We start from the raw sequence: 55,365 nt of genomic DNA, 5'->3' as shown, positions 1-55,365 counted from the left end.
CCCTTGCATCCGGGGGACGCTCATCGGCCGCCGCGCAGCATGATGGAACGCAACAACAACCATAATCGAGGCACGCCATGATGACCCGACTCAACGGAAGCGCCCCCCGCGGCGCCCTGGCCGCGCTTGTATTGCTGTCGCTGTCCCTGTGGCTCGCCGGTCCGGCACAGGCCCAGGCCGACTGCGAGCGGGGCCAGCTCGCCGATATCTACTGCGACGAGAACGGCGACCTGGTCGCCGACCGGCCGGCCGACGAGTCGCAGTGGGTCGATCCGGACACCCTGATCTTCGCCTACACCCCGGTGGAGGACCCGGCGATCTACTCCGATATCTGGGCGCCCTTCATCGCGCACCTCGAGGAGGTGACCGGGCGTGACGTGCGCTTCTTCGCCGTGCAGTCCAACTCGGCCCAGGTCGAGGCCATGCGCAGCGGTCGCCTGCACATCGCCGGCTTCTCCACCGGCCCGACGCCCTTCGCCGTCAACCTGGCCGGCGCCGTGCCCTTCGCCCTGATGGGCTCCGATGACGGTCGCTTCGGCTATACCCTGCAGCTCTATACCCACGTGGACTCGGGCATCGACGCCATCGAGGACCTCGAGGGCAAGCGCGTGGCCCATACCTCGCCGACCTCCAACTCCGGCAACCAGGCGCCGCGGGCGCTGTTCCCGGAACTCGGCATCGTGCCCGGCGAGGACTACGAGGTGGTCTATTCCGGCAGCCATGACCAGTCGATGCTGGGGGTGGTCGCCCAGGACTACGACGCGGCGCCGGTGGCCTCGGAAGTGGTCGAGCGCATGGCGGCCCGTGACCTCTACGACCCCGACGACGTCAAGCTGCTCTACGAGTCCGACAGCTTCCCGACCACCTCCTACACCTACGCCCACAACCTGCATCCCGACCTGGTCGACAAGATCGAGGAGGCCTTCTTCTCCTTCGACTTCGCCGGCACCGAACTGGGCGAGGAGTTCGAGGGCGTCGAGAAGTTCATCCCGATCAACTACCAGGACCAGTGGAAGGTCATCCGCACCATCCAGAAGGCCAACGGGGTCGAATACACCCCCGAGAACCTCTAGTCACGGCCCGCCCCGTGCCGCGGTGGCCGCCGTCGCGACGGCCACCCCGGCGCCCCTTCCGCCGCCTGGATGCGCCGATGCTCGAGATCGCCACGCTGATCAAGCGATACGGCCAGGACGAGCCCGTGCTCGAGGGGCTCGACCTGGTCGTGGAGGACAACAGCGTGGTAGCCATCGTCGGTGCCTCGGGGGCCGGCAAGAGCACCATGTTGCGCTGCATCAATCGCCTGGTGGAGCCGACCTCGGGCTCGATCCGCCTCAACGGCACCGAGCTGGTCGCGCTGCGGGGCGCGGCGTTGCGACGGGCCCGGCGCAAGATCGGCATGGTCTTCCAGGGCTTCAACCTGATCGACCGGCTGACCGTGATGGAGAACGTCCTGGCCGGCCGGCTCGGTTACGTCAGCCTGTTCCAGGCGGTCACACGCCGCTTTCCCGCCGAGGATATCGACCGCGCCTTCACCCTGATGGAGCGCGTCGGCATCGCCCACTATGCCAACAAGCGGGCCGATGAACTCTCGGGCGGCGAGCGCCAGCGGGTCGGCGTGGTGCGGGCGCTGATGCAGGAGCCGGAGGTGCTGCTCGCCGACGAGCCCACCGCCTCGCTGGATCCGCGCACCTCGGAGCAGATCATGATGCTGCTGCAGAGCCTGGCCAGCGAGTTGTCGCTGCCGGTGCTGATCAATATCCACAACGTGGCCCAGGCCAAGGCCTATACCGAGCGCATCGTCGGCCTGCGCCACGGCAAGATGATCTTCGACGGGGTGCCCGCCGACTTCGACAAGGCGGCCCTGGAGGCCATCTACGGGGGCATCGAGGCCCCCGACGACGAGCTCACCGCCGCGCCGGCCGGCATCGCCGCGGGGAAGGAGTCATGACGCGCCCCGCGCCCGCCACGCGAACCTGGCGCAAGCCGCCGTTCATCGCCAACCCTCTGCTGCGCTATGGCCTCCTGGTGGGACTGGTGGCGTACTTCGTCTGGGCCTTCGGCAGCCTGCCCTTCAACTGGGAGCGCATCGGCGAGGGCCTGCCCCGGGCCGGGCGCATCTTCGGCGGCGGCTTCCCGCCGAGCTTCGAGCGCTACGACCTGCTGCTCACCGGCTTCAAGGAGAGCCTGCAGATCGCCGTGCTGGCGACCCTGCTCGGGGTGATGCTGTCGGTGCCCTTCGCGGTGATGGCGGCGCGCAACATCTCGCCGTTGCCGGTGTACCTGCTGGGACGCGCGGTGATCATCGTCTCGCGCAGCTTCCACCCGGTGATCGTGGCCATCCTGTTCGTCGCCGCGGTGGGCTTCGGGCCGCTGGCGGGGGTGCTGACCCTGACCCTCTACTCCATCGGCTTCGTCGGCAAGCTGCTCGCCGAGGAGATCGAGGAGATCGACTGGGGGCAGGTGGAGGCCATCCGCGCCGCCGGCGGCGGCTTCCTGGTGACCCTGGTGTATGCCGTCTTCCCGCAGGTGCTGCCCCGCCAGGTGGGGCTGTCGATGTACCAGCTCGACAGCAACCTGCGGGCCTCGGCGGTGGTGGGCATCGTCGGGGCCGGCGGCATCGGCGGCACCCTGATGAATGCCTTCGGGCGCTACGACTACGCCTTCGCCTTCGCGATCCTGCTGGTGATCATCGCGGTGATCCTGCTCAGCGAGGGCGTCAGCGGCTGGGTGAGGAAGCGCATATGGTAGAGCGGGACGACGTCCTGGCGGTGCGGGTCTGGCGCCGCCACGATCGCCGCGAGCGCCTGATCCGCTACGGCGTGCTGCTGGCGACGCTGATGGTGGTGGTCTGGGCGGTGCAGGATATCGATATCTTCTGGCCCTGGGTGTGGGATGCGCCCAACCAGATCTCCTCGCTGGGCGGGCGGATGTGGCCGCCCGACCCGAGCCGCCTCGGCGAGATCCTCTGGGCCATGCTGGAGACGGTGCATATCGCCACCCTGGCGACCATGCTGACGGTGCTGGTGGCCCTGCCGGTCGCCTACATCGCCGCCCAGAACACCACGCCCAACCGGGCCTGCCTGTGGCTGGGTCGCTTCATCCTGGTCTCGAGCCGCTCGGTGAACACCATCATCTGGGCGCTGCTGTTCGTGGCCATCTTCGGTCCCGGCGTGCTGGCGGGAATCCTGGCCATCATGTGCCGCTCCATCGGCTTCATCGGCAAGCTGATGGGCGAGGCGATCGAGGAGATCGACCGCCGGCCGGTGGAGGCCATGCAGGCCACCGGCGCCTCCAAGCTCAAGGTGATCGCCTATGCGGTGGTGCCCCAGGTGATGCCGGCCTTCTTCGCCATCGTCATCCTGCGCTGGGACATCAATATCCGCGAGTCCACGGTGCTGGGGCTGGTGGGCGCCGGCGGCATCGGCGTCATCCTGCAGGGCGCGATCGATACCTTCGCCTGGCCGACCGTGGCCACCATCCTGATCGCCATCATCACCCTGGTGCTGATCGGCGAGGCGATCACCGGCATGTTGCGCGGCAAGGTGCTCTGACGGGGCGAGCGGGCTGGCCAGGGTTGCCGTCCTGCTGGGGGCCGTCAGTCGGCGCGGCCCTCGCACAGGCGTCGCATGCGGGTCAGTGCCGCCTCGGCGCCCTCGAGGCGGAAGACCAGGAACCAGTAGTCCTGCTCGGCCCGGTGAAGGCGCAGGCGCAGCACCTCACCGGCGCCCATCTCCGCCAGCAGGGCCCCGGTATCGGGCAGCGTGAAGCGCGCGTAGAAGCCGCTGTTGCCGCGCTCGGTGATAAAGGCGGCCTGGCCGGTATGCACGCGGCCGTCGTCGACCAGCAGGTCCGCCGGGACGAGGTTCACCGTGGCACTCTCGGCCTGGACCTCGCCGAGCTCCACGCGCATCTCCAGCCACGGCCGGTCGCAGGCCCCGGGGCTGGCATTGACGCTGAACACGGTATCGCTGTAGCTGCGCTGCTCCAGGGCCCGGACGTGACGTTCCTCGCCCAGGGTCAGGCGCAGCGAGTGCCAGTCGCCGTGGCGCTCGACGGCGTCGAGGTTGTAGCGGCCGGCCTGGGCCGGGACGGTGACGGCCAGGGCCAGCAGGCCCGGCAGCAGGCGGCGGAGAAAGGTCAGTGACATGGTGGATCCCGGGGTGCTGGACCCCGGGAGGCTAGCATATCCGCCGTGTGTCGTGGCCGTCGTCCTCCGCCTCATGCCTGCGGCCCGGTGCCGGGGGCTTGATGTGGGGCATCTTCAGGCTAGCTCGACACCCGGCCGCGACTCGATCCGTCGATTCAGATACCCGCCCACCAACGGTAGCCTCGATCCTCCCAGTAGCCGCCCCGGCCACGGCCGAGATGCGCGAAGCTCGCCACCAGCTCCAGGCGCATCACGTACTTGGCCATCTTGTAGCCCAGCTGGCGTTCGGCGCGCAGGCGCAGCGGCGCGCCGTTGGCGATGGGCAGGTCGCCGCCGTTGAGGCCGTAGGCCAACAGGGTCTGGGGATGGTAGGCCTCGCGCAGGTCGAGGCTCTCGTAGTAGCGCTCGCCCCCCCGGTAGCGATCGGCGCAGTGGAAGACCACGAAGCGCGCCTCGTCACGTACCCCCACCCGGGCCAGCAGCTCGCCGAGCACCACCCCGCTCCATTCGCCGATGCAGCTCCAGCCCTCCACGCAGTCGTGGCGGGTGATCTGGGTGCGCGCAGGCATCCCCCGGAGCTCGGCGAGGGAGAAGGCACCGGGTCGCTCGACCAGGCCATCGACCTCGAGGCGCCAGTCGCGGAAGTCGCCAGCCGCCAGGCGCAGGTAGTCGATCTCCCGGGGCATGGTCGTGCCGTTGGCACGGAAGGTCGGGGCGATGTCCTCGGGGGCGTACTCCCGGGCCAGGGCCTCCCGGGAGGCCAGCAGGCGATGGGCCCGCTGGGTCAGGCCCTCGCTGGCGGCGAACAGGCGCTGCATGGCGTCGCTGCGCGAGAGCCGGTCGCAGCCCGCCAGCATCAGCGTGCCACCGGCCAGCAGGCCGCGGGTCAGGAAGCGTCGGCGGCCGGGGTCAATGGGAAGCGTCATCGCGCATCTCCTCTTCCGGGGGCAGGGCATAGCGCCCGGTGATCATCGAGCGCAGGTTGTTGCCGACGCCGGAGACCAGCACCAGCAGGAGATGCACCACGAAGAAGGCCAGCAGGGCGGCGGCGGCCAGGAAGTGCAGGGTGCGGGCGCTCTGCCGGCCCCCGAAGAGATCCAGCAGCCAGGGCCAGGCGGCATCCAGGGTCGGCGACATGGTCAGGCCGGTGAGTACCACCAGCGGGGCGAGGACGAAGAGCACCAGCAGGTAGGCCAGCTTCTGCAACAGGTTGTAGTGGCGCGCCTCCTCGCCCCGCGGAAAGCGCAGCCGCAGATGCTCGACCACGACATGGCCGAGGCGCGGCCATTCGTCGCGTCGCGGCAGCAGGCGCCGTCGCAGCTGGCCGCTGGCCACCAGATAGACCAGGTAGGCCGCGAGCATCGGGGCGAAGACCCAGCCGGCGAGGAAGTGCCACTGGCGGCCCATGGCCAGCCAGCGGGGGCCGGGCAGCGTCGCCCAGGCGGGAAAGGCGCGCCGCTCGCGATCGGCGCGGGGCCCCGAGACCCCCAGCACGCCGGTGGTGTCGAAGCGGAATCCGCCGATGCGGGTGATGCCGCGCAGGGAGCCGTCGTCGTCGCGCACGGCGCCGATCGACAGCGCCGGGGCATCGAAGGTGGAGTCCTTGCCCCAGTACAGGGCCGGATGGGCATTGAAGATCTGCAGGCCGCTCATCAGCAGGATCGCCAGGCAGATGGCGTTGATCCAGTGCCACAGCCGGGTGAACGCCGAGTGCCGCTTGATTACCGTCGGCCGGGGAGCGTGGCGTGTGGCATCGAGACGTCGCATGGGAAGGGCCCTCCCGAAGAGGTGAGGCGGAGCGGAGAAGCATGACCGGCCGGAACGCGATCCGGCCGGTCATCTGGCGGCGAGCATCACATCTCGCCGTCGTCTTCCATCATCGAGTCCTCTTCCTCCATCATCATCTCGTCGTCGCCTTCCGACTTCATGGCGTCGTCCCCGCTCATGGCGTCGCCGGCCATGGCGTCATCCCCGCTCATGGCGTCGCCGGCCATGGCGTCATCCCCGCTCATCGCGTCCTGCTCCATGCCTCCGCCCTCCTGCATGGCCTCCTCGTGGTAGTCCGCCAGGGCGGCGCTCGGCAGCAGCAGGGCGCCGAGCAGGATGGCGAACAGGGCGGTCCTGGGCTGGGTCGGCTTGAACATCTCGCACCTCCGGTGATGGTCGGGCCGCCGGCGACATGCCGTGACGGCACTTGTCACGCTAGCCAGCCCCCCGGGGCGATTCATCACGAAAACATCACGAACCGGAGGGCGGCGTGAGGGTTTCGTGATGCAGCCACCGGCGGGGGGCTCTAGAGTAGAGACCGAACCCCTCCTCGGAGCCCGTCCCCATGGCCTACCGGATCCTCTGCGTCGAGGACAATCCCGAGATCGGCAAGCTGCTCAGCGAGCGGCTCGCCGAGGCCGGCCACCGCTGTGACTGGGTCACCGACGGCGAGGCGGCCCTGGCGATCCTGGAGGACGCGGCGCCGGGCGGCACCTATGACCTGGTGATGCTCGACCTGATGCTGCCGGGGATCGACGGCCTGGAGGTGTGTCGCCGATTGCGGCGCCGCGACGGCCGGACCCCGGTACTGATGGTGACCGCCAAGGCCGCGATCCGCGACGTGGTGGTGGGGCTCGAGCTCGGGGCCGACGACTATGTCACCAAGCCCTTCCACATGCCGATCCTGATGGCGCGGGTCCAGGCCCTGTTGCGCCGGGGGCAGCGCCAGGCGGAGGGGGAGGACGGCATCGTCGAGGCTCCTCCGCTGGTCTGCGGGGAGCTGGTCATCGATGCCGACCAGCATCGGGTCACCCTCGACGGCCGGCCGGTACAGCTCACCGGCAAGGAATTCGCGCTGCTGTCGCTGTTCGCCCGCCATCCGGGGCATGGCTTCACCCGTGGCGAACTGCTGGATCGGGTCTGGGGCGAGGAATTCGACGGCTATGACCATACCGTGAACACCCATATCAACCGCCTGCGCAAGAAGATCGAAGTCGATCCGGCACGGCCGCGCTTCATCCAGACCCTGTGGGGGGTGGGCTATCGCTTCGTCGACCCGGCGGCGGAGGACGAGGAGACATGAGCGCCCTGCTGCGGCGCGTCGGGCGCCTGGGACGCAGCCTCTATGCGCGCATCGCCGTGGTCTACCTGACCAGCCTGCTGCTGCTGTCGGTGGCCGCCGCCTGGATCGCCCTCAGCCAGTTCGACCAGCTGGGGCGCGAGTTCCAGCAGCGCCAGGCGATCGATCTCGCCGACAACCTCGCCCGCGTCATGCGCCCGGGGCTGCAGGCCGGCGCCGACAGTGACGCCGCCCGGGAAATCGCCCGGCACATCGTCTCGATCAATCCCTCGCTGTCGCTGTACGTGCTCGACGCCGAGGGCGCGGTGATCGCCGACTTCAGCGAGTCGGCCTGTGGCCTGGGGCGCCGGGTGGAGCGCGGCGCTCTGGAGGCCCTGCTCGGCGAGGCTCCCATGCTGCCGGTGCTGGCCGCCTCGCCCTGCGGCGGGCGGCCCGGGATCTTCTCCGTGGCGCGGATCACCCATGGCGAGGCCCGCCGGCCCGGCTACCTCTACGCCGACCTCAACAGTGCCAGCCACGCCTCCATGGTCGCCATGCTGCGCACCAGCTCGATCACCCGCACCCTGGTCGCCGCCGGCCTGCTGGCGCTGCTGATCTCGGGCGTCTTCGGCCTGGTCTGGTTCGCCCTGCTGACGCGGCGCTTCTCGCAGCTGACCACGGCGGTGCAGCGCTTCGCCGAGGGCGACTACGGCGAGCGCGTCGCCGTATCCCGGGACGACGAGATCGGCCGCCTGGGGAGGGCCTTCAACGACATGGCGGGGACCATCGAGGCCCAGCTCGAGGCCCTGCGCGAGACCGATCGCCAGCGACGCGAACTGGTCGCCAACCTGTCCCATGACTTTCGCACCCCGCTGACCTCGCTGCGCGGCTATGCCGAGCAGCTGCTGGCGCGCGAGGAGGCGCCTCCCGGGGAGCGGCGACGGGCGCTGGGGGCGATCCTCGACAACGCCGACCGCCTGACGTGGCTGGCCCGGCAGCTGTCGACCCAGGCCCGGCTCGATGCCTACGACCGGCCGCTGCAGTGCGAGCCGTTCTCGCTGGCAGAGCTCGCCCACGACATCGTCGGCAAGTTCCAGCACCAGGCCCGCCAGTCGGGCGTCGTCCTCGAGGTGATCGGGGAGCCTTCGTTGCCCTGGGTCGAGGCGGATCTCGGCCTGATCGATCGTGCCCTGTCGAACCTGGTCGAGAACGCCCTGCATGCGACCCCTGCCGGGGGGCGGGTCAGGCTCGAGCTCGAGGCGCTGGCCGAGGGTGTCGGGCTGGCGGTGGTCGACAGCGGAATCGGGATCGCCGCCGAGGAGGTGCCGCTGGTGACCCAGCGGTTCTATCGCACCCGGGGCAGCCCGGCGCGGGGGGAGGGCTCGGGACTGGGGCTGTCCATCGTGCGCGAGATCTGCGAGCGCCACGGCACCACCCTGACCATCGACAGCCGCCAGGGGGAGGGCACCCGGGTCAGCCTGCTGCTGCCCTATGCCTGAGCGGCCGGCGGGTCCGGGTCCTCGATCTGCAGCAGCTGGATCAGCCCGCTGCGCTGGGGGCCCAGCATATCGGCCAGGGTGTAGCGATCGAGGACGGCGAGGAAGGCCCCCAGGGCCTCGGCGAGGATCGGCTTGAGCCGGCAGGACGGGGTGATCAGGCACTCGTTGTCGTCGCCGAAGCACTCCACCAGGTCGAGGTCACGTTCGGTGTCGCGCACCAGGGCCCCCAGGGTGATGGACTCCGGTGCCCGCTTCAGCAGCAGCCCGCCATGCTTGCCGCGAATGGCCGTGATATAGCCGCGATGGTTCAGCTCCTGAACCACCTTCATCAGGTGATTGCGGGAGATGGCGAAGCGGTCGGCGATCTCGGTGATGGTCGAGCGCTGCTCGCCCTTGACGGCGAGGTAGATCAGCACGCGCAGCGAGTAATCGGTATAGCGGGTCAGGTGCATGTGGCTTCCTGGTCGACAGGCGGCGAGGCGTGCCCGGCGGGTGAATCGTGTGTGTCGCTGCCGACTCTACCATCGTGGCGGCGTTGACGCCCCCGGCGTGTGGCGATCGGGGCAGCGATGATAAGCAATATTATAGAGGCTTTTTTGGGCGTCCCCCGCGGCGACTACCTCCAATTGACCTGGATCAGCTACCTCGTGAAGGGTACCGACGCCCGTCGGCGCCGGTGGCATACTGGCGCCATCCGGCGGCGGTCCGGCCGCCCAGGCTTTCCCGAGGCACCGAGCGATCATGCACGACAAGCTGCCCTTCAACCGCTCCCTGGTCGAGAAGTACGACCGGCCGGGGCCGCGCTACACCTCCTATCCCACGGCACCGCAGTTCCAGGCGGCCTTCGCCGAGGACGACTATCGCGCCGCCGCCGAGCGCAGCAACCGGCTCGCCGAGCCCAAGCCGCTCTCGGCGTATGTGCACATCCCCTTCTGCGAGAGCCTCTGCTACTACTGCGCCTGCAACAAGATCATCACCCACAACCGCGAGCGGGCCGCGGAGTACCTGGCCTGGCTCAAGCGCGAGATCGCGCTGCAGGGGGCGCTGTTCGACGAGTCGCGGCGCATGACCCAGCTGCACCTGGGCGGCGGCACCCCGACCTACCTGAGCAATGCCCAGCTCGGCGAGCTGATGGCGGCCCTCGACGCGGCCTTCCACTTCGCCGCACCCGACGCTCGGGAGTTCTCCCTGGAAGTGGACCCGCGCACCGTGACGCCGGCGCAGATTCATGAGCTCCGCGCGCTGGGGTTCAATCGCCTGAGCTTCGGCGTGCAGGACTTCGATCCCCACGTCCAGGAGGCGGTCAACCGGGTGCAGAGCGAGGCCCAGGTGGTCGGCCTGGTCGAGGCGGCCCGCGAGGCCGGCTTCCAGTCGATGAGCGTCGACCTGATCTACGGCCTGCCGCTGCAGACGGTGACGAGCTTCGACGCCACCCTGGACAAGATCATCGCCCTGCGCCCGGATCGCATCGCCACCTACAGCTATGCTCACCTGCCGGAGCTGTTCAAGGCCCAGCGGCTGATCCGCCCCGAGGACATGCCGCCGCCGGAGCGCAAGCTCGAGCTGCTGGAGCTGATCATCCGCCGCCTCACCGGGGCCGGCTACGTCTATATCGGCATGGACCACTTCGCCCTGCCCGAGGACGAGCTCTCCCTGGCCAGGGAGAACGGCACCCTGCAGCGCAACTTCCAGGGCTACTCCACCCACGCCGACTGCGACCTGATCGGCCTGGGGAACACCGCGATCGGCAAGGTGGGCGACAGCTATAGCCAGAACGTCAAGGAGACCGCCCAGTACCAGGCACGGCTCGAGGCGGGACGGCTGCCGGTGATGCGCGGCTATCGCCTGAATGCCGACGACGTGCTGCGCCGAGACGTGATCAACGCCCTGATGTGTCACGGGCGGATCGATGTCGCCGCGATCGAGGCCGACCACGGCATCGTCTTTCGGACCTATTTCGCCGAGGCCCTGGACGCGCTGGCCGAGATGCAGGCGGATGGCCTGATCGTCCTCACCGAGCAGGCCATCGAGGTGCTGCCCGCCGGGCGCCTGATGATGCGCAATGTCGCCATGGCCTTCGATGCCTACCTGGCCCGCAGCGCGGGACGCCACTCGCGCACCGTCTAACCCGCTTGCCTCGCCGACTCGCCCAGGACGCGGGGCCTTGCCCGCCATGGGGCCTGGCGGGCGCTGCCGTGCCCGTCGTCGTGCCCGGTCTCAGTTTCCTGCTTCTTAGCGCTGATCCTTTCCTTCTTCTAGTGGGGAGAATATTCAGGGGTTCTTCCGATGGTGAAGCTCGCCGTCGGGAACGATGCTGAGATTGCGTGTAACAAAATGTTTATTTGTGTGCGTTCGTCCAATCAATCAGCGGTATGGGAGCAAGGGAGGGGGTAGCTATGCAACGCTTCAAGTTGGCTGCCTTGGTGATCGCGATGGGGTGTGTGTCGGCGTCCGGCGCCCTGGCTCAGTCGGCCTCGGGTACCGGTATGGGCCCCGCCTTGTCTGAGGATGAGATGGCGGGGGTCGCGAACGATACCCTGACACCCGGGACGACCGGGGAGGAAGGGCTGTCGGACCAGGAACTGGCCGAACTCCTGGACGACCTGCCCCCGACCGCGGCGGGTGGCGGGGGCGGGGGCTGTGGCGCCGGCTTCCTCGAGGGGTGCGATGGGTTTCGCTTCTTGAGCGCTGTCGCGCTGGGGCCACCCAGCAACGATGACAGCGCCGATGACGGCAACGGTGATGACGCGGGTGATGATGGCGGTGATGACGCCGGCGACAGTGACGGTGGCGGGGGCTCCGATGGTGGCGGCGGTCCCGGTGGTGGTGACGGCGGCGGCTCCGATGGCGGCGGTGATGGCGGCGGCGGTCCCGGTGGTGGTGACGGCGGCGGCTCCGATGGCGGCGGTGATGGCGGCGGCGGTTCCGGCTCCGGTGGCGGCGATGGCGGTTCCGCGGGCGATGGCGGCGGTGCCGGCGGCTCCGGCGATGGCAGCGGCGGCGACGCCGGTGGTGGTGACGGCGGCGGCTCCGACGGTGGTTCTGGCTCCGGTGGCGGAGATGGCGGCTCTGCGGGAGGTAGTGGCGGTGCCGGTGGCACCGGCAGCGGCTCCGGCGGCGGCGGCCTGGGAGGTGGTGGCCTGGGAGGCCGCGGCGGCGGCTTCGGCGGTGGTTTCGGAGGCGATCGCTGAGCCTCGGTATCTGCCACGTACTCCATGTCCTGAAACGCGCCCGGCATCCGCCGGGCGCGTTTCGTTTCCGGGGGCGCGGCATCGCGCTCGGTAGCCGACGGCGGCAGGCGGGGCAGGGCCACCAACGGAACAAGATGCTGTGTATGGCGGCGTGAATTGAGCTATATATGGTAGATAGGCGTTGGCCTGGCGAGTCGGTCGTGGCTTGATGCAGGTCACGGCAGCCGCGGGCCACGATGCCTAGGATGGGCGATCGGTCGTCACAGGAGAGTTGCCATGCCGTTCCCCTCGCTGCCCCTTCCACCTGCGCCGCGTCGGCTGGCGCAGGCCATCGCACCGAGGATGCCCGTTGCGCTCCAGCGGCCCCTCGTCGAGTCCCTGCTCAATCGCACCTTCGCCGAGCCCCTGGCCGAAGGGGAATTCGATGCCCTGGCGGGGCGACGGGTCAGCCTGGTCATCGCCGATCTGGGCCTGATCCTCACCCTGAGCCTGTCGGGGCGGCGACTGGTGCTCTCCGAGGCGGCCGGCGAGGCCACCATCCGCGGCGGCTGGCGCGAGTTCCTGTGTCTCGCCACCCGCCGCGAGGACCCGGACAGCCTGTTCTTCCAGCGGCGCCTGTCCCTCGAGGGCGATACCGAGCTTGGCCTGATGGTCAAGAACCTGCTCGACGGCCGCGAGGAAGGCCTGGCCCAGGGGCGGCTGGGCGATGGCCTGGCGACCCTGGAGCGGCTCGTGCGCCGTGATCACTGACCATCCCTCACCGAGACCGACTGGAGAGCTCGCATGCGAACACCCGCCAAGGCCGTCACCTCCGCCGACGAGGTACCGCTTCAGGCCCCTTCCCGGGATATCTGGGATGCCAAGTATCGGCTCAAGGACCGACATGGCCGGCCCGTGGACGCGGATCCGGCCGCCACCCGCGAGCGGGTGGCCCGCGCCCTGGCGGCGGTGGAAGGCGAGGCGGCCGACACCTGGCTGCCGAAGTTCCGCTGGGCCCTGGACAACGGCGCCATTCCCGCCGGGCGCATCGTCGCCAACGCTGGGGCCGAGCACATCAAGCCCGAGGTCAGCCTGATCAACTGCACGGTCTCGCGGACCATCCGCGACTCCATGCGCGACATCCTGGAAGCCGTGGTGGATGCCGGGATGACGTTGAAGAGCGGGGCGGGAATCGGCTACGAATTTTCCACCCTGCGCCACAAGGGCGCCTTCGTTTTCGGGGCCGGCGCCGGCACCAACGGCCCCCTGGCGTTCATGGATATCTACGACAAGATGTGCTTCACGGTAGCCTCGGCGGGCGGCCGTCGCGGCGCCCAGATGGCGACCTTCGACGTCGGCCATCCGGACGTTCGGGCCTTCATCGAGGCCAAGCGCGAGGCCGGCCGCCTGCGCCAGTTCAACCTGAGCCTGCTGATCACCGACGAGTTCATGGAGGCGGTGCGCGCCGATGCCGACTGGCCCCTGGCCTTTCCCCTGCACCCGGGAGAGAAGGAGGACGTCGACGAGGACGAACTGGTCTACCGTGACTGGCCGGTGATCGAGGACGGCTACACCGTCGACGACCAGGGACGGGTGGCCAGCCGCATCGTCGAGGTGATCCGGGCCCGCGAGCTGTGGGACACCATCATGCGCTCGACCTACGACTTCGCCGAGCCGGGCTTCATCCTGATCGACCAGGTCAACCGCATGAACAACAACTGGTTCTGCGAGGAGATCCGCGCCACCAACCCCTGCGTGACGGCGGATACCCGGTTGCATACCCAGTTCGGCATGGTGCCCGTTGGCGACCTCTATCGGCGAGGCGATGAGCTGCAGGTGACGGTCGACAAGCGAGCATTGCGTACTGGCGAGCGAGGCGTCGAGACCCGCCCGGCCGTGCCGGCCTTCATGACCGCGAGGCAGGCGGATGTCTATCGGGTCACGACCCGTGAGGGCTACGAGGTCAAGGCCACCGAGTGGCACGACTTCTATACCCGGCGTGGCAAGATTCCTCTCAAGGAACTGCAGGTGGGCGATAGCGTATGGGTACAGTCCGGCAAGGGCCAGTTCGGTGACCAGGGTGATGAGCGGCTGGGTACCCTGCTGGGATTGATCGCCGGCGATGGCCACTTCACGCACCGTGGCAATGACCATGAGGCGGTGATCGTCAACTTCTGGGGGGATGACCGGACGCTGGCCGATATCACGGCCGAGTATATCAACGAGCTGATCGCTCACTCCGCCAGGACCTCGCGTCGATACCAGGTGGCGCCGGTCGCCGTTGCCGAACGACATCATGTCTTCATTCGCTCGGTGATCCTGGCGCGCCTGCTGGCCCATTACGGCTTTACTCGGGAGACCAAGCTCCGGGTCCCCGAAGTGGTCTGGCGGGGCACCGAGGCCTGCGTCAAGGGCTATCTACGCGGGCTGTTTCAGGCAGATGGGACCGTACAGCGTGACGACCAGAATGCCTATTGCACGATTCGTCTGGCATCCAGTGAGCCGAAGCTGCTCAAGGAAGTACAGGCATTGCTGAGTAATCTCGGCATTTTCTGTCGGATCCTGAAGCGCCGTGATGCAGGCAAGAGGGTGTTGCCGGATGGGCACGGAGGTAAGCGTGAGTATCACTGCAAGGCCGACCATGAGTTGCTGATCGGGTCCGAATCCCGGGATCGCTTCATGCAGGAAATCGGCTTTCTGAGCGACGCCAAGAATCAGGAATACCAAGAGTGGCACGATATGCGCTCCTCTGCTGTGAAAGCGTCATACATGGCGGAGGTGGCAGCCATTGAGTATGTGGGGCGCGAGGCCGTCTTCGACACCACGCAAAAAGATAAAAATAATTTAATATTTAATGGATTAGTAACTGGTAATTGTGGCGAACAACCGCTTCCGCCGGAAGGCGCCTGCCTGCTGGGCTCGGTGAACCTGACCCGCTTCGTCCTCGATCCCTTCGGTGACACGCCGCGTTTCGACTGGGACCGCTACCGCCAGGTGGTGGCCATCTTCACCCGCATGCTCGACGACGTGGTGGAGCTCAGCGGCCTGCCGCTGGAGGGCCAGCGCCGCGAGATCGAGGCCAAGCGCCGCCACGGCATGGGCTTCCTGGGGCTGGGTTCGGCGCTGACCATGCTCAAGTTGCCCTATGGCTCCCCGGAGTCGCTGGCCTTCACCGAGGAGGTCAGCCGGGTGATGGCCGTCGAAGGCTGGAAGCAGGCCCTCGAACTCTCCCGGGAGAAGGGCATGGCGCCGATCCTTGCCGAGGACTTCGCCATCACCCCGAAGATGCTGCGCGAGCGGCCGGAGCTGGCGCAAGACGGCTATGAGGTGGGCGATCGCGTGCCCGGGCGTCTCCTGCACGCTCGCTACAGCCGCTACATGCAGAAGATCGCCGAGGTGGAGCCGGAACTGGTGGCCGCCCTCGCCGAGCACGGCGCCCGCTTCACCCACCACAGCTCCATCGCGCCCACCGGCACCATCTCGCTGTCGCTGGGCAACAATGCCTCCAACGGCATCGAGCCTTCCTTCTCGCACCGCTACTTCCGCAACGTCATCCGAGCGGGCCGGAAGACCAAGGAGCAGGTCGAGGTCGTGTCCTTCGAGCTGGCGGCCTATCGGCACTTCGTCGCTCCCGACGCCGTGGAGAGCGACCTGCCGGACTACTTCGTCACCGCCGACGCCGTGACGCCGCGCCAGCATGTGGCGGTGCAGGCGGCGGCCCAGGCCTGGATCGATTCGGCCATCTCCAAGACGGTGAACGTCCCCACCGACTTCCCCTTCGCGGACTTCAAGGATCTGTACCTGGACGCCTACGACAGCCAGCTCAAGGGCTGCACCACCTTCCGCTTCAACCCCGAGGCCTTCCAGGGGGTGCTGGTGCGCGAGGGCGACCTCAAGAACACCACCTACGTCTTCGAGCTGGAGAACGGCGAGACCGTCGAGCTGGCCGGCGACGAGACGGTGATCTACGACGGCGAGGAGCACACCGCGGCGAACCTCTATGACGCGCTCAAGGAGGGGACCTATGGCAAGTGGTAAGCCACGACTTTCGCGGTTGCCTGCAGTGAGGGGCGCCGGGGACAAGCCGAAGAGGAGGTCCGATTCCAGGGAGGGAATCGGTAGCGTCCAAGGAAGGATTCACAGCGCCTCCTCGCAGGCTTGTCGCCGGATCAGCCCCGAGCGATGGAAGCTACCTGCGATCGCCCTGAGGGGTAAACCATTTCGCTTGCTTCTGAACGCTCACCAGCAACTTGTCGGAGGAGCCCGCCGATGACCGTCGAGATCACCTCGAAGATCGTGTCGTACAGCGTCAAGAAGGCGGTGGAAGAGCCGCCGCTGGCCGACGAGAACCCCCTGACGGTGCGCATCCCCTCGCGGCCCGAGGGGACCCTGGAGGCCGTCTCGGAGAAGATCTCCTATGTCGGCGCCGAGGGCCGCAAGAAGGTCTACCTGCTGGTCTCCTTCATGCCCGTGGAGGGCGTGCTGAACGGCAAGCGGGTGGTCATCGAGCGGCCGGTGGAGTTCTTCTTTCCCTCCGGCCAGCTGTCCAGCGAGCACCAGTGGATCACCGCCACCATGCGCAGCCTGTCGCTGGCGGCCCGCGGCGGCTACGTCACCCAGGCGGTGGCCGACCTGCGCAAGGTGGCCTGGGACAAGGGCCTGGTGCGCTGCGGCATGAACCGCTGGGGCAAGCCGATGTTCCACGACTCCGAGGTCGCGGCCATCGCCTGGTCGATCCAGCAGATCCTCTATCGCCGCGGCTTCCTCGACCTGGACGGCAACCAGGTGCCGGTGGAGGAGCTGGTCAGCCGCTATGCCCAGCGCCTGGCCAGCGGCCACGGCTGGCAGCCGCCCAGTGCCGAGGAACTGGATCGGGCCGAGCGCGAGGCCCGCGAGCAGCAGGGCGGCCCTGCCGTGGTGGGCCACTGCCCCGAGTGCAACGGCGAGCTGATCATGATGGATGGCTGCCCGACCTGCTATGCGGGCTGTGGTTGGTCCAAGTGCGGCTAGCCGGATTCCGGTGAACCGGCCATCCCCGGGGCCGCCTCCGCGGCCCCGGACGCGCCAGGCCTAGGCCTTCTTGCCGCCGTCGAAGGTGATATCGAGACGGATATGCCAGTCGGTCGGCGGCAGGCTGACCACCTCGATCGCGTGATCGGTCATCCTCCGGCGCAGGTCTTCATACTCCGCTCCACCGGCCGCCTTGAGCCGGACCAGCTCGTTCTCGGTGTGGCCCTGGCTGCCCAGGTAGTTCTTGGCCGTCTGGCGAAGCGCATCGCCGGTCTCGCCGCTGATGAGCTGGTGAAACTCCTCGTCGGCCATGCTGATGTTCTCGATGACGATTTCCATGCATCGCTCCTTGCTGCGTCGACTGTGTGTGGCGGAACCGTCTGCTGGGTACCCGAGGCGTCGGGTGACGGCTCGGTCCCCGGTGGGCAGCGAGCGGGGGCCGGGAGTTCCGTGACGCCGGGCTTGATTCGGGCCAGGACGGCCCTGGGCCCTTCAGTGACGCAGCGTGAGCCGGGCGAAGTGGGGCCGCAGGCGGCGGACCAGGGTCTCGAGGGCGGCCCACGAGGGGGCACCGGCGACCGGCCGGCGGTAGTCGGGATCCTGGCAGCGCTCGGTGCGGGCCAGCTGCAGCGCGTAGCGACGCACGCCGCAGTCGGCCAGAGTCATCGCCAGGCGTTCCACGTCGGCCAGGTCGAAGTCGCGCCAGTGCAGCGTGGTGCGGCACTCGAAGGCGACGTCGCCGGCGAGCAGGGCCTCGAGGCTGCGGGCATGGCGGCGCCAGACCCCGTCGCGGCCGCCGATGCGGTCGAAGGCCGCGCCGCGGCCCTTGACGTCCAGGGCCACCCAGTCCAGCCAGGGCAGCAGCCGGGCCAGGCGATCGGGGTAGGGGCCCGCCGTATGCAGGCCCACCGCCAACCCCAGTTCCCGGACTCGGGTCACGACCGCCGGCAGGTCGGCGTGCAGGGTCGGCTCCCCGCCGCTGAAGACCACGGCCTCGAGACGGTCCAGGCGGCTGGCCAGGTACGCCTCGACGGCGTCCCACTCGCCGGTTTCCCCCCGGCGTGGGGCCATCATGTCGCCGTTCTCGCAATAGCCGCATTGCAGCGGACAGCCCTGCAGGTAGACCACGGTGGCGCGCCGGCCCGGGAAGGCCTCGGCATCCAGGGTGGTGAGCCCGGCCAGCGGCAGGTGCAGGGGCCGGGCGGGCTCGGCGTCCAGGGACAGGGCAGGGATCATCATGGCGATGCCTCCTCGCGGTGTCGGGTCATGCCGGCCCGACCGTGCCAGTAGCCGTCGCAGAGGCTGGCGTCGACCAGGCGCAGCGGGTCGGGCGTGGGCGGCTCCCCCCGGCGGGCGGCGTCGAAGGTGGCCACGATGTCCGCCATGCCCTCGGCCCGGGGGCTGAGGCGGGCCGCCGCCACGCCCTTCCGGCGCATGGCGGGCAGCTCGTGGCGCAGGTCCTGGCAGGCGCCGGACAGGGTCTGGATGCCGTTGAGCGTGAACACTGCCTGGTCCTCCTGGGAGCGCAGCGCCAGGCCCTCCGGATGCGCCTGACAGACGAAGCCGCAGCGGTCCTTGGGCCGGCGATGGCGCCGGGCGGTGAAGCAGCGCGACGACCACGCCAGCGGCAGGTGCCCATGCGCGAAGACCTCGCAGGGGGTGTCGAGGCCATGGGCCCGGCAGTCCTCGAGCAGCGCCGAGAGCGCCTCCCGGGACATCTCCACCGGGGCCTGCCAGGCCAGCAGGCCCGCGCGGTCGAGCACCCCGATGGCCTGGCGGTTGTAGAGGTTGAGGGCGGCGCCGGCGACGAAGGGCAATCCTCGGGTGATCAGGCCCTGCAGGGCGCTCTGGTCGTTGGCCTCCACCACGAATTCGCCGTTGTCGCACAGCCGGCGCAGGTCGCGCAGGTCGGCCTCGGACTCGATCAGGGTCTGGGAGGCCAGCACCACCCGCTTGCCGGCCTGGGCCAGCTCGCGACCGATCCCCAGCCAGTCGTCGAGCTTCATGTCGCGCCGCCGCGAGCAGACGCTCTCGCCCAGGGTGACGGTCTCGACCGGCCAGTCGGCGGCCTCGCGATAGAAGGCCTCGTAGCGCTCGCGGGTCCAGTAGAAGAGCACCGGGCCCAGGGTCAGTTCCAGTGGCGTGTCGTGCATATGGGCTCCTATTTCCAGCGCCGCTCGTAGGCGCCCAGGGTGGTGGTGGTCCCCTCGGACAGGGTGCCGAGGCCGGCCAGCCAGGCAGGATCGGCATGGAAGCGCGCCGGGTCCCGGTCGAGGCGATCCAGGGCCTGACGCCAGATGCCGGCCACCTTCGAGACATAGGCCGGGCTGCGCTGGCGGCCCTCGATCTTCACCGCGCTGATGCCGAGCTCGGCGAGCTCCGGCAGCAGTTCCAGGGTATTGAGGCTGGTGGGTTCCTCGATGGCGTGGTAGGTCTCGCCGTCCACCGCGAAGCGCCCCTTGCACAGGGTGGGGTAGCCGGCGCGCTCGCCCTCGGCGTAGCGGTCGATCAGTACGCCGCCGAGGCGCGACTCCAGGCCCGTCGGGGTCTCCTCCCAGCGCACGTGCCCGGCCGGGGAGCAGACGCCGCGGGTGTTGGGGGACTCGCCGGTGAGGTAGGAGGACAGGTAGCAGCGTCCCTCGGCCATGATGCACAGGCTGCCGAAGGCGAAGACCTCCAGCTCCACCGGGCTCTGCTTGGCCAGGTCGCGGACCTGGGTGATCGACAGCACCCGCGGCAGCACGGCGCGCTTGATGCCGAAGTGATCGTGGTAGAAGCGCAGCGCCGCGTGACTGGTGGCCGAGCCCTGCACCGAGAGATGCCGGGGCAGGTCCGGGTGGCGGGTCGCGGCGTACTCCAGCAGGCCCATGTCGGCCAGGATCAGCGCATCGACGCCCAGCTCGGCGGCCTGGTCCACGGCGCGGGCCCACTGGGCCCAGCCGTCGGGCTGCGGATAGGTGTTGATGGCGCAGAACACCCGCTTGCCGCGGGCCCGGGCATAGGCGATGCCCTCCCGGGCGCGCCGGTCGGAGAAGTTGAGGCCGGCGAACTGCCGCGCGTTGGTGGCATTCTGGAAGCCGAAGTAGACGGCGTCGGCCCCCTCGTCCACGGCACGCTTGAGGGCGGGCAGGTTGCCGGCAGGGCAGACGAGCTCCATGGCGGTCTCCGGGTGGTGAATACCCGACCATGCTAGTCGCCCATCGACGCCCGGCCTTTGACCCGGGTCATGGCGGGCCCGGGTTGCTCGGCTCCTCGGCGGGCGTGCTCGAGTGCAGGCTTTCCGCAAGCGGCCCCGGCCGGCTACCCTGCCGGCATCCTCTTCCGTTCGCACTCAAGGAGGCCCCATGGCCATCTCGCACTTCACCGACCTGCTCGAGGAGGCCCGCCGCCAGCCCGAGCCGCAGCGCCTGCTGCTCGTGCTGACCCGCGCCGAACTGCCGGACCAGCCGAGCGAGGCGCAACGGGCGCGCTTCGAGCGGGGCGAGGGCGGGGTGCTGACGCCGGTGCTGTGCGTCGACAAGACGCCCGGCGAACTCGGTGACATGGCGGCGCTGGTGGCGGAAGCCGCGGAGACGGGCATCGACTGGGATATCGCCTTCGTCGCGGCCCTGGATGACCCGAGCCACCAGGCGGAGGTCGAGCCCCACCTGCAGCGCATGGTGGAGTCGCTGAAGATGGGCAATATCGACCGCTTCCTGGCCTTCGACCGCCGGGGCGAGGTGGTGAGCTTCCAGTAGGCCGTGGCCAGGCCACGCGCCCCGTGCGCCCCGCGGGAAGCGTCGCCGAGCGGGGCGGATCAGCGCGACGACGTCGACAGATGGGGTCTCCTCAGCGTTCAGGGATGCTGGGCATCGGCATGTGACGCCCGGCCGGCAGCGCACAGCGGGCAGTAGTCGGCCTGCTCGTCATGGCCGAGCCTGAGCCCGGTGCGATCGGTGGCGATCCGTCGGTAGAGTCTCTGGAAGTCGGGAGCGCTCTCGGGCGGGCTCTCCAGCGAGACGCCGAAGTCCATGGCGTCGAGCTCGCGGGCCGGGAAGTGGGCCTCGAGCCGCGGCAGGACCCGATGGTCCTCGGCGTGGAGGTGGTGGTGGTAGAGTTCGCTGAAGGCGCGGGCCAGGTTGAGGACGTTGAGGTCCAGCGCCTCCTCCGGGGTGGCGCGCCACATCCTGTCCTCCAGCTCACGGCCGTAGCGCGCGATGCGGCGGTGTTCCTCGGTGAGCACCGCGAGCAGCTCGCGGTGTTCGGGGGCGCGTTCGGCGAGACGTTCGAACAGCCGCCCCTCCACCCGGCGGTGCCAGGTCTCGGGCTGATGCGTCAGGTAGCGGAAGAGGCCCGCCAGCAGGTGGTAGTCGGGAAGCTCCTCGCCGGCGGCGATATGCAGCTGCCGATCGAGGATGCACAGCAGGGCCGCATAGCGGCGGTGGTCGCCGTGCAGGCGCTCGAACAGGATGGCTTTCATGATGGCCTCCTTGATGCGCCGCCGATTCACGGGCGGCGCGTTCCTGGTGGGCGGGCATGTCACCCGGCACGTTCGAACAGCAGGTTGTTCTCCAGATGGATGTGCTGCATCAGATCGTCGCGGAACTCGCGCAGCCCGGTGTAGAGGGCGCGCCAGGTGGTGCAGGCGCCCTTCGGCGGGGTGATGTCGTCGGTCAGCGCCGCCAGCCGCTCGAGATGCTCGCCGTGGTCGTCATGCTCGTGACGCCTCACCGTGATGGGGCCCCGGGCCTGGGCCCCCAGGCCCCGGCGCAGCATCGGGAAGAGGATCTGTTCCTCCTTCTGCATGTGGCTCTCCATCTCCTGGTGGATCGCGGTGAGAAGGTCGGCCAGGCCGTTGGGGCAGGTGTCACGCTCGCCGTGGACCTGCTCCACCCGGCGCGCCATGCGCACCAGCTCCGGCAGCTGCTGGCGGTGGAGATCGTGGTAGCGGGTCAGGATATGGTCGATCAGCGCCTCGTCGCTGGCCGACTGCCAGTCACGCTCGTCGCTCTCTCCACCCGGCAGCGCCTCGAGCTTGGCGACCAGGGCCTCGGGGGCCAGCCCCGCGCGCTCGGCCGCCTCGCGCAGGCCGAGGCGGCCGTCGCATCCAGGGCCTGACGCAGATCGGCCAGCAGGTCGTCGGCCTCCTCCAGGCCCACCGAGAAGCGCAGCATGCCGTCGGTGATGCCGCGCCGGGCTCGCTCCTCGGGTGTCAGGTCGACATGGGAGGTGGTACAGGGCTGGGTGACCAGACTCTCGACGCCGCCCAGGCTGGGCGCCAGGGCGAACAGCGCCAGGCGATCGGCGACTCGCGCGGCGGCGTCGCGGCCGCCCGCCAGCTCAAGGGTCAGCATGCCGCCAAAGCCGTGCATCTGGCGACGGGCCAGGGCGTGGTCGGGGTGCGATGCCAGGCCGGGGTAGAGCACCCGGGCAATGGCCGGGTGGTCCCGTAGTGCCTCGGCCAGGGTGGCGGGGCCCAGGCGCTGTCGATCGGCTGGTGGCATGCTGACGTCCTGTGATGGCGGGGATGATCTCCAGATTAATCGTCTTCGTGCCTTGCTTGGTCAGGGGGCGACATCCTGGCGCGGTGGCTTGACGCCCGGGGCATGATGTCTAAGCTTTAAGCTGCATACAAAACACATCTTACGCGCGTCTGGCGCTGTCGCTGCAGGTGATGGCGCATCTGCTGATCATCGCCGGGCCGACGTTGATCAAGATCGGCTACGTCATGCGGATCAATGCGCGCCAGCGCCTGCATCTGGCCTACTGAACGAGTCGGTCACGCGAGGATAGGCGATGATCAAGGTACGGCTCTATCGCTATCATCCCGAGGAGGATGCGTCGCCCCGGCTCGAGACGCTCGAGGTGGGCGAAGGCTTCCGCCAGGCCATGGTGCTCGACGTCCTCGAGCACCTCAAGCAGCGGGACCCGACCCTGGCCTATCGGCGCTCCTGTCGGGAGGGGGTGTGCGGCTCCGACGGCATGAGCATCAACGGCAAGAACGGGCTGGCCTGCATCACCCCGGTAGCCGAGGTGCTGGACCGTTCGGATACCCTGATCCTGCGGCCGCTGCCCGGCATGCCGGTGATCCGCGACCTGGTCGTCGACCAGACGCTGTTCCTGCGCCAGTTCGAGAAGATCCGCCCCTGGCTGATCAACGACGAGCCCCCCGCGACCATCGAGCGTCGGCAGAGCCCGGCGGAGCGCGAGAGACTCGATGGCCTCTATGAATGCATCCTGTGTGCCTGCTGCAGCTCGGCCTGTCCTTCCTGGTGGTGGAACCCGGACAGATACATCGGCCCGGCCGGCCTGATCCAGGCCTACCGCTTCCTGGTCGATAGTCGCGACACCGCCACCGACGAGCGCCTGGCCGACCTCGACGATCCCTTCAGCGTGTTCCGCTGCCGGCAGATCGCCAACTGCACCTGGGTGTGTCCCAAGGGGCTCAATCCGATGCGCGCCATCGGCCGGATCAAGGCGATGCTGCTGGCACGCGGTAGCTGACATCCACCACGATGCCCCGTACTGCGGGGACATCGCGGCGGACGTGATGGCGACCCTGCCTATCCGGTACGCCCTGTCATGGACACTCAGTAGGCCCAGACGATGGCCATCAGCATCCCCCAGGCCAGCACCCCGGCGGCCATGACCGTATAGCTCGCCGACATGGCGACCACGTCGTGATCCTGGCGATCACAGAGGGCCTGCAGGCCGTGGTAGACGAGGCTGCAGGAAATGCCCAGGGCCACCAGCACCGCCAGGGCGTTGAGCAGCAGACTGGGGAACAGCAGCATCAGCGAGGAGGACCACAGCGGCAGCGGTGCCAGGGCCGCCAGCAGATAGGCATCATGATAGCTGATCGACATCTCGCGACCGTTGACCACGGCATGGATCAGCCAGCCCATGACGAAGAAGGTCAGCAATTCGGCCAGGAAGAGGATGGTGGTGATGAAGCGCCACGGGCGGTCGCCGAACCCCGCCACGAAGGCGTCGCCATGATGGGTACCGGCATAGTAGAGCAGCAGCGGCGGCAACAGCGACATGGGCAGCACCACACACCAGGCCAGGGTGGCGATCGAAGGCTTGCGTCGCTGGAGTTCCCTCCAGCCCGTCAGGCGGGTGAAGGGCAGTCGAATGACGGTGATGGGGTTCATGGTGCTGCCTCGCGTCTGTCCGTGGTGGGAAGGTTGGTCTTTAAATATCATGTCATGATATTATTCTTCCAGAATTAGGACTCATGGGCTTCCTGTCAAGGGAAAAAGCCCGCTTCGATCGTGTTTCAGGAGAGTGCCATGCCGGATGTGCCCCCCCTGACCAAGCAGGATTTCCAGCGGCTGTCGCATTTCCGCTATCAGCTGCGCTGCTTTCTCAGGCAGAGCGAGGACATCTGTCGGGAGCATGGCCTGACGCCGCTCCAGTACCAGCTGTTGCTGCACCTGATGGGGTTCGAGGGGCGCGAATGGGCCTCGGTGGGTGAGCTGGCGGAGCGTCTCCAGGCCAAGCACCACGGCACCGTGATGCTGGTGGATCGCTGTGAGCAGCTGTCGCTGGTCGAGCGTCGCCCCGGGCGGGAGGATCGTCGCCGGATCGAGGTGCATCTGCTGCCTCGTGGCGCCGAGCTGGCCCGGTGCATCGCCGAGCGGCACCAGCCGGAGCTGCGTCACCTCCAGGAGGAGTTTCACCTGCCCGGCTGGCCCGAGCTCTCCGATGAGGAAGCCTGACCTTCATCAACCCTCGCCCTCACCGCTTCCGGTGCCCAGGAGACCGTCCCTTCGGCAAGGTCGCCACCCTGGCCTTCGACTGCCGAGGCGAGGGGGTGAGCTTCCCGTGAGGTCGGCGGCCCGGACGCAGGCGTCCGGGCCGGAACGACAGGCTCAGGCGGCGTCGAGAGGCTGCGAGGGCCCGAAGTGCTCGTAGTGGCGACGTTCGTCGGGGATGCCCAGTTCGGCCAGGGCCCCGTTGACTGCGGTCATGAAGCCCTGGGGGCCGACGAAGTAGCAGCGCGGCTCGCCGTCGGGCAGGTAGCGGGCCAGCAGGTCGCGGTCGATGCGCCCGATATGTTCGGCGCCGTCGCCCCGTTCGTGGACCGTCACCACCCGCAGCTGCCCGGCATGACGGGCCTCGAGGCTCGCCACTTCCTCGGCGAAGGCATGATGCTCGGCGTCCAGGGCGGCATGCAGGTAGATCACCCGTCGTCCCTGGGCCAGCGCCTGCTGGGCCATGGGCAGCATGGGGGTCTGGCCGACACCGCCGCTGGCCAGCAGCAGCGGCTCCTCGCCTTCCACCAGGGTCAGGTCGCCGGCCGGCGGCAGCAGCGTCAGGCTGTCACCCACCGCCATGGCATCGTGCAGATGCCGGCTGGCGGTGCCCTCGGGCTCGCGCTTGACCGAGATCCGGTAGCTCTCGCCGTTGGGCGCCGCCGAGAGGCTGTAGTGGCGGTAGACCGGCTCGCCGTCGATAACCAGGCGCACGCCGATGTACTGGCCCGGGGCGAAGTCGGCCACCGCCCCGCCATCCGCGGGCATGAGCACGAAGGAGCGGATCACCGCGCTCTCCTGGCGCATTGCGGCGATGCGGAATTCGCGGGGGCCGCGCCAGCCGCCCGGGCGATGCTCGAAGTCGCGGTAGCGGTGGTCCTCGAGCTCGATCAGCAGCCCGGCCAGTTCCTCGTAGAGCGCGCCCCAGGCGTCCGCGATCTCCGGCGTCACCGCCTCGCCCAGCACCTCGCCGATGGCGGCCATCAGGCACTCGCCGACGATCGGATACTGCTCGGGCCGGATATCCAGGGAGACGTGCTTGCTGACCACGGTGGCCAGGGTCTCTCGTACCCGCTCGGGATCGCGGCGCAGCTGGACATAGGCCAGCACCGCGCCGGCCAGTGCCCGGGGTTGGCCGCCGCTGGCCTGGTGGGCCTGGTTGAACAGCGGCTTGACCTCGGGGTAGCGGTCGAACATCAGCGGGTAGAAGCAGCGGGTGATGGCATCGAGGTGCTCGGCGACGACCGGGGCGGTGGCCTCGATCAGGCGTTCCTGGGCGGGTGTCAGCATGAGGATTCCTTCGTACGGGGTGTCGTTAAAGAAGTATCAAAAATACATCTATAGTGACTCATTGGCTACCCGGCAACCTGGTCAAGAATGTCGCAGGGGGCCGGCCGCTTGATCTCGGTCAAGAGAGTCATCTCCCCCCTTCGGATCCCTCCCTCGTCGGGACCCGGCGAGCTAGGCTTGAAGGAGTGCCGAAAGGTCCTGGGAGGAAAGGTGGATATCGAGACGGTCTTCGATGCGAGCTATGCCCGGGTGCTGGAGCGCCAGGTCGACGGGAGGGGCTTCTTCGAGGCCTTCTACGAGCGCTTCGTCGCCGCCTCGCCGGAGGTGGCGGAGAAGTTTCGCCACACCGACATGCATCGCCAGCAGGCCATGCTCAAGAAGTCCTTCTATCACCTGCTGACCTTCTATGCCTCCAGCCACGCCGACTACTACCTGGACAAGGTGGCCATCAGCCACAACCGTCGGCATCTCGACATCCGTCCGTCCCTCTATGACCTCTGGCTGGAGACCATGGTGGCGACCCTGCGCGACTTCGATCCGGCATTCACCGACACCGTGGAACTGGCCTGGCGCCTGGTGATGACCCCGGGGATCGTCTACATGAAGTTCCACTACGAGCGGGACGCGCCGGTCGGCGAGGACGATATCGCCTGAGTGCTCGGCCCCCGGTCCCGGCAAGGGGGGTGACATAAAGAAGCATTATTGATGCATGTCATGGTCTTTCCGGCCCCGCCGGGCGCACAATGGCGATATCCAAGTGTTCCGGTCGGGGATTCGCCATGACAGCCTCCTCTCTCTCGCCGGCGCGCCTGCCCCTGGCCCGCCTCGCCTTCCGTCCCTTCTTCCTGCTGGCCTCGCTGTTCGGGGTGGTCGCCCTGATGGTCTGGCTGGCCTTCTGGCACGGCGACGTGCTGCTCAGGCCCCAGGGTGGGCTGCTGTGGTGGCACCAGCACGAGATGCTGTTCGGCTTCGCCGCCGCCGTGGTGGCGGGCTTTTTGCTCACCGCCGTGCAGAACTGGACCGGCCTGCCGAGCCTGCGCGGCTGGCCGCTGCTGGGCCTGGTGGCACTGTGGCTGGCCGGACGGGTGCTGCTGGCCATGCCCCTGGGGTTGCCGCCGCTGCTGCCGGCACTGGTGGACCTGGCCTTCCTGGTGGTGGTGGCCGCCGTCATGGCCCGGCTGGTGATCGCCGCCCGGCGCTGGCGCAACCTGGTCTTCCTGCCCGCCCTCGGCTTGCTGGTCCTGGCCAACCTGGCGATGCATCTCGGAGTCCTGCAGGGGGATGCCGTGCTGATCCGTCAGGGGGCCTACCTGGCGGTGCTGCTGATCACCGCCCTGATGGTGGTGATCGGTGGGCGAGTGATCCCGATGTTCACCGCCAACCGCCTGGGTCGCGCCAAGCCGGCGCCGCTGCCCTGGCTGGAGCGGCTGACCCTGGGCAGCATGGCGGCGCTGGTGCTGGCCCAGCTGGCCGCCGTGCTGGGCCTGAGCCTGCCCGGGGCAGGGCTCGCCGGCCTGACGGGGCTGGCGGCGCTGGCCAATACCCTGCGCCTGGCCCGTTGGGACGGGCTCCACACCCTGCGCGAGCCGCTGCTCTGGGGCCTGCATGCCAGCTACGCCTTCCTCTGCCTGGGACTGGCCATGTGGGCCCTGGCGGCGCTGGGCGCCTTCCGCGTCGAGCTGGCCGTGCATGCCCTGACCATCGGCGGCATGGGCACCATGATGCTGGCGATGATGGCGCGGGTCTCCCTGGGCCATACCGGTCGCGCCATCGAGAGCCTGCCGGGCATCGGCGTGGCCCTGGCGCTGCTGATCGCCGCCGCCGTCCTGCGCTCGCCGGTGCTGGCGCTGTTTCCCGGCATCAGCCACTGGACCTACAATCTGGGCATCATCTTCTGGTGCCTGGCCTACGCGATCTTCCTGCTCCACTACGCGCTGCCGCTGAGCACCGCCCGCCTGGATGGCAAGGACGGCTGATCCCTATGGAACACTATGCCTTGATCAAGCACCTGCACATGAGCGCCGCCGCCCTGAGTCTCGGCCTCTTCCTGGTGCGGGCCTGGTGGTCGGTGCGGGCCTCGCCGAACCTCGCCCGGCGCTGGGTGAGGGTGCTGCCCCACCTGGTCGATACCCTGCTGCTGGGGCTCGGGGGCTGGCTGATGGTGGCCCTCTCGTTGTGGCCCCATCAGCAGCCCTGGCTGGCCGCCAAGCTGCTCGCCCTGATCGCCTATATCGGCCTCGGCACCCTGGCCATCAAGCGCGGCCGGACGCCGGCGGTGCGCGGCGTGGCGGCGCTGGCCGCCCTGGTCGTGTTCGCCTTCATGGTGGGGGCGGCGGTCCGGCACAGTCCATTGTCCTGGCTGGCCTGAGTCGGCGCTTCCTATACTGAGTGGCGTCACTCACCGTCAGAAGGATGCCCTCATGGCGAAACAGTCGCTTCCCTCCGGCGCCCGCCAGGTGGCCGACCAGCATCCCGAGGTCTGGAAGGCCTTCACGGCGCTGGGCAAGGCCTGCGCCGAGACCGGCCCCCTGGATGCCCGCACCCGCCGCCTGGTCAAGCTCGCCCTGGCGGTGGGCTCGGGCTCCGAGGGCGCCGTGCACTCCCACGTGCGTCGCGCCCTGGCCGAGGGCGAGTCCCCCGAGGCCCTGAAACAGGTGGCCATGCTGGCCATCCCCACCCTGGGCCTGCCCGCCAGCGCGGCGGCGCTGACCTGGATCGAGGACTTCACCGAAGGCGACTGATCCTCGCGATCCCGCTCGGGCGGCCTCGCCGCCCGCCTGTTCCCCTCGAATGCCGCCTTCTTGATCGATGTCATGGTTCTCCCCTGGCCAGAACGCTAGCATTAACATGTATTTTAAATACATGTTTAGTGGCGCGGCCTTCCGGCGGCGCCCTGCGAGCAAGGGGGGAAGTCCATGGCCGAAGGTCTCACCAAGTCGGCGGCCCGCAACATCTTCTATGGCGGGTCGCTGTTCTTCTTTCTGCTGTTCGCCGCGCTGACGGCGCACAGCCACTGGTACATGGTCACCGATTCCACCGACAGTGCCGGGCTCACCGAGTCGGTGGCCCACGGCAAGGAGGTGTGGGAGGAGAACATGTGCATCAACTGCCACAGCATCATGGGCGAGGGCGCCTACTTCGCCCCGGAGCTGGGCAACGTCTGGACGCGCTACGGCGGCCGGGAGAATCCCGAGGCGGCCCGCGCCGGCCTCATCGCCTGGATGAACGCCCAGCCGCTGGGCGCGCCGGGTCGACGCCAGATGCCGCAGTTCGACCTCAGCGACAAGGAGCTCAATGCCCTGGTCGACTTCCTGGAGTGGACCGACGGCATCGACGCTCAGGACTGGCCACCGCATCCGTCTGGCTAAGGTACCTTCACACACGCCCGGCGATGGTGAGCGCCGGGGGCAAGGCGAAGCGAGGGTCTTTTGCCATGGATGGCAAAAGTAGCGCCCACGGAAGGGTTCACAGCGCCCTCGCGGAGGCTTGCCGCCGGGAAAGCTCATCTCTTCAGTCTGGGTGTGAGAGAAGCACCTAGTCGCGGTAGCCCCGGATGGATGAACCGAGGAGAACCACAGCAATGAAATACGAGACCCAGAGGGTGGCCCTGCCCTTCTTCATGGTGGCCATGGCGCTGTTCACGTTGCAGATCGTCTTCGGCCTGCTGGCCGCCACCGTCTATGCCTGGCCGACCTTCATGGCCGAGCTGATGCCCTTCAACATCATGCGCGTCAGCCATACCAACCTGCTGATCGTCTGGCTGCTGATCGGCTTCATGGGCAGCACCTACTACCTGATGCCGGAAGAGGCCGAGCGGGAGATCCACAGCCCCGGAGTGGCCTACCTGCAGCTGGCCATCTTCGCCTTCGCCGGGGCCGCGGCGCTGGTCGGCTACCAGTTCGGGATCCACGAGGGCCGCGAGTTCCTCGAGCAGCCGTTCTGGGTCAAGGTGCTGATCACCATCTCCTTCTTGATGTTCCTCTTCAACACCAGCATGACCCTTGCCAAGGGCCGCAAGACCGCCATCAACCTGGTGCTGATGCTGGGCCTGTGGCTGGCCGCGGTGTTCTGGCTGTTCGCCTTCTACAACCCGACCAACCTGGCCGTGGACAAGCTCTACTGGTGGTGGGTCGTGCACCTCTGGGTCGAGGGCGTCTGGGAGCTGATCATGGCCTCGCTGCTCGGCTACCTGCTGATCAAGATGACCGGCGTCGACCGCGAGGTGATCGAGAAGTGGCTCTACGTCATCGTCGGCCTGTCGCTGTTCTCCGGCCTGCTGGGCACCGGCCACCACTACTACTGGATCGGCGCACCGAGCTACTGGCAGCCCATCGGCAGCATCTTCTCCACCCTGGAGGTGATCCCCTTCTTCGCCATGGTGGTGTTCGCCTTCACCATGTTCTGGAAGGGCACGCGCAACCACCCCAACAAGGCCGCCATGCTGTGGGCGCTGGGCTGTCCGACCATCGCCTTCTTCGGTGCCGGCGTGTGGGGCTTCATGCACACCCTGTCGTTCATCAACTACTACAGCCACGGCACCCAGGTCACCGCGGCCCACGGCCACCTGGCCTTCTACGGTGCCTACGTGATGCTGATGCTCGGCATCATCAGCTTCGCCATGCCGCAGCTGCGCCGCGTGCAGCCGTACAACCAGGTGCTGAACATGTGGGGCTTCTGGATCATGACCTCGGCGATGTGCTTCATGACCTTCACCCTGACCTTCGCCGGGGTGGTTCAGACGCACCTGCAGCGGGTGCTGGGCATGAACTTCATGGAGGTGCAGAGCCAGCTCGGCCTGTTCTACGTCATGCGCCTGGGCGCCGGCGTGGCGGTGGCCGTGGGAGCATTGATGCTGCTCTACGCCTTCTTCGGCCCGACCCGCGAGCAGGTGCCGGCGGGTGGCACCCAGCTGACCGCGGGCGCCGAGCGCCTCTGATGGTGGACGGCCCCGCGGGGCCGTCCCTCGGTTCATCGATTCGGGAGTGAACGCATGGCTGTTTCCCCCCTGGCTTCCACCACTCGTGAGCAGGCACCGCCTTTCTACCAGAGCGTCGGCAACGAGTGCACGATGTTCGAGCAGGCCTTTCGCCAGCGCCTGCCGCTGCTGCTCAAGGGGCCGACCGGCTGCGGCAAGACCCGCTTCGTCAGCCACATGGCGGCGAGGCTCGGCAAGCCGCTGTATACGGTGGCCTGCCACGACGACCTGACCGCCGCCGACCTCACCGGCCGCTACCTGCTGCAGGGCGGCGAGACCCGCTGGGTCGACGGCCCCCTGACCCGCGCGGTGCGCGAGGGCGGCATCTGCTACCTCGACGAGGTGGTCGAGGCCCGCAAGGACGTCAGCGTGGTGCTGCACCCGCTGACCGACGACCGTCGCCTGCTGCCGCTGGAGCGCACCGGCGAGCTGCTCGAGGCGCCGGACGACTTCATGCTGGTGGTTTCCTACAACCCCGGCTACCAGCACATCCTCAAGTCGCTCAAGCCCAGCACCCGCCAGCGTTTCGTGGCGATGTCCTTCGATTTCCCGCTCCCCGGGGTGGAGCGCGACATCGTCGCCCGGGAGAGCGGCTTGCCCGCCGAGCGCTGCGCGGCCCTGGTCAACCTGGCCGCGAGCCTGCGCGCCATGAAGGGCCAGGACCTGGAGGAGGGCGTGTCCACCCGCTTGCTGGTCTACTGCGCGACCCTGATCCAGGGCGGCATGCCGATCCTCGAGGCGGCCCGGGCCACCCTGGTGGAGCCGCTCTCCGACGACGCGGATGTCCAGCAGGGGCTGATGGAAGCCATTCGCGCCACTTTTGGGTGAATGCCAAGCCGAGCCGGGGCGCCGGGGGCAGGTCGCAGCGAAGGTCTTTTGCCATGGATGGCAAAAGTAGCGCCCAGGGACGGGTTCACAGCGCCTTCGCTAAGGCCTGCCCCCGGAAAAGCCCCACCACCTAAGGTGGTGAAATAAACGCCAACTTCAGCGCTTCCCGGAGGGTAAGATGCTCGATTTCCTCGAGGTCGAGGAGTTCGTCGGCCGGCACTGGCACCGCTGGGCCTCCGGGGCGGCCAGCTACCCCGACCACCCCGAGGCGGCAGTGACCCTAGAGAGCCTGCGTCCCATGCTCGGGGTCTTCTTCCGCGCCGGCGGCGGCGAGGCCGGCGTCGAGGTGGCCGCCATCGCCGCCCGCGCCTCGTCCCACCGGCTGAGCCTGCGCCAGCGCCTGGGCCTCGACGAGGAGGCCCTCGACCAGGCCCGGCGCGACGAGGAACACCTGCTGCTGCCGCCAGGCATCGCGCTGTTTCCCGAGACCGCGCTCAACCGCGACCTCTACCTGTGGCTCACGGCCTTCCTGGCCGAGGCTCGGCCGGTCGAGCCGGCCGCCGACCCGCTGCAGGCCGACCTGTTGCGCCTGCGCGAGGCGCGGCGTGCCGCGCGGGCGGCGCTGGCGCGCTTCCCGGGGCTGACGGATCGCTATGTCCGCCTGTGCGGCGAGCTGCTGGCGATCCGCCCCCGGCGCCGGCGGCTGCCGCCCCGTGAGGCGGAGCTGGAAGCCGCCCTGTGCGCGGAGCTGGGCGCCCCGGACCCCGAGGGGCAATGGGCCCGGGCCATGCAGCGGGCCATTCGCGACGACACTTTCCCCCTGGACGACTTCCGTGCGCCGCGCGGCTACCGGCCGACGCTGCCCGTGCCGCTATGGGGCCAGGCCGTGACATTGGGCACCCGGGAGGACGGGGCGGGCGTGCGTGCCGATGACGACGAGACTCCACTCGCCGGAGGCGATGCCCGGGAGGACGACCACGGCAAGCGCAAGGCCGACCGCCGCGAGCAGGACCAGGCCGACCGCGACGACCCGCTGATCCTCAACGCCTCCGAGAAGATGCTCTCCTGGGCCGAGATGGTGAACCTCAACCGCCACGTGGAGGACGAGGAGGAGGACGCGGCCCGCCAGGCCGCCGACCAGATCGACGAGATCGTCCTCAGTCCCGACCGCCAGCGCGCCAGCTCGAGGCTCAAGCTCGATCTCGACCTGGCGCCGGACGAGGTCGCCGGCGGCCGGCTGAAGGGGCGCCATACCTATCCGGAGTGGAACCACCGCAAGCAGGCCTACCTGCCCGACCACTGCGTGGTGCACTGCGACCTGCAGAGCGAGGAGGGCGAGGACTGGACGCCCGACGAGGTGACACGTCGACGCATCCGCCGGGTGCGCCGCGAGTTCGAGGCGCTGCGTCCGCGCCGTGAACTCCTGCGCGGTCAGCTCGATGGCAGCGAGCTGGACATGGACGCGGTGATCCGCTCGCGCTGCGACCTGGCCGCCACCGGCGAGGCCAGCGACCGCCTCTACCTCGATAGCCGCACCCAGGCCCGCGACCTGGCGGTGTCGATCCTGGTGGACGTGTCGCTGTCCACCGAGGCCTGGCTGGCGGATCGCCGGGTGCTGGACGTGGCCAAGGAGGCGCTGCTGGTGCTGGGCCACGGGCTGGCCGGCTGCGGCGACGACTACGCCATCCACAGCTTCACCTCCCAGCGTCGCCATCGGGTCTGGGTCAAGACCCTGAAGGACTTCGACGAACCCATGGGCGAGCGGGTGTCGCGGCGCATCGCCGCGCTCAAGCCGGGCTCCTACACCCGCATGGGAGCGGCCATCCGCCATCTGACCGCGGCACTCGCCGAGCGGCCCAGCCGGCATCGGCTGCTGCTGCTGCTCACCGACGGCAAGCCCAACGACAACGACTACTACGAGGGACGCTACGGGATCGAGGACACCCGCAAGGCGGTGCTCGAGGCGCGCCGCCAGGAGGTGCGGGTCTTCGGCGTGACCATCGACCGCGAGGCGGGCCGCTATATCCCGCACCTGTTCGGCCGCGGCGGCTATGCCATCGTGCAGCGCCCCGAGCATCTCTCCCTGGCGTTGCCGGGGATCTACCGCCAGATCATTGCCACCTGAGGAGGCTCGCCATGGCACCGAATGCTCGACTCGCCCTGGCCGTGGCGGCCTGGCTGATCGCCGCCACGGCGGTGGTGCTGCCGCTGGTCTGGCTGATCAACACCCGCGACTGGGGGGTGGCGCTGATGCTGCTGGTGCCCTTCGCGGTCTACGGCCTATTGCGCCTGGGCCGCGCCCTGGAGGGCTGGGCGAGAACTATCCCACCCTCGGGAGAAAGATGAGGAAGCGCATGGGGTGGCCGCCTTTTGAACAGCTTTCGGCTTGTCGAGAGAGGCTTGGCAATTTCCTGCAATCGGAGATGATTTGCCTTACAGCCAAGGTAAAGTACGCAACTTTTGGCCCCTTGGGCAATTTCTTACTCGCGTCGGGCAAGATTTTGCCTAATTGTGCTTGGTCTTGCAGGTGATGTTTTATCGTAATCACCTGAAAAATAAAGATTATGAAAAGCGTGGAATGGGCTCTGCCCGTTGATATGCGTCCACCGGACACCATGATCCACCGTCAAGGAGCAGACTCATGCCTACCCCGTGCTATATCAGCATCGAAGGCCAGACCCAGGGCAACATCACCGCCGGTGCCTTCACCCCCGAATCCGTCGGCAACATCTACGTCGAGGGCCACGAGGACCAGATGCTGGTGCAGGAGTTCAAGCACATCGTCACCGTCCCCACCGACCCGCAGTCCGGTCAGCCCTCCGGTCAGCGTGCCCACAAGCCGTTCATCTTCACCGTGGCCCTGAACAAGGCCGTGCCGCTGATGTACAACGCCCTGGCCTCCGGCGAGATGCTGCCCAACGTCGAGCTGAAGTGGTACCGCACCTCCGTGGAGGGCAAGCAGGAGCACTTCTTCACCACCACCCTGACCGACGCCACCATCGTCGACATCAACCTGCGCATGCCCCATGCCCAGGACATCAACAAGTCCGAGTTCACCCAGCTGATGGATGTCTCCCTGGCCTACCGCAAGATCGACTGGGAGCACACCGTCGCCGGCACCTCCGGTTCCGACGACTGGCGCGCGCCCATCGAGGCCTGAGGCCTCGCGTCAGCGACGGTGCCCACACCAATGCTCGCGCCGGCGGGCACCGTTATCGCCGCCAGGGCCCCGGCCCTGGCGGCGGCAGGCGTCAGCGTTTGCCCATAGCCCTTGTCAGCGATCGCTTACGCATGCCGCCGATGCCTTGTCTCGGCGACGCGCTCGCGTAACCTACCCCTGCCGTTGGCCATCCGACGCCGGCGGATCACGGAACGGATACGGCCTCCAGGAGGGACGCCATGCCCCAGCCCAAGGGACTGCACTTCACCCTGAGCCTCGCCGGCGTCACTCGTGAAGCGGGCGAGGCCGAGCCGGCGGTGATCGACTTCACCCTTGAGGAGGCGCTCTCGGCGCCCTTCCACCTGCGGGTGCGCTTCGCCAGCCGCGCCGCCGACCTCTCGCCGGAGGCGCTGCTCGACCGCCCGGCGAGCCTCACCGTGTGGCAGGACGGCGTGGCCCAGCGCCGGGTCCACGGCATCGTCAGCGAGCTCGGCCGCGGCGATCGCGGCCATCGCCGCAGCCACTACGAGGTGGTGATCCGCCCCGCGCTGTGGCGCCTCTCGCTGCGTCAGAACTCGCGGATCTTCCAGCGCGTCTCGCCGCTGACCATCCTCAACACCCTGTGCGAGGAGCGCGGCCTGACGGACGTGGCCTTCGCGGTGACCCGCGAGCCCGCCGAGCGCGAATACTGCGTGCAGTATCGCGAGACCGACCTCGAGTTCGTCGAACGCCTGGCCGCCGAGGAGGGGCTGTTCTATTTCCACCAGGAAGTTGAGGGGAGAGGCGAGGATGCCGACCTCGGCGCCCACCGGCTGGTGTTCGCCGACGATCCCCAGGTGCTCACCGGGCTCGGCGAGCGGACCTATCACCATCGCGCCGGCGGCACGCCGTCGCAGCGTCATCTGCGGCGGCTGACCCAGACCGCCCGGGTGCGCCCGGCGCGCGCCCAGCTCAAGGACTACGGCTTCAAGCAGCCGGCCTACGGCCAGCTCCACGATCACCAGGGGGAAGCTCTCGAGGCCCACGCCCAGCGTGGCGTCGTTGATAGAGGGTACGAGCACTACGACTACCCCGGCCGCTACAAGGCCGACGCCTCGGGCCAGGCCTTCACCCGCCACCGCCTCGAGCACTTGCGCCACGACGCCCTGACGCTGGCCGGCGAGAGCGACCTGCCCGAACTGGCGCCGGGCACGCGCTTCACCCTGACCGACCACGACGTCGGCGAGTTCAACCGCGGCTGGCAGGTCGTCAAGGTGGTCCACGAGGGAGAGCAGCCCCAGGCCCTCGAGGAAGACGCCGTGCAGGCGCAGGGCCTGCGGGATCGGGCAGGCTCGGAAGCCATGACCCGCTACCACAACACCCTGACGCTGACCCCGGACGACGCCGCCTGGCGCCCGGAACCCGAGCCCAAGCCGCGGGTCGACGGCCCCCAGGTGGCCTTCGTGGTCGGCCCCGAGGGTGAGGAGATCCACTGCGACGCACACGGCCGGGTCAAGGTGCAGTTTCCTTGGGACCGCTACGCTGGGCCCGATACCGCCGGGGCGAGCGGCGAAGCCGCTGTAGAAGGCGCCAGTGCCTGGCTGCGCGTCAGCCAGGGCTGGGCCGGGGGCGGTTACGGCTTCCAGGCCATCCCCAGGATCGGCCACGAGGTGATCGTCTCCTTCCTGGAGGGCGACCCGGACCAGCCGCTGATCACCGGGCGCACCTACCACGCGGTGAATACGCCGCCGTACCCGCTGCCCGAGCACAAGACGCGCACCGTGCTGCGCACCCAGACCCACCAGGGCGAGGGCTTCAACGAGCTGCGCTTCGAGGACCAGCACGACCAGGAACAGATCTGGGTGCACGCCCAGAAGGACCTGGAACTGCTCACCCAGAACGACCGCACCGAGGAGGTTCGCCGCGACAGCGATCTCAAAGTCAAGCGCGACCGCATCGGCGAGCTCGACCGCGACGACCACCACAGCGTGCACGGCGAGCGGCGCGAGAAGACCGACGGCGCCCAGCACCTGACCATCGACGGCAGCCTGCACCTCAGCGCCGGCCAGGCCTGGCTCACCGAGAGCGGCCGCGAACTGCATATCCAGGCCGGCCAGAAGGTGGTGCTGGAGGCCGGCAGCGAGCTGACACTCAACGCCGGCGGCAGCTTCCTCAAGGTCGACGGCGGCGGCATCACCATCAGTGGCCCCAGCGTGAAGGTCAATGCCGGCGGCAGCCCCGGCAGCGGCACGGGGCAGGGCGCCCAGGCGCCGCTGCGACCGGGGCATGCCGAGCCGGAAGTGAGCGAGAACGTGACGTTCACGCCGCCCGCGGCGCTGCTCAAGCAGCAGTATGTGCTGCATGAGGCGGCGCAACTCGGCGAAGGCGTCTGCGAGGTCTGCCAGGCGGCAAGCGACCAGGGAGCGAACGCATGACGGTTTATCACTACCTGATGATCGATGGCAGCCTCAATCCCGAGGCCCTGAAGGCCCTCTACGCGCCGGAGGTGGCACTCGAGGTCTGGCCGTTGCTCCACGCGACGGCCTATGCCGCCCTGGCTGCCTCGGGGCCCTTGCTGGCCGTCATCGCGCCTGATAGCCATGTCGACCGTCAATGGCAAGGCCAGCAGCCGCCATATCGTTATGCCTGGCGATGGACCAGCGACCTGTCGCCTGACGAGGCCATGCATCACTGGCAGGCGCGCCTGATCATGCGCGCTCCCTTCGAGCGAGAGGTCTGGCTGCGCTTCGCCGATGCTCGAGTCATCTCCCGGGCGCTCCAGCGGGAGGCCATGCCGCCTGGCTTCTGGGAGCACACGGTGAGCGCGCAACTGCCCGGCGAGGGAGCGTTCAGCCCCTGGGAACGTCAGCGTCCCGATTCGCCGCCCTTCTTCCTCAGCGAGCGTCGACTCGCGGCCCTCGCCGCGCCGTCCGATACAGAGGAGGTTGCATGAGTGCCGCCCAGTGTCCCTTGCTCGCCGCTCTCATTCCGGTGCGCTATGCCGTTGGCCATGAGGCATTGACCAGCGACTTCCTCGATGGACTCGCCCTGCCACCCCTCGAAGGCGCCTGCCTGAGTGAAGACGAGACATCGGATTCCCGCACCCTGCGCTACGTGGCGCGACCGCTGCGGGACGGCTGGTGCTATGCATGGCTGGAAGCCCAGCAGCGCCTGGTGGAATACAAAGTGGAGGGTGGCAGGCTCGAGGAGACCACCCGCGGCGGTCCCGTGGTGATGCCGGGTGGCGGCCCCTACCTCTTTCTACCGGCGGGGGAGACGGCGTTGCTGGCCTGGTCACCCGTTCGCTGGAGCGAGGCGCACTATGCCGACCTGGCCGCCAAGGCGACCCGGCGCCAGGCACGCATGCGGGCCATCACCCCGGGGCAGGGGCCGGCCAGCGGGCCCTTGGCATGGGCGACTGAGGTGCCTGAGCTAGCGGGCGCTTTCGACACGGCCTTCGCCTGGAGCAGCGAGCCGGGCCTCGACCTCCCCCGCTGGGAAACTCTGATGCCCACCCTGACCCAGGCCGAGATCCAGGCCGTGGCCGTGGTCGACGACCCCTGGGGCGTGGTCATCGATCTCGCCTATCTTATCCGCCGGGGCTATGCCCAGCGCGAGGCCTGGTTCGCCGAGGAAGGCGAGGAGCGCACCCTGGCCCGCTATATTCTGGCGCTGGCCAGGCAGAACCGGGAGTTCTGGGCCGAGCTTCCTCAGTTGGCCGATCAGCCGCGCATCGAGGAAGCCGCCAGGCGCTATGACGCCGAGATCGCCGATCTGGAAGCGAGGCTTTCTAGAATCGTGACGGACTGGCAAGCCTGGATGGAAACGCTCTGGACGCAGGGAGAGGTCGTCAGCCTGGCCGCGGCCCAGGCGCACTTCGACCCCGCCGAGCCCGAACATCACGACGCCATGGAGACCCTCTGGACCGCCGGCCTGCTCGGCCCCACCCAGAGCCAGGCCGGGGCCGAACTGGTCGAGCGGCTGATGGATCCGCAGCGTGGTCCCCAGGGCGAGGAAGCCGGACACTCCCTGTGGGCCGTGCTGCTCAGCCAACCTCGGTCGCTGACGCTCTCCGATGTGGCGCGGCTGCTGACGGCCGGCGACCTGGCCGCGGAACACGACTGGCAGGGCTGGACCGCCAACCTCAACCAGCTCGCCGCGGGCCTCGGCCAGGGCACCGCCGCCCTGCGTGAGGGCCTGTTCATCGCCATCGGGCCGGTGGTGGGCCCGCTGCTCAAGCAGCAGGGCGCCATGTCGGCCCACCAGACCCTGGTGGCGGGCTACTTCGCCGCGGCCCTGGCCCGCAGCGGCCAGCGGCTGGCCGCCGAGCCGGTCGCCGCCCGGCAACTGGTCGACTGGCTCAACGAGCCCGCCGTCCGAGCCGCCGGCGCGCCGGCCTCGCTCGCTCGATTGCGCCCGGACCTGCTGCCCGAGCTGGAGGGCCGGCGCATCACCACATTGCGTCTGGCGGCTAACGACGCCACCGCCCCGCCGCGGGGCAACCCCTTCGTCGAGACCCTCGAGGACGCGAAGCTCAAGAGCCTGTTGCTGGTGATTAATGGATGGATGCTGAAAGATGCCGTAGCGGATGTATTAGATGAAGGGCTTAGTGTTGAAACAGGCCTACCTCTAGGATCGAGTGCCGCCGGCACCGCCGCCGTGGTGGGGGCAATTACCCAGCAAGTGTTCGAAATACGTGCTGACAGCCTGCAGGCAACATCAGGGATGTCGGTAGTCTGGAAAAAGCGTTATGGCGAATTCCTTTTCATGGGTCAGGCGACAAACTTCGCCCTAGGCCTGGCCACCGCCTTCGATGCCATCTCCTTCGGCCGCCAGGCCCTCGACCGCTGGAGCAAGGGCGATGCCGACTCCACCGCCGTGCTGGCCGGCATGAGCGCCGCCAGCGCCGGCCAGGCCGCCCTGGCGGCGCGGGCCTTCTGGCTCTACCGCCGGGCCCGGGTCGCCCTGGCACTAGGCCAGGCAGCCGAGGCCGCGGCCCTGGCCAGCCGGGCCGGCACCCCGGGCATGATGCTCGGCCTGGTGATCCTGGTCATCGGCGGCGCCGTCAGCCTGCACTTCACTCGCGAGACGCCGCTGCAGGACTGGGTGCGCAACACCCGCTTCGGCCGCCGCCCTGCCGCCTGGGCGGGCGACCTGGAGCAGGAGCTCGACCGCCTGTTTCGCCTGCTCTATGCGCCCCGGGTGCGCCTGGAGCGTCGCGACGAATGGAACCATCGGCTTGGCACCCGCTATCAGTCCGTATGGCTGCTGGTGGAGTTTCCCGGCGCCGCGCCGCCCTTTCCCGGCATGTTCACCTGGCAGGCCAAGGCGACCTGGAGCACGGGCTGGTTCGGCGGCGAGACCCGCGAGGTGGTGCTCACCGAGCAGGACCTGGCGCTGGATATCGGCGGCCGGCACGGCGATCGCCCCGTCTATCGTCGCATCTTCCATGACGATGCCGAGGGCGCGACGCTGCAAGGCCTGAGCGGCACCCTGTACTATCGTCCCCGTCCCGGGCTGACGCTGTCGCCCATCGAACTGTCCATCGACTGAGTGCCGAGGCCCCATGCAGCGCATCCAGACCTTCTTCGCCGACCTGTCCCAACAGGCGGGCCTGGCCGACGAGATCATCCGCCTCTCGCCGCGCCGCCGCGCCGCCGCCAAGCCTTATCAGCTCGGCGACGTTCAGGAGCAGAACGAGGTCTATCTGGACCTGGCCACCGGCGCCGATTTCACCAAGGGCGGGCTCACCGGGACCATGGTGATGATTTTCTTCTACATGGCGTTGCTGGTGTCCCCCCTTCTGGGACAGCCAGATCAAGTCGATAACTATCTGACTTTTTTTAGCGTGCTATTCGGCATCGCCTTTATCACCCTTTTTATCGAAGTGCTGCTGCCCTTTCCCATGCCGGTGCGCTTCAACCGCCGCACCCGAGAGATCTACTTCCAGGACCGCCGCAAGCTCTACCATGTGCCCTGGGACGAGGCGGTGGCCTGGATGCAGCAGACCCGCCAGGTCACCCAGTACACCGGCGCCACCCGCATGACCTCTCTTCAGGTGCTGCTGCAGCGCTTCCGGCAGCCGGACGAGGTGATCGCCCTGCAGCTCTCGCTGCCCATGGGAAAGACCCCGGAGATCCAGGGCATGCTCTGGGAGTACCTGCGCTGCTATATGGAGAAAGGCCCTTGGTTCGATGAGGAGGGCGAGCCGCTGTTGGCATCCAACCGTGATGAGGTCCTGAAAAACCGCTGGGGGAAAAAGGCCGACCTTCGAGGGAGTTGGCAAGCCTGTGAAAAAGAAATGGAACTTGGCATAGGTACCAAGCTTGGTAGCTTCTTTCTCATGCTTTCCCAAGTTGGCTTCTATCCTGCTGCCTTGGTCCAGGATTGGACTACCGCCGTGGCCCGTCGCCGCGCCGAGAAGGGCCAGTGGGACAAACGGGTGCGGGAGCGCTGCCGCCCGGACGGCCCCACCACCCGGCTCTACGACCTGGAGGTCGAGGAAGGGCTGCATCGGGACGATTCGGAGGATCACCCGGAGGCCGCCGCGCGATAATGGCCATGCCACGCATCCAGACCTTCTTCGCCGACCTTTCCCAAAAGGCGGGCCTGGCCGACGAGATCATCCGCCTCTCGCCGCGCCGCCGCGCCGCCGCCAAGCCCTTCCAGCTCGGCGACGTTCAGGAGCAGAACGAGGTCTATCTGGACCTGGCCACCGGCGCCGATTTCACCAAGGGCGGGCTCACCGGGACCATGGTGATGATTTTCTTCTACATGGCGCTCATTGGCTCACCCGCATTGCGACAAGAAGGGCAGGTCGAAAATTATTTTATTGCCTTTGGCATCCTGTTCGGCATCGCCTTTATCACCCTTTTTATCGAAGTGCTGCTGCCCTTTCCCATGCCGGTGCGCTTCAACCGCCGCACCCGAGAGATCTACTTCCAGGACCGCCGCAAGCTCTACCATGTGCCCTGGGACGAGGCGGTGGCCTGGATGCAGCAGACCCGCCAGGTCACCCAGTACACCGGCGCCACCCGCATGACCTCTCTTCAGGTGCTGCTGCAGCGCTTCCGGCAGCCGGACGAGGTGATCGCCCTGCAGCTCTCGCTGCCCATGGGCAAGACCCCGGAGATCCAGGCCATGCTCTGGGAATACCTGCGCTGCTATATGGAGAAAGGCCCCTGGTTCGATGAGCAGGGGGAGTCGTTGACAGTTTCCAACCGCGATAAGGTGCTCGATAAGCGCCGAGGGAATAAAGCCGACCTTCGAGGGGATTGGCAAATATGTAAACAAGATATGGAGCTAGGCACAGGCACCAAGCTTGGTACGGCTTTCATTATGCTATTTCACATTGGCTTCTATCCGGCAGCGTTGGTCCAGGACTGGACCACTGCCGTGGCCCGGCGTCGCGCCGAGAAGCGCCAGTGGCACAAGCGGGTACGGGAGCGCTGCCGCTCGGACGGCCCCACTACCCGACTCTACGATCAGGAGGTCGAGGCTGGGCTGCTTCGGGACGATTCTGACGATATCTCGGAGGCCGCCGCGCGCTAATGGCCATGCAGCGCATCCAGACCTTCTTCGCCGACCTGTCCCAAAAGGCGGGCCTGGCCGATGAAATCATCCGCCTCTCGCCGCGCCGCCACCGGGCAAGGGCCGAGGTGACTCAGCCCATCCAGCGGGCGGCCAGGAAACCCGCAGCGATCAGCGCCAGGGTCAGGCCCAGCAGGCCGACGAAGGCTCCCCGCCAGGCCGCGCCGGCGATACGCAGGTTCAGGTAGACCATCAGCACCCGATGGGCCTTGAAGCCGCTGGCCAGCAGCACCAGGCCCGCCGACCCCAAGGGCAGGGCCTGCCGCTGGCCGGCTTGGTCCAGGCGCGCCGAGACCATGGATACCACCGTCAGGGCCATCAGCGTGGCCCAGGTGACGAGCAGGCGGCGGGATCCTGGAAGCAGGGTCATGGTCACCTCGTCAGGGCGCCTCCGGCGAGGGTGGGAGCCCTCGGCGCCATAGGGAATCCTCAGCGCAATAGATAGAGCAGGGGATAGAGCAGGATCCAGATCAGGTCCACCAGGTGCCAGAAGGCCGTGGCGGTCTCGACGTTGTCCCTCGACAGGCGCCAGGTCACCAGCGCCAGGATCGCCATGCCGAACAGCACGTGGGCGAAGTGGAAGGCGGTCAGGCCGTAGTAGAAACCGAAGAAGGGGCTGGTCTCCGGGGTCAACCCGCCGGCCAGCTTGTCGGCGTATTCCAGGACCTTGATCGTGCCGAACACGGCTCCGAAGACGAGGGTGATGCCCAGCCATTGCCGCGCGCGGCGCCGGCGGTCGGTCGTGATGGCCTGGACCGCCAGGGCGGCGAAGAGACCGCTGGTCAGCAGCACCAGGGTGTTGAGGCCGCCCGTCAGCGGGTCGAGCTGGCGCTGGCCGGCGTCGAACAGCGCCGGGTCCAGGGCCCGCTGCCAGGCATAGAGCGCGAAGAAGGCGGCGAAGACCAGCAGCTCGCTGAGGATCAGCACCCACATCAACGGGTTGCCGGGCAGCGTGGACAGCGGTCCCCATCCCGGATTCGGCACGCGCTGAACGGAGCAGGACGGCGAGGCCATGCTCACCCCGCGAGGGTCACGGCGACCCCGCCGAAGGCCAGGCTCTCCGGGTTGGCGATGGGCCGGTTGGCCAGCAGCCGATGCAGGCCCACCCCGCAGCGCCCGACCATCCATGCCAGGCAGGCGGTGAAGAACAGGTAGCCGAATGCCCAGGACGTCGCGGCGGGCAGGCCGGCCAGGCCCAGCAGCTGCCAGCCCGCCAGGCCCAGTGCACCACCGAGTACGCCCAGCCAGAAGGTGCGAACCTGAAAGCGTCGGTGGGACTCGAGCCAGGCGCTGGTGCGATGGCGCATCCAATGGGCGATTGCCACGCCGATCGGGGCGGTGATCACGGCCAAGACGCTCCCCAGGAAGAGGCCGTAGACGATCAGCACGGTGCCGCGGCCGCGTTCCTTGACCAGGGGGTCGGCGAACTCGTGGGGGGACGGGGTAAAGGACATGGCGCACCTCCGGCAGCTGACAACAAAGATGTATTCGCGGTGCCACTATATCTCGGAGAGGGAAGCCTTTCCCTGGCCTGGATCAAGTCCGGGGGCCTGAACGACGAATGCCGCCCGCAGGCGGCATTCGTGTCATGGGGACGGGGATCAGCCCCCGGCCTCCCGGGCGGGTTGCACCGAGGCGGAAGGCTCGGCACGGCCTGCGTGACCGACGGAACGGCCTCCCACATCCTGGATCTCCGGCAGGTAGCGATAGCGCTCCTCGCCGAGCTCCGGCACCCGGGCACGCTCCATGCGGCGGATGGCGCCGTGCATCCAGATCAGCGAGACGGCCACCAGCACGAAGAGCACCATGTAGGAGCTGGTCCAGACCCCGGTGAGGTCGAGCACGGCGCCGAAGACGATCGGCAGGAAGAAGCCGCCCAGGCCGCCGATCATGCCGACCAGGCCGCCCACCGAGCCGACGTTCTCCGGGTAGTAGACCGGGATGTGCTTGTAGACGGCGGCCTTGCCCAGCGACATGAAGAAGCCCAGCAGCACGGTCAGCGTCACCACGCCCCACAGCGGCATGGCCAGGGAGAAGGCGATCGGGCCCTCCTTGCCCTCCACCACGTAGTGGGTCTCGGGGTAGGCGAGCAGGAACAGGCAGACCAGCGAGGCGATGAAGGTCAGGTACATGATCGAGCGGGCGCCGTAGCGGTCGGACATCCAGCCGCCGAGCGCCCGGAAGACACTGGCCGGCAGGGTGTAGAGGGCCGCCAGCGAGCCGGCCACGGCGATGCTGACGTCATAGGCGCCCACGTAGTAACGGGGCAGGTAGGAGGCCAGGGCGACGAAGGCGCCGAAGACGAAGAAGTAGTAGAGGGCGAAGCGCCACACCTGCAGGTACTTGAGAGGCTCCAGCTGAGCCTTGGCGGAGGTGGCCTTGCCGCCCGCGCCACGCCGGGCCCGGGTCAGCGGGTCTTCCTTGGCGAACACCCAGAAGCCCACGGCCACCGCGGCCAGCACGATGGCGTAGACCACCGCGGTCCGTTCCCAGCCCAGGGCCAGCAGCAGGAACGGAGCGGCGAAGTTGGTGACCGCCGCCCCGGCGTTGCCGGCGCCGAAGATCCCCAGCGCGGTGCCCTGCTTCTCCTTCTCGAACCAGTAGGAGGTGTAGGCGATACCGACGATGAAGGAGCCGCCGGCCAGGCCGACGCCCAGGGCGGCGACCAGGAACATCGCGTAGGACTCGACGTAGGAGAGCAGGAAGACGCAGGCCGCGGTGACCAGCATCAGCACGCTGAACACCCGGCGGCCGCCGAACTGCTCGGTCCAGATGCCCAGGAAGAGCCGGCTGATCGAGCCGGTGAGGATCGGGGTGGCCACCAGGATGCCGAACTGGGTCTCGTTGAGCCCCAGGTCCTGCTTGATCTGGACCCCGATGATGGAAAAGATCGTCCACACCGCGAAGCAGGTGGTGAACGCCAGGGTGCTGAGCGTCAGCGCCCGGTATTGCTGTGGCCGGGTCACGCCCTCGAGATGTTTCATGTCGTGCCTCCTTCGGCGATGCATGAATGGTCGCCTTCCAGCCTGGCAGGCCCGGCGCCGGCGATATTGATGTACATCAAGACGCCGCCGCCACTACCCCTTGATTCCCGAGGTCTATCCCTTTGGGGGTAGGGGGCCGATCCTCCCTTCGACGATACGGCCAACGACGACCGGGCCCACTCGGGGCCCGGTCGATGGATGGCGTGGTTCAGGTCTCCGCGCGGTTCAGGGGTTCTTCACGTAGGCGCCGGGGCGCAGGTAGAACCACCAGTTGACCACCAGGCACAGGGCGTAGAAGACCGCGAAGCCGTACATGGCCAACTCCGGGGTGCCGGCCTTGATCTGCTCGCCCATCACCCGGGGGGCGATGAAGGCGCCGTAGGCGGCCACGGCGGAGGTCCAGCCGAGCACGGGGCCCTTCTTCTGCTGGTCGAAGATCACCCCGATGCTGCGGAAGGTGGAGCCGTTGCCGATGCCGCTGGCGGCGAACAGCACGATGAACAGCGTCAGGAACATCCAGAAGTACTGGTTGGGATCGGTGGCGTTGTAGGCGAGCATCATCACGTAGCCCACCGCCGCCGAGGCGGCGACCATGATCACCGAGATGATCTGGGTGACGATGGAACCGCCGACCTTGTCGGAGATCCAGCCGCCCACCGGGCGGATCAGCGCGCCGACGAAGGGGCCCATCCAGGCCCAGGTCAGGGCGCTGGGGGCGTCCGGGTTGGCCACGCGGGTGACGCTGCCGTCGGCGGCCACCTCCATCATGTTGCCGAAGATCACGGTGATCGACAGCGGCAGGGCGGCGGAGAAGCCGATGAAGGAGCCGAAGGTGGCGATGTAGAGCACGGTCATCGACCAGGTGTGCTTGTCGCGGAAGATCTCGAACTGCTTCTGGATGTTGCTGCGCACCTTGCCGGGCATCAGCCGCAGCAGGCCCAGGGTCAGCACGATGGTCAGCGGCAGCGCCAGCCACATGTTCAGCCAGCCCAGGGCGGCCACGCCGACCACGGAGGTGATCAGGCCCACGCCGTAGAGGCCGAGAATCTTGCCGAAGGCCTGCAGCGGGGTACCGGGATGGGGAGTGATGGTGCGCAGGTTGTTCATGCCGAACCAGCCGGCGAAGGCCAGCGGGATCAGGAAGACCAGCCAGATCAGGCCGGCGTTCTGGATCCAGGTATCGGTGCCCGCCTCGATGCGGCCGATCAGGGTGCCGCTGGCGCGGGTCAGTTCCATGGGATCGCCGGCGATGGCGCCGAACACGCCCGCGGTCATCACCAGCGGGATCAGGATCTGCATGGTGGTGACGCCGAAGTTGCCCAGGCCGGCGTTCATGCCCAGGGCATAGCCCTGCTGCTTCTTGGGGTAGAAGGTCGAGATGTTGCTCATCGAGCAGGCGAAGTTGCCGCCGCCGATCCCCGAGAGCAGGGCCAGGGCCTGGAAGACCCACAGCGGCGTGCCGGGGTTCATCAGCGCGATGCCGGTGCCGAGCGCCGGCAGCATGAGCAGGGCGGTGGTCAGGAAGATGGTGTTGCGCCCGCCGGCGATGCGGATCATGAACGACGCCGGGATGCGCAGGGTGGCCCCGGAGAGGCCGGCGATGGCGGTCAGGGTGAACAGCTGGTCCACCGTGAAGGCGAAGCCGAGGTTGCGCATCTGGGTGGTGATCATGCCCCACATCAGCCAGACGGCGAAGCCCATCAGCAGGCTGGGAATGGAGATCCACAGGTTGCGGTTGGCGATGCGGCGCCCGGTGGTCTGCCAGAACGTCGGGTCCTCGACGTCCCAGTGCTCGATGTCGGCGTTACGCCGCCCGCGGGGAGGCAGCGGCTCGTGGCCGGCCTCCCAGCGGCCGGAATCGGCACTCTGTCTGGTCATGGTGTATCCCCCTTGCGGTCTCTCGGTGGAGCCCCGTCGCGCGATGGCGGTTGACCGGCATCAAGCCTGGGGCTTTGCAGCGAAAGATACGCCCGGGGACAGGCCGGTGAAACGGCCCGAAAAGGCCAGGAAATCAGCGGGATACCCCTTGAGGGGTAGGGGGTAGGCCGAGCCTCGGCCAGCAATATCAGGGGTTTAGCCACGCCACCCGTCGGGCCGGCCCACGGGCGCGGGCGGCGAGATTATTTGGAGGTATCCACACAGAACCCCGAGACAGGAAGCTCGATTGGCGTCGCGAGCGAAGAAGAGGCAGGCCGCCGCCGGAGCGCAGCAACCGGAGTTGACTGGCGTGCTCAATGAGGATTGTGAGTACCGCCGGTGGTCTGGATCTCGAGCGCAGCAGGCAACTCGGGCTTCCTACTTATCCATACCCTCCTGCACGGCCCACACCGCGGCCTCCACCCGGGAGCGCAGGTTGAGCTTCTTGAGCAGGTGCTTGACGTGGACCTTCACCGTGCCCTCGGTGATGTCGAGCTTGCGGGCGATCAGCTTGTTGGACAGCCCCGCGGCCAGCTCGCGCAGGATCTCCCGCTCGCGCTGGGTCAGGCTGTGGATATCCGGAGTGGCCGGCTGGGTTCGCTGGCTGCGCAGGGCCTCGGCGAGCAGGGCGGTAAGGCTCTCGCTGATCACCATGCGGCCGAGCGCCGCCTGGCGCAGCTGGTGCACCATGTCGTCCGGGTCCATGTCCTTGAGCAGGTAGCCGTCGGCCCCGGCGCGCAGGGCGGCGACCACGTCCTCCTCGTGGTCGGAGACCGTGAACATCACGATGCGCCCGGCGAAGCCATCCTGGCGCAGCCGCTTGAGGGTCTCGATGCCGTCCATCCCCGGCATGTTGAGGTCCAGCAGGATCAGGTCCGGGTCCAGCGCGCCGGCCAGGCGGACGCCTTCCTCCGGCTCGCCGGTCTCGCCGGCGAGCTCCAGGTCGTCCTCCAGCTCGAGCAGCTGGGTCACCCCCCGGCGCAGCAGCGGGTGGTCGTCGATGATCAGGATAGTGGCGGGGTCGTGGGCGGTCCGGGTCATCCTGCGGGGTCCCTGTTCGCTGAGTGAAGGGTGAGGGGCTGCTCGGCGGCGGGTTGCTGGGCGATCAACCGCGCCGTCTGCGGGGGGAACTCGATGGCCACGAGGGTACCGCCGGCGTCGCGATTATGCACCTGGAACTCGCCGCCCAGGGTCTCGGCCCGGTCGCGCATGATCACCAGGCCATAGTGCATGGGCGGCGAGCCGTCGTCCTCGAGGCCGATGCCGTCGTCCTCGATCCACACCCGCAGCCGGGCCTGGGCGAAGCGGACCGTCACCGCCGCCCAGTGGGCCTGGGCATGCTTGTGCACGTTGGCCAGGGCCTCGCGCACCACCTGCAGCACATGGATCTCCTCGTTGGGGTTGAGCAGGTGGGGCGGCACGTCGAAGAACAGCTCCACCGGGAAGCCCAGGCGCTCGCCGAATTCCAGGGTGGTCTCGCGCAGGGCGCTCTGCAGGCCCGGGCCGTCGAGGCGCAGGCGGAAGGTGGTGAGCAGCTCGCGCAGCTGGCGATAGGCGCTGTCCAGCCCGCCGCGCAGTTCGTCGAACACCGGCGCCTGGGTCTCGCGGGGCATCTCCCTGGCCTGCATGCGCTCGAGGCGGGCCACCTGCATCTTCAGGTAGGACAGTGACTGGGCCAGGGAGTCGTGCAGCTCCCGGGCGATGATGGTGCGCTCGTTCATCAGCGTCACCTGCTGTTCCTCCTCGATGCGCCGCTGCAGGTAGACCGCGGTGGCCAGCTGGTCGGTGAGGGCATACAGCAACCGACGGGTGTTGTCGGTGAGCGGCTCCGCGGTGGGGTACCAGACCTCCAGGGTGCCGAGCAGGGTCTCGCCGACGCTCACCGGCAGCAGCAGGCATTCGGACTCGCCGTTCTCCGAGAGTTCCAGGGGCTGGGGGTCGATCAGGCAGGCATGGCAGTCGTGGTCGCGGCAGTAGGTCGGTCGGCTCCGCGAGTGGGTGGCGAGGATCGGCACTTCGCGCTGGTCGAAGGGGTCGTGGAGCGACAGGCCGATGGGGCCGATGCCGAGCAGTGACTCGAGGCGGCGCAACATGGGCGCGGCGCTGGCACAGAGGTCGTTGCCCCCGCCATAGAGGGCGCGGCTGCCGTCGTGGAGGATCTGCATGGCCTCGTTGCTGCGCGCCAACTCCTGCTGCTTGCGCGACACCCGTTCCTCGAGCTCGGCATAGCTGGCGCCGAGCTCCGCGGCCATGGTGTCCAGGGTGCGGCCGAGCAGGGCCAGCTCGTCGCTGCCGGCGAGCCGGGTGCGATAGCCGAAGTTGCGGCGGCCGGCCTCCCGGGCCAGCACCACCAGCTGGTGCAGGGGACGGACCAGGTTGTAGCGGATGTCGTAGAGGGCGATGGCCACCACCACCGCGGTCAGGGCCAGGAAGAGGATCTGCAGGGCACTGAGCAGGCGGATCTTGGCCTCGCTGTTCTGCTCGAGCAGGGTCACCAGGCGGTCGATCTCGTCCACCAGGCCTTCGAGATCCCGGTTCAGCGGGGCGATCGCGACGGCCTGTTCGTCCAGTGCCGTGGAGACTCTCGGGGCCAGCTGGTCCTGCCAGCGGGCCTTCAGTCGACGGTACTGGGCCTGCAGCTCATGGTCATCGGCCTCGGGCAGGGCGCCGGTCAGCTCCGGGCTGTCCAGGCGCTCGGCGAAGTGGTCGGCGATGGCTTCGACCCGGACGCGTCGCTCGGGAGCCGGGGCGCGGTCGAAGCGCTGCAGGGCGGCCACCAGCTGGTAGGTGTTCATGCGCAGCGAGCCGGCCAGGTTGATGGCGGCGGCGTCTCCCTGGCTGCTGCCGGCCACGCCCATGGTCACCGCGATGCTGACCAGCGCCATGGCGCTGATCGCCAGCAGCGAGGCGATGATGCGGGCCACCAGGGAGCGCTGCAGCAGTTTCATCGGGATCTCCGGGGACGCCAAGTAAGGGGTGCGCTGAATGCCACTATACCCTAGTAGGTAGGCGATGCTCTCTCAAAGGCATACCTCCCATGCCCTTTTGACGCTGCCCCGGGGGCTCATGAGAATTCGGGTATCTTCCTGCGAGTCCCGATCATGACGCGTGCCGACTCTCTCGTGACCCCCAGCGATCCGCCCGAGGTGGATCGGATGGCCGAGCGGCCCCCACCCCTGGGCTATCGCACCCTGGTGGTGGTGGTGCTCTCGCCGCTGGCCTTCGCCCTGGTGTTCGCCTGCTGGACCCTGTTCGCCGTGCTGGGCCTCGAGCTCCGGCGCGAACTGTCCCTGAGCCCCCTGGCCTTCGCCATCCTGCTGGCGATGCCGCTGCTGGCCGGGGGGCTGGCGAGCCTGCCCGCGGCGCTGCTGGCCCGGCGCCTGGGGGGGCGCCGGGCGATGCTCGGCTGCCTGCTGTGGGTCTGTCCCTTCCTGTGGTGGATCGGCCATGCCGACCACTATCCGGAGTACCTGCTCGCGGGCCTGGGGCTGGGCGTCGGGGCCGGCGCCCTGGCCGCCGGCCTGGTCCATGTGGCCACCCTGGGTCCGGCGCGGCATGTCGGCCTGGCGCTGGGGCTCTATGGGGCCGGCATGGTCGGGGCGGGGCTCGGCTACCTGCTGCTGCCCCTGGTCAGCCAGGCCTATGGCTGGCGTCTTGCCCCCCTGCTCTACCTGCTGCCGGTGGCCCTGGTCGCGGGCCTGCTGTGGCTGTTCGCCGATGACGCCGACACTGTCGGCGCCCCCCCCGACGACCCGCACTTCCGCGTGTCGGACGCTCTGGCCGCGGGGCTGCGACGGCTGCGGGACTGGACGCTGTGGCGGCTGGCCATCACCTACGGCTTCTTCTTCGGCACCTTCGTCGGCCTGGCGCTGTGGCTGCCGGGGGAGTTGGCGGCGCGATACGCTCTCTCGCAACAGGCCGCGGCCCTGTGGGGGCTGCCCTTCCCCCTGGTGGTGGGGGTCGGCCAGGTGGTGGGCGGCGCCCTGGCCGACCGCCATGACTTCCGCAGCCTGCGCTGGTGGGTCAGCGCCTTCGTGCTGGCCTGCCTGTTCCTGCTCTCCTACCCACCCTTCACGATGCAGGTCCATGGCGTGAATGGGGCCCTGGCGCTGCACTACGGCGCCCCCCTGTGGGGCTTCGAGCTGCTGCTGGGCCTGATGGGGCTGGCCATGGGCCTGGGACTCGGCAGCCTGATGCGGCTGATCCATCGCGACCACGGCGAGGAGATGGTGCTGGTGGGTGGCCTGGCGTTGACCCTCGGCGGGCTCTTCGCCGCCCTGCTGCCGCCGGTCTTCGTGCTCGGCAGCGTCTGGACCGGCCTCGGTACCGCCGGCTTCATGTTCCTCTACGCCGCCCTGGTGCTGTGCATGCTGGTGATGCTCGCCGATCACGCCCGTGGCGCGCGTCCCTAGACCGACCCGGTCGTGGCCCTCCTGGCCGAGGCTTCGCCCTGTGGGGTGGATACGCCGAAGGCGCCTCCAAGGTGGCGGAGAGGCTGTCGGGTGCGCTCGCCGGCTCGCCTACCCGACCTGCGCGGCTGGCATCCTCCTCGTGCCTGCTCATCCTCGCCGTCAGCGGCTGGCCCGAAGCCTCCTCCACCGGCTTATCCCCTGTCGAGCGGCCCGTCTATCTCCTTGGGGGTAGAGGCGATGTATATGGAGGTAACCGGGCAGTAATCGGCGCCGGGATCACCCAGAATCGGCTCCAACGACCCTGGCCGTGAGCGACATGAGGCGGCGGTGCAGGACGGGTGACCCGGAGCGGTCACGCATCTTTTCAAGGAGCCTGGAGAGCGACCATGAGTCACTTCATCGATCGGCTGAACTTCTTCCGCAAGGCCCGCGAGCCCTTCGCCAATGACCATGGCGAGGTTCGCGACGAGTCCCGTGGCTGGGAAGACGGCTATCGCCAACGCTGGCAGCACGACAAGATCGTGCGCTCCACCCATGGGGTGAACTGCACCGGGTCGTGCAGCTGGAAGATCTACGTCAAGAACGGCCTGGTCACCTGGGAGACCCAGCAGACCGATTACCCGCGCACCCGCCCCGACCTGCCTAACCACGAGCCGCGGGGCTGCCCACGGGGGGCCAGCTACTCCTGGTACATCTACAGCGCCAACCGTCTCAAGCACCCGCTGGTCCGCAAGCCGCTGCTCAAGCTGTGGCGCGAGGCCCTCGAGGCGAAGGGCGACCCGGTGGACGCCTGGGCGTCCATCGTCGAGGACCCGGCCAGAACCAAGCAGTACAAGCGGGCTCGCGGCATGGGGGGCTTCGTGCGCGCCGACTGGGACGAGCTCAACGAGCTGATCGCGGCGTCCAACGTCTACACCGCCAAGCAGTACGGTCCGGACCGCATCATCGGCTTCTCGCCGATTCCCGCCATGTCCATGGTCAGCTACGCCGCGGGCAGCCGCTATCTGTCGCTGATCGGCGGCGTGTGCATGAGCTTCTACGACTGGTACTGCGACCTGCCGCCGGCCTCGCCGATGACCTGGGGCGAGCAGACCGACGTGCCCGAGTCCGCCGACTGGTACAACTCCGGCTACATCATCGCCTGGGGCTCCAACGTGCCCCAGACCCGCACCCCGGACGCCCACTTCTTCACCGAGGTGCGCTACAAGGGCACCAAGACCGTCTCGATCACCCCGGACTACGCCGAGGTCTCCAAACTCACCGACGAGTGGCTCTCCGCCAAGCAGGGCACCGACGCGGCGCTGGCCATGGCCATGGGGCACGTCATCCTCAAGGAGTTCCACCTCGACAAGCCCAGCGCCTACTTCACCGACTACGTGCGGCGCTACAGCGACATGCCCTTCCTGGTCGAGCTCGAGGCCCGCGAGGACGGTAGCTACGCGCCGGGTCGCCAGATGCGCGCCAGCGACTTCGAGGCGAGCCTGGGCCAGGGCAACAACCCCGAGTGGAAGACCGTCGCCTGGGATGCGACCCGCGACCAGCTCGTCGTGCCGCGCGGCTCCATCGGCTTCCGCTGGGGAGAAAACAGCGGCGAGACCGGTGATGAGGTGGGCAAGTGGAACCTCGAGTCGCTGGACGCCGAAGGCAGCGAGATCAAGCCGCTGCTGACCCTGGCCGAGCAGCATGACGAGGTGGCGAGGGTCGCCTTCCCCTACTTCGGCGGCATCGCCCACGAGCACTTCGACCATGTGAAGAGCGGCGGCGCCAGCGACGAGCTGCTGTTCCACAGCCTGCCCGCCAAGCGCCTCAAGAAGGCCGACGGCAGCGACGTGCTGCTGTTCCACAGCCTGCCCGCCAAGCGCCTCAAGAAGGCCGACGGCAGCGACGTGCTGGCGGTGACCGTGTTCGACCTGATGTGCGCCAACTACGGCATCGACCGCGGTTTTAGAAGTAAAGAGGGGGCAGAGGGCGAGGACGACGGCGCCACCTCCTTTGATCAGGTCAAGCCCTACACCCCGGCCTGGCAGGAGAAGATCACCGGCGTGCCGGCCGAGCAAGCCACCCGCATCGCCCGTGAGTTCGCCGACAACGCCGAGAAGACCCGGGGACGCAGCATGATCATCGTCGGTGCCGGCATGAACCACTGGTACCACATGGACATGAACTACCGCGGCCTGATCAACATGCTGGTCATGTGCGGCTGCATCGGCCAGAGCGGCGGCGGCTGGTCCCACTACGTGGGCCAGGAGAAGCTGCGCCCGCAGACCGGCTGGACCCCGCTGGCCTTCGGCCTCGACTGGCAGCGCCCGCCGCGCCACATGAACTCCACCTCCTTCTTCTACAACCACTCTTCCCAGTGGCGCTACGAGAAGCTCGAGATCAAGGAGATCCTCTCGCCGCTGGCCAGGGTCGAGGACTACCCCGGCAGCCTGATCGACTTCAACGTGCGCTCCGAGCGCATGGGCTGGCTGCCCTCCGCCCCCCAGCTCGGCACCAACCCGCTCGGCCTGGCCAGGGACGCCAAGGCCGCCGGCCTGTCCACCGCCGACTACGCCGTGGAGCGGCTGAAGAGCGGCCAGCTCGCCTTCGCCGCGGAGGATCCGGACGACCCCAGGAACTTCCCGCGCAACATGTTCATCTGGCGCTCCAACCTGCTGGGCAGCTCCGGCAAGGGTCACGAGTACATGCTCAAGTACCTGCTGGGCACCCGCCACGGCATCCAGGGCAAGGACCTGGGCGAGGCCGGCGGCCAGAAGCCCGAAGAGGTCAAGTGGCACGACGAGGCGCCCGAGGGCAAGCTCGACCTGCTGGTGACCCTGGACTTCCGCATGTCCACCACCTGCCTCTACTCGGACATCGTGCTGCCCACGGCGACCTGGTACGAGAAGGACGACCTCAACACCTCCGACATGCACCCCTTCATCCACCCGCTGACCGCGGCCACCGACCCGGCGTGGGAGTCGCGCAGCGACTGGGACATCTACAAGGGCATCGCCAGGGCCTTCTCCAAGGCCTGCGTGGGGCACCTGGGCGAGGAGACCGACCTGGTCACCCTGCCGCACCAGCACGACTCCCCCGCCGAGCTTTCCCAGGTCGAGGTCAAGGACTGGAAGCGCGGCGAGTGCGAGCCGATTCCCGGCAAGACCATGCCGGCGCTGATCGAGGTCAAGCGCAACTACCCCGAGACCTATGAGCGCTTCACCTCCGTGGGCCCGCTGCTCGAGAGCATCGGCAACGGCGGCAAGGGCATCGGCTGGAACACCGAGAAGGAGGTGGACCTGCTCGGCAGGCTCAACCACCGCAAGCTGGACGGGCCCCACAAGGGACGGCCGCAGATCGAGAGTGCCGTGGACGCCGCCGAGATGATCCTGGCCCTGGCGCCGGAGACCAACGGCCAGGTGGCGGTGAAGGCCTGGGACGCGCTGTCGAAGATCACCGGGCGGGACCACACCCACCTGGCCGTCAACAAGGAGGAGGAGAAGATCCGCTTCCGCGACATCGTCGCCCAGCCGCGCAAGATCATCTCCAGCCCGACCTGGTCCGGCCTCGAGGACGAGCACGTCTCCTACAACGCCGGCTATACCAACGTCCACGAGCTGATCCCGTGGCGCACCGTCAGCGG

The 55,365-nt window shown here is 68.4% G+C and carries 52 protein-coding genes (1 of these 52 only partly in view); 31 read left to right on the top strand and 21 right to left on the bottom strand.

Going from position 1 to position 55,365, the window contains the following annotated elements; genetic code table 11:
* The first annotated feature begins 77 nt into the window (after nucleotides 1–77).
* The 4 genes from phnD (at nucleotide 78) to phnE (OCT48_RS19010) (ending at nucleotide 3,551) form a co-directional block, all read left to right on the top strand.
* Nucleotides 78–1,073 (top strand): phosphate/phosphite/phosphonate ABC transporter substrate-binding protein, encoded by a 996-nt coding sequence (phnD, locus tag OCT48_RS19025; protein ID WP_412031023.1) that lies wholly within the window; start codon nucleotides 78–80, stop codon nucleotides 1,071–1,073.
* Between the two features lie 77 nt (nucleotides 1,074–1,150).
* The gene (gene phnC / locus OCT48_RS19020; RefSeq protein ID WP_263590693.1) at nucleotides 1,151–1,948 is read left to right on the top strand and encodes a phosphonate ABC transporter ATP-binding protein; all 798 of its coding nucleotides are present in this window, start codon (nucleotides 1,151–1,153) and stop codon (nucleotides 1,946–1,948) included.
* Nucleotides 1,945–2,748 carry a phosphonate ABC transporter, permease protein PhnE gene (gene phnE, locus OCT48_RS19015; RefSeq protein WP_263590692.1) on the top strand — a complete coding sequence of 268 codons (804 nt, stop codon included), beginning with the start codon at nucleotides 1,945–1,947 and terminating at the stop codon, nucleotides 2,746–2,748. Before phnC ends, phnE (OCT48_RS19015) begins: the two co-directional genes overlap by 4 nt.
* Nucleotides 2,742–3,551: a phosphonate ABC transporter, permease protein PhnE gene (gene phnE, locus OCT48_RS19010; protein ID WP_263590691.1), complete on the top strand. Its 810-nt coding sequence runs from the start codon at nucleotides 2,742–2,744 to the stop codon at nucleotides 3,549–3,551. The genes phnE (OCT48_RS19015) and phnE (OCT48_RS19010) overlap by 7 nt, the downstream gene beginning before the upstream one ends.
* Before the next feature lie 44 nt (nucleotides 3,552–3,595).
* Here the strand turns inward: phnE (OCT48_RS19010) and OCT48_RS19005 are convergent, their stop codons facing one another.
* The 4 genes from OCT48_RS19005 to OCT48_RS18990 form a co-directional block, all read right to left on the bottom strand.
* Nucleotides 3,596–4,147, bottom strand: a complete 552-nt coding sequence (locus tag OCT48_RS19005; RefSeq protein WP_263590690.1) for a hypothetical protein — start codon at nucleotides 4,145–4,147, stop codon at nucleotides 3,596–3,598.
* A gap of 155 nt (nucleotides 4,148–4,302) precedes the next feature.
* On the bottom strand, nucleotides 4,303–5,073 hold the full coding sequence (locus OCT48_RS19000; protein ID WP_263590689.1) for a molybdopterin-binding protein: 771 nt from the start codon (nucleotides 5,071–5,073) through the stop codon (nucleotides 4,303–4,305).
* Nucleotides 5,057–5,914, bottom strand: a complete 858-nt coding sequence (locus OCT48_RS18995; protein ID WP_263590688.1) for a cytochrome b/b6 domain-containing protein — start codon at nucleotides 5,912–5,914, stop codon at nucleotides 5,057–5,059. The genes OCT48_RS19000 and OCT48_RS18995 overlap by 17 nt, the downstream gene beginning before the upstream one ends.
* A gap of 86 nt (nucleotides 5,915–6,000) precedes the next feature.
* On the bottom strand, nucleotides 6,001–6,291 hold the full coding sequence (locus tag OCT48_RS18990) for a hypothetical protein (protein WP_263590687.1): 291 nt from the start codon (nucleotides 6,289–6,291) through the stop codon (nucleotides 6,001–6,003).
* Between the two features lie 188 nt (nucleotides 6,292–6,479).
* On the opposite strand from OCT48_RS18990, the gene OCT48_RS18985 reads away from it, so the two are divergent.
* Entirely contained in the window at nucleotides 6,480–7,217 is a 738-nt protein-coding gene (locus tag OCT48_RS18985; RefSeq protein ID WP_263590686.1) for a response regulator transcription factor, read from the top strand.
* Nucleotides 7,214–8,692, top strand: a complete 1,479-nt coding sequence (locus OCT48_RS18980; protein WP_263590685.1) for a sensor histidine kinase — start codon at nucleotides 7,214–7,216, stop codon at nucleotides 8,690–8,692. Before OCT48_RS18985 ends, OCT48_RS18980 begins: the two co-directional genes overlap by 4 nt.
* On the opposite strand, the gene OCT48_RS18975 is transcribed toward OCT48_RS18980, so the two are convergent.
* The gene (locus tag OCT48_RS18975) at nucleotides 8,683–9,144 is read right to left on the bottom strand and encodes an Rrf2 family transcriptional regulator (RefSeq protein WP_263590684.1); all 462 of its coding nucleotides are present in this window, start codon (nucleotides 9,142–9,144) and stop codon (nucleotides 8,683–8,685) included. The genes OCT48_RS18980 and OCT48_RS18975 overlap by 10 nt on opposite strands.
* Before the next feature lie 289 nt (nucleotides 9,145–9,433).
* On the opposite strand from OCT48_RS18975, the gene hemN reads away from it, so the two are divergent.
* From hemN to OCT48_RS18950, 5 genes are all read left to right on the top strand, one after another.
* Nucleotides 9,434–10,819, top strand: a complete 1,386-nt coding sequence (hemN, locus tag OCT48_RS18970) for an oxygen-independent coproporphyrinogen III oxidase (protein ID WP_263590683.1) — start codon at nucleotides 9,434–9,436, stop codon at nucleotides 10,817–10,819.
* A gap of 269 nt (nucleotides 10,820–11,088) precedes the next feature.
* On the top strand, nucleotides 11,089–11,883 hold the full coding sequence (locus OCT48_RS18965) for a hypothetical protein (protein WP_263590682.1): 795 nt from the start codon (nucleotides 11,089–11,091) through the stop codon (nucleotides 11,881–11,883).
* A 276-nt stretch (nucleotides 11,884–12,159) separates the two neighbouring features.
* Entirely contained in the window at nucleotides 12,160–12,633 is a 474-nt protein-coding gene (gene ubiT / locus OCT48_RS18960) for a ubiquinone anaerobic biosynthesis accessory factor UbiT (RefSeq protein ID WP_263590681.1), read from the top strand.
* Nucleotides 12,634–12,666: 33 nt separating this feature from the next.
* Entirely contained in the window at nucleotides 12,667–15,900 is a 3,234-nt protein-coding gene (locus tag OCT48_RS18955; RefSeq protein ID WP_263590680.1) for an LAGLIDADG family homing endonuclease, read from the top strand.
* Nucleotides 15,901–16,131: 231 nt separating this feature from the next.
* Nucleotides 16,132–16,872, top strand: coding sequence for a ribonucleoside-diphosphate reductase (locus tag OCT48_RS18950; RefSeq protein ID WP_183383204.1), 741 nt, complete (start codon nucleotides 16,132–16,134; stop codon nucleotides 16,870–16,872).
* A 60-nt stretch (nucleotides 16,873–16,932) separates the two neighbouring features.
* Here OCT48_RS18950 and OCT48_RS18945 read toward each other — a convergent pair whose 3' ends face one another.
* The 4 genes from OCT48_RS18945 to ubiU form a co-directional block, all read right to left on the bottom strand.
* A complete protein-coding gene (locus OCT48_RS18945; RefSeq protein ID WP_263590679.1) occupies nucleotides 16,933–17,211 on the bottom strand; it encodes a hypothetical protein in 279 nt (92 codons plus the stop codon).
* Nucleotides 17,212–17,364: 153 nt separating this feature from the next.
* Entirely contained in the window at nucleotides 17,365–18,111 is a 747-nt protein-coding gene (locus OCT48_RS18940) for an anaerobic ribonucleoside-triphosphate reductase activating protein (RefSeq protein ID WP_263590678.1), read from the bottom strand.
* Nucleotides 18,108–19,025, bottom strand: coding sequence for a U32 family peptidase (locus OCT48_RS18935; RefSeq protein ID WP_263590677.1), 918 nt, complete (start codon nucleotides 19,023–19,025; stop codon nucleotides 18,108–18,110). Before OCT48_RS18935 ends, OCT48_RS18940 begins: the two co-directional genes overlap by 4 nt.
* 8 nt (nucleotides 19,026–19,033) lie before the next feature.
* Nucleotides 19,034–20,029, bottom strand: a complete 996-nt coding sequence (gene ubiU / locus OCT48_RS18930; RefSeq protein WP_263590676.1) for a ubiquinone anaerobic biosynthesis protein UbiU — start codon at nucleotides 20,027–20,029, stop codon at nucleotides 19,034–19,036.
* Between the two features lie 187 nt (nucleotides 20,030–20,216).
* On the opposite strand from ubiU, the gene OCT48_RS18925 reads away from it, so the two are divergent.
* The gene (locus OCT48_RS18925) at nucleotides 20,217–20,609 is read left to right on the top strand and encodes a ribonucleotide reductase subunit alpha (protein WP_263590675.1); all 393 of its coding nucleotides are present in this window, start codon (nucleotides 20,217–20,219) and stop codon (nucleotides 20,607–20,609) included.
* Between the two features lie 98 nt (nucleotides 20,610–20,707).
* Here the strand turns inward: OCT48_RS18925 and OCT48_RS18920 are convergent, their stop codons facing one another.
* Genes OCT48_RS18920 through OCT48_RS18910 form a run of 3 tightly spaced genes read right to left on the bottom strand, consistent with a single transcriptional unit; the run spans nucleotide 20,708 to nucleotide 22,355 of the window.
* Nucleotides 20,708–21,331 carry a hemerythrin domain-containing protein gene (locus OCT48_RS18920; protein WP_263590674.1) on the bottom strand — a complete coding sequence of 208 codons (624 nt, stop codon included), beginning with the start codon at nucleotides 21,329–21,331 and terminating at the stop codon, nucleotides 20,708–20,710.
* Nucleotides 21,332–21,390: 59 nt separating this feature from the next.
* Nucleotides 21,391–21,897, bottom strand: coding sequence for an iron-sulfur cluster repair protein YtfE (gene ytfE, locus OCT48_RS18915; RefSeq protein WP_263592648.1), 507 nt, complete (start codon nucleotides 21,895–21,897; stop codon nucleotides 21,391–21,393).
* The gene (locus OCT48_RS18910) at nucleotides 21,819–22,355 is read right to left on the bottom strand and encodes a PLP-dependent transferase (RefSeq protein ID WP_263590673.1); all 537 of its coding nucleotides are present in this window, start codon (nucleotides 22,353–22,355) and stop codon (nucleotides 21,819–21,821) included. Before OCT48_RS18910 ends, ytfE begins: the two co-directional genes overlap by 79 nt.
* A gap of 292 nt (nucleotides 22,356–22,647) precedes the next feature.
* On the opposite strand from OCT48_RS18910, the gene OCT48_RS18905 reads away from it, so the two are divergent.
* Nucleotides 22,648–23,355 carry a succinate dehydrogenase iron-sulfur subunit gene (locus tag OCT48_RS18905; RefSeq protein ID WP_263590672.1) on the top strand — a complete coding sequence of 236 codons (708 nt, stop codon included), beginning with the start codon at nucleotides 22,648–22,650 and terminating at the stop codon, nucleotides 23,353–23,355.
* Nucleotides 23,356–23,441: 86 nt separating this feature from the next.
* Here the strand turns inward: OCT48_RS18905 and OCT48_RS18900 are convergent, their stop codons facing one another.
* Entirely contained in the window at nucleotides 23,442–24,005 is a 564-nt protein-coding gene (locus OCT48_RS18900; protein WP_263590671.1) for a YIP1 family protein, read from the bottom strand.
* Between the two features lie 138 nt (nucleotides 24,006–24,143).
* Between OCT48_RS18900 and OCT48_RS18895 the strand changes: the two genes are divergently transcribed.
* The gene (locus OCT48_RS18895; RefSeq protein ID WP_263590670.1) at nucleotides 24,144–24,572 is read left to right on the top strand and encodes a MarR family winged helix-turn-helix transcriptional regulator; all 429 of its coding nucleotides are present in this window, start codon (nucleotides 24,144–24,146) and stop codon (nucleotides 24,570–24,572) included.
* Between the two features lie 153 nt (nucleotides 24,573–24,725).
* Here the strand turns inward: OCT48_RS18895 and hmpA are convergent, their stop codons facing one another.
* Nucleotides 24,726–25,898, bottom strand: a complete 1,173-nt coding sequence (gene hmpA / locus OCT48_RS18890; RefSeq protein WP_263590669.1) for an NO-inducible flavohemoprotein — start codon at nucleotides 25,896–25,898, stop codon at nucleotides 24,726–24,728.
* Between the two features lie 210 nt (nucleotides 25,899–26,108).
* Here hmpA and OCT48_RS18885 point away from each other — a divergent pair, with 210 nt between their 5' ends.
* From OCT48_RS18885 to OCT48_RS18815, 15 genes are all read left to right on the top strand, one after another.
* Nucleotides 26,109–26,552, top strand: a complete 444-nt coding sequence (locus tag OCT48_RS18885; RefSeq protein WP_263590668.1) for a globin — start codon at nucleotides 26,109–26,111, stop codon at nucleotides 26,550–26,552.
* Between the two features lie 125 nt (nucleotides 26,553–26,677).
* Nucleotides 26,678–27,874, top strand: coding sequence for an NnrS family protein (locus OCT48_RS18880; RefSeq protein WP_263590667.1), 1,197 nt, complete (start codon nucleotides 26,678–26,680; stop codon nucleotides 27,872–27,874).
* Nucleotides 27,875–27,879: 5 nt separating this feature from the next.
* Entirely contained in the window at nucleotides 27,880–28,266 is a 387-nt protein-coding gene (locus OCT48_RS18875) for a SirB2 family protein (protein WP_263590666.1), read from the top strand.
* A gap of 52 nt (nucleotides 28,267–28,318) precedes the next feature.
* On the top strand, nucleotides 28,319–28,639 hold the full coding sequence (locus OCT48_RS18870; RefSeq protein ID WP_263590665.1) for a carboxymuconolactone decarboxylase family protein: 321 nt from the start codon (nucleotides 28,319–28,321) through the stop codon (nucleotides 28,637–28,639).
* Between the two features lie 174 nt (nucleotides 28,640–28,813).
* Nucleotides 28,814–29,266 (top strand): c-type cytochrome, encoded by a 453-nt coding sequence (locus OCT48_RS18865; protein ID WP_263590664.1) that lies wholly within the window; start codon nucleotides 28,814–28,816, stop codon nucleotides 29,264–29,266.
* Between the two features lie 212 nt (nucleotides 29,267–29,478).
* Nucleotides 29,479–30,834, top strand: a complete 1,356-nt coding sequence (locus tag OCT48_RS18860; protein ID WP_263590663.1) for a cbb3-type cytochrome c oxidase subunit I — start codon at nucleotides 29,479–29,481, stop codon at nucleotides 30,832–30,834.
* Nucleotides 30,835–30,888: 54 nt separating this feature from the next.
* Nucleotides 30,889–31,701: a CbbQ/NirQ/NorQ/GpvN family protein gene (locus tag OCT48_RS18855; protein WP_263590662.1), complete on the top strand. Its 813-nt coding sequence runs from the start codon at nucleotides 30,889–30,891 to the stop codon at nucleotides 31,699–31,701.
* 178 nt (nucleotides 31,702–31,879) lie between these two features.
* Nucleotides 31,880–33,826, top strand: coding sequence for a nitric oxide reductase activation protein NorD (locus OCT48_RS18850; protein ID WP_263590661.1), 1,947 nt, complete (start codon nucleotides 31,880–31,882; stop codon nucleotides 33,824–33,826).
* An 11-nt stretch (nucleotides 33,827–33,837) separates the two neighbouring features.
* Nucleotides 33,838–34,047, top strand: coding sequence for a hypothetical protein (locus OCT48_RS18845; RefSeq protein ID WP_263590660.1), 210 nt, complete (start codon nucleotides 33,838–33,840; stop codon nucleotides 34,045–34,047).
* A 295-nt stretch (nucleotides 34,048–34,342) separates the two neighbouring features.
* Nucleotides 34,343–34,861 carry an Hcp family type VI secretion system effector gene (locus OCT48_RS18840; protein ID WP_126483821.1) on the top strand — a complete coding sequence of 173 codons (519 nt, stop codon included), beginning with the start codon at nucleotides 34,343–34,345 and terminating at the stop codon, nucleotides 34,859–34,861.
* A gap of 239 nt (nucleotides 34,862–35,100) precedes the next feature.
* Nucleotides 35,101–37,275 carry a type VI secretion system Vgr family protein gene (locus OCT48_RS18835; protein ID WP_263590659.1) on the top strand — a complete coding sequence of 725 codons (2,175 nt, stop codon included), beginning with the start codon at nucleotides 35,101–35,103 and terminating at the stop codon, nucleotides 37,273–37,275.
* Nucleotides 37,272–37,793 carry a DUF4123 domain-containing protein gene (locus OCT48_RS18830; RefSeq protein WP_263590658.1) on the top strand — a complete coding sequence of 174 codons (522 nt, stop codon included), beginning with the start codon at nucleotides 37,272–37,274 and terminating at the stop codon, nucleotides 37,791–37,793. Before OCT48_RS18835 ends, OCT48_RS18830 begins: the two co-directional genes overlap by 4 nt.
* Nucleotides 37,790–40,393 (top strand): toxin VasX, encoded by a 2,604-nt coding sequence (locus OCT48_RS18825; protein ID WP_263590657.1) that lies wholly within the window; start codon nucleotides 37,790–37,792, stop codon nucleotides 40,391–40,393. The genes OCT48_RS18830 and OCT48_RS18825 overlap by 4 nt, the downstream gene beginning before the upstream one ends.
* Before the next feature lie 13 nt (nucleotides 40,394–40,406).
* On the top strand, nucleotides 40,407–41,396 hold the full coding sequence (locus OCT48_RS18820; protein ID WP_263590656.1) for a DUF6708 domain-containing protein: 990 nt from the start codon (nucleotides 40,407–40,409) through the stop codon (nucleotides 41,394–41,396).
* A gap of 5 nt (nucleotides 41,397–41,401) precedes the next feature.
* The gene (locus OCT48_RS18815) at nucleotides 41,402–42,391 is read left to right on the top strand and encodes a DUF6708 domain-containing protein (RefSeq protein ID WP_263590655.1); all 990 of its coding nucleotides are present in this window, start codon (nucleotides 41,402–41,404) and stop codon (nucleotides 42,389–42,391) included.
* Between the two features lie 112 nt (nucleotides 42,392–42,503).
* Here OCT48_RS18815 and OCT48_RS18810 read toward each other — a convergent pair whose 3' ends face one another.
* The 7 genes from OCT48_RS18810 to OCT48_RS18780 all read right to left on the bottom strand — a co-directional run bounded on the left by OCT48_RS18810 (nucleotide 42,504) and on the right by OCT48_RS18780 (nucleotide 50,279).
* Nucleotides 42,504–42,800 (bottom strand): hypothetical protein, encoded by a 297-nt coding sequence (locus tag OCT48_RS18810; RefSeq protein ID WP_263590654.1) that lies wholly within the window; start codon nucleotides 42,798–42,800, stop codon nucleotides 42,504–42,506.
* Nucleotides 42,801–42,859: 59 nt separating this feature from the next.
* A complete protein-coding gene (locus OCT48_RS18805) occupies nucleotides 42,860–43,414 on the bottom strand; it encodes a cytochrome c oxidase subunit 3 family protein (RefSeq protein ID WP_263590653.1) in 555 nt (184 codons plus the stop codon).
* A gap of 32 nt (nucleotides 43,415–43,446) precedes the next feature.
* Entirely contained in the window at nucleotides 43,447–43,884 is a 438-nt protein-coding gene (locus OCT48_RS18800) for a DUF4870 family protein (protein WP_263590652.1), read from the bottom strand.
* A 147-nt stretch (nucleotides 43,885–44,031) separates the two neighbouring features.
* A complete protein-coding gene (locus OCT48_RS18795; RefSeq protein WP_263590651.1) occupies nucleotides 44,032–45,414 on the bottom strand; it encodes an MFS transporter in 1,383 nt (460 codons plus the stop codon).
* A 225-nt stretch (nucleotides 45,415–45,639) separates the two neighbouring features.
* Nucleotides 45,640–47,292 carry an MFS transporter gene (locus OCT48_RS18790; protein ID WP_263590650.1) on the bottom strand — a complete coding sequence of 551 codons (1,653 nt, stop codon included), beginning with the start codon at nucleotides 47,290–47,292 and terminating at the stop codon, nucleotides 45,640–45,642.
* A gap of 417 nt (nucleotides 47,293–47,709) precedes the next feature.
* Entirely contained in the window at nucleotides 47,710–48,372 is a 663-nt protein-coding gene (narL, locus tag OCT48_RS18785; RefSeq protein WP_263590649.1) for a two-component system response regulator NarL, read from the bottom strand.
* Nucleotides 48,369–50,279 carry a type IV pili methyl-accepting chemotaxis transducer N-terminal domain-containing protein gene (locus OCT48_RS18780; RefSeq protein WP_263590648.1) on the bottom strand — a complete coding sequence of 637 codons (1,911 nt, stop codon included), beginning with the start codon at nucleotides 50,277–50,279 and terminating at the stop codon, nucleotides 48,369–48,371. The genes narL and OCT48_RS18780 overlap by 4 nt, the downstream gene beginning before the upstream one ends.
* Nucleotides 50,280–50,432: 153 nt before the next feature.
* Here OCT48_RS18780 and OCT48_RS18775 point away from each other — a divergent pair, with 153 nt between their 5' ends.
* Nucleotides 50,433–51,743 (top strand): MFS transporter, encoded by a 1,311-nt coding sequence (locus OCT48_RS18775; RefSeq protein WP_263590647.1) that lies wholly within the window; start codon nucleotides 50,433–50,435, stop codon nucleotides 51,741–51,743.
* 386 nt (nucleotides 51,744–52,129) lie between these two features.
* Nucleotides 52,130–55,365: the 5' portion of a nitrate reductase subunit alpha gene (locus OCT48_RS18770; protein ID WP_263590646.1), read on the top strand. It continues 622 nt past the right edge of the window; only the first 3,236 of its 3,858 coding nucleotides appear in the window; it begins with the start codon at nucleotides 52,130–52,132; the stop codon falls past the right edge of the window.

The organism is Halomonas sp. M4R1S46, from assembly GCF_025725685.1.
Classification (GTDB): domain Bacteria; phylum Pseudomonadota; class Gammaproteobacteria; order Pseudomonadales; family Halomonadaceae; genus Halomonas.
This window is presented reverse-complemented; position numbering and strand designations above follow the sequence as displayed.

Bases quoted from the DNA above. Each gene is read 5' to 3' on its own strand.
- phnD (WP_412031023.1), top strand. From the start codon at position 78: ATGATGACCCGACTCAACGGAAGCGCCCCCCGCGGCGCCCTGGCCGCG.
- phnC (WP_263590693.1), top strand. From the start codon at position 1,151: ATGCTCGAGATCGCCACGCTGATCAAGCGATACGGCCAGGACGAGCCC.
- phnE (WP_263590692.1), top strand. From the start codon at position 1,945: ATGACGCGCCCCGCGCCCGCCACGCGAACCTGGCGCAAGCCGCCGTTC.
- phnE (WP_263590691.1), top strand. From the start codon at position 2,742: ATGGTAGAGCGGGACGACGTCCTGGCGGTGCGGGTCTGGCGCCGCCAC.
- OCT48_RS19005 (WP_263590690.1), bottom strand. From the start codon at position 4,147: ATGTCACTGACCTTTCTCCGCCGCCTGCTGCCGGGCCTGCTGGCCCTG.
- OCT48_RS19000 (WP_263590689.1), bottom strand. From the start codon at position 5,073: ATGACGCTTCCCATTGACCCCGGCCGCCGACGCTTCCTGACCCGCGGC.
- OCT48_RS18995 (WP_263590688.1), bottom strand. From the start codon at position 5,914: ATGCGACGTCTCGATGCCACACGCCACGCTCCCCGGCCGACGGTAATC.
- OCT48_RS18990 (WP_263590687.1), bottom strand. From the start codon at position 6,291: ATGTTCAAGCCGACCCAGCCCAGGACCGCCCTGTTCGCCATCCTGCTC.
- OCT48_RS18985 (WP_263590686.1), top strand. From the start codon at position 6,480: ATGGCCTACCGGATCCTCTGCGTCGAGGACAATCCCGAGATCGGCAAG.
- OCT48_RS18980 (WP_263590685.1), top strand. From the start codon at position 7,214: ATGAGCGCCCTGCTGCGGCGCGTCGGGCGCCTGGGACGCAGCCTCTAT.
- OCT48_RS18975 (WP_263590684.1), bottom strand. From the start codon at position 9,144: ATGCACCTGACCCGCTATACCGATTACTCGCTGCGCGTGCTGATCTAC.
- hemN (WP_263590683.1), top strand. From the start codon at position 9,434: ATGCACGACAAGCTGCCCTTCAACCGCTCCCTGGTCGAGAAGTACGAC.
- OCT48_RS18965 (WP_263590682.1), top strand. From the start codon at position 11,089: ATGCAACGCTTCAAGTTGGCTGCCTTGGTGATCGCGATGGGGTGTGTG.
- ubiT (WP_263590681.1), top strand. From the start codon at position 12,160: ATGCCGTTCCCCTCGCTGCCCCTTCCACCTGCGCCGCGTCGGCTGGCG.
- OCT48_RS18955 (WP_263590680.1), top strand. From the start codon at position 12,667: ATGCGAACACCCGCCAAGGCCGTCACCTCCGCCGACGAGGTACCGCTT.
- OCT48_RS18950 (WP_183383204.1), top strand. From the start codon at position 16,132: ATGACCGTCGAGATCACCTCGAAGATCGTGTCGTACAGCGTCAAGAAG.
- OCT48_RS18945 (WP_263590679.1), bottom strand. From the start codon at position 17,211: ATGGAAATCGTCATCGAGAACATCAGCATGGCCGACGAGGAGTTTCAC.
- OCT48_RS18940 (WP_263590678.1), bottom strand. From the start codon at position 18,111: ATGATGATCCCTGCCCTGTCCCTGGACGCCGAGCCCGCCCGGCCCCTG.
- OCT48_RS18935 (WP_263590677.1), bottom strand. From the start codon at position 19,025: ATGCACGACACGCCACTGGAACTGACCCTGGGCCCGGTGCTCTTCTAC.
- ubiU (WP_263590676.1), bottom strand. From the start codon at position 20,029: ATGGAGCTCGTCTGCCCTGCCGGCAACCTGCCCGCCCTCAAGCGTGCC.
- OCT48_RS18925 (WP_263590675.1), top strand. From the start codon at position 20,217: ATGGCCATCTCGCACTTCACCGACCTGCTCGAGGAGGCCCGCCGCCAG.
- OCT48_RS18920 (WP_263590674.1), bottom strand. From the start codon at position 21,331: ATGAAAGCCATCCTGTTCGAGCGCCTGCACGGCGACCACCGCCGCTAT.
- OCT48_RS18910 (WP_263590673.1), bottom strand. From the start codon at position 22,355: ATGCCACCAGCCGATCGACAGCGCCTGGGCCCCGCCACCCTGGCCGAG.
- OCT48_RS18905 (WP_263590672.1), top strand. From the start codon at position 22,648: ATGATCAAGGTACGGCTCTATCGCTATCATCCCGAGGAGGATGCGTCG.
- OCT48_RS18900 (WP_263590671.1), bottom strand. From the start codon at position 24,005: ATGAACCCCATCACCGTCATTCGACTGCCCTTCACCCGCCTGACGGGC.
- OCT48_RS18895 (WP_263590670.1), top strand. From the start codon at position 24,144: ATGCCGGATGTGCCCCCCCTGACCAAGCAGGATTTCCAGCGGCTGTCG.
- hmpA (WP_263590669.1), bottom strand. From the start codon at position 25,898: ATGCTGACACCCGCCCAGGAACGCCTGATCGAGGCCACCGCCCCGGTC.
- OCT48_RS18880 (WP_263590667.1), top strand. From the start codon at position 26,678: ATGACAGCCTCCTCTCTCTCGCCGGCGCGCCTGCCCCTGGCCCGCCTC.
- OCT48_RS18875 (WP_263590666.1), top strand. From the start codon at position 27,880: ATGGAACACTATGCCTTGATCAAGCACCTGCACATGAGCGCCGCCGCC.
- OCT48_RS18870 (WP_263590665.1), top strand. From the start codon at position 28,319: ATGGCGAAACAGTCGCTTCCCTCCGGCGCCCGCCAGGTGGCCGACCAG.
- OCT48_RS18865 (WP_263590664.1), top strand. From the start codon at position 28,814: ATGGCCGAAGGTCTCACCAAGTCGGCGGCCCGCAACATCTTCTATGGC.
- OCT48_RS18860 (WP_263590663.1), top strand. From the start codon at position 29,479: ATGAAATACGAGACCCAGAGGGTGGCCCTGCCCTTCTTCATGGTGGCC.
- OCT48_RS18855 (WP_263590662.1), top strand. From the start codon at position 30,889: ATGGCTGTTTCCCCCCTGGCTTCCACCACTCGTGAGCAGGCACCGCCT.
- OCT48_RS18850 (WP_263590661.1), top strand. From the start codon at position 31,880: ATGCTCGATTTCCTCGAGGTCGAGGAGTTCGTCGGCCGGCACTGGCAC.
- OCT48_RS18845 (WP_263590660.1), top strand. From the start codon at position 33,838: ATGGCACCGAATGCTCGACTCGCCCTGGCCGTGGCGGCCTGGCTGATC.
- OCT48_RS18840 (WP_126483821.1), top strand. From the start codon at position 34,343: ATGCCTACCCCGTGCTATATCAGCATCGAAGGCCAGACCCAGGGCAAC.
- OCT48_RS18835 (WP_263590659.1), top strand. From the start codon at position 35,101: ATGCCCCAGCCCAAGGGACTGCACTTCACCCTGAGCCTCGCCGGCGTC.
- OCT48_RS18830 (WP_263590658.1), top strand. From the start codon at position 37,272: ATGACGGTTTATCACTACCTGATGATCGATGGCAGCCTCAATCCCGAG.
- OCT48_RS18825 (WP_263590657.1), top strand. From the start codon at position 37,790: ATGAGTGCCGCCCAGTGTCCCTTGCTCGCCGCTCTCATTCCGGTGCGC.
- OCT48_RS18820 (WP_263590656.1), top strand. From the start codon at position 40,407: ATGCAGCGCATCCAGACCTTCTTCGCCGACCTGTCCCAACAGGCGGGC.
- OCT48_RS18815 (WP_263590655.1), top strand. From the start codon at position 41,402: ATGCCACGCATCCAGACCTTCTTCGCCGACCTTTCCCAAAAGGCGGGC.
- OCT48_RS18810 (WP_263590654.1), bottom strand. From the start codon at position 42,800: ATGACCCTGCTTCCAGGATCCCGCCGCCTGCTCGTCACCTGGGCCACG.
- OCT48_RS18800 (WP_263590652.1), bottom strand. From the start codon at position 43,884: ATGTCCTTTACCCCGTCCCCCCACGAGTTCGCCGACCCCCTGGTCAAG.
- OCT48_RS18795 (WP_263590651.1), bottom strand. From the start codon at position 45,414: ATGAAACATCTCGAGGGCGTGACCCGGCCACAGCAATACCGGGCGCTG.
- OCT48_RS18790 (WP_263590650.1), bottom strand. From the start codon at position 47,292: ATGACCAGACAGAGTGCCGATTCCGGCCGCTGGGAGGCCGGCCACGAG.
- narL (WP_263590649.1), bottom strand. From the start codon at position 48,372: ATGACCCGGACCGCCCACGACCCCGCCACTATCCTGATCATCGACGAC.
- OCT48_RS18780 (WP_263590648.1), bottom strand. From the start codon at position 50,279: ATGAAACTGCTGCAGCGCTCCCTGGTGGCCCGCATCATCGCCTCGCTG.
- OCT48_RS18775 (WP_263590647.1), top strand. From the start codon at position 50,433: ATGACGCGTGCCGACTCTCTCGTGACCCCCAGCGATCCGCCCGAGGTG.